Source organism: Thermosinus carboxydivorans Nor1, from assembly GCF_000169155.1.
In the GTDB taxonomy this organism is placed as follows: Bacteria; Bacillota; Negativicutes; order Sporomusales; family Thermosinaceae; genus Thermosinus; species Thermosinus carboxydivorans.
In genome coordinates this window covers 55,558-105,421 of the sequence record NZ_AAWL01000008.1, presented here as the reverse complement: position 1 = coordinate 105,421, position 49,864 = coordinate 55,558, and the positions used below count along the sequence as shown (strand labels likewise).

General features: G+C 51.9%; 51 protein-coding genes, 1 pseudogene and 2 riboswitches (1 of these 54 cut by a window edge). Of the genes and pseudogenes, 9 read left to right on the top strand and 43 right to left on the bottom strand.

What is annotated here, in order from left to right:
- The 10 genes from TCARDRAFT_RS07585 to TCARDRAFT_RS14590 all read right to left on the bottom strand — a co-directional run.
- A partial coding sequence (locus TCARDRAFT_RS07585; RefSeq protein ID WP_408643045.1) for a sodium:solute symporter family protein occupies window positions 1-833 on the bottom strand: 833 nt, incomplete at its 3' end.
- A complete protein-coding gene (locus tag TCARDRAFT_RS07580) occupies window positions 830-1,072 on the bottom strand; it encodes a DUF3311 domain-containing protein (protein WP_007289413.1) in 243 nt (80 codons plus the stop codon). The genes TCARDRAFT_RS07585 and TCARDRAFT_RS07580, both read right to left, overlap by 4 nt.
- A 17-nt stretch (window positions 1,073-1,089) precedes the next feature.
- On the bottom strand, window positions 1,090-2,262 hold the full coding sequence (locus tag TCARDRAFT_RS07575) for a M20 metallopeptidase family protein (protein ID WP_007289404.1): 1,173 nt from the start codon (window positions 2,260-2,262) through the stop codon (window positions 1,090-1,092).
- Between the two features lie 154 nt (window positions 2,263-2,416).
- On the bottom strand, window positions 2,417-3,652 hold the full coding sequence (locus TCARDRAFT_RS07570; RefSeq protein ID WP_040683182.1) for an MFS transporter: 1,236 nt from the start codon (window positions 3,650-3,652) through the stop codon (window positions 2,417-2,419).
- Between the two features lie 5 nt (window positions 3,653-3,657).
- Window positions 3,658-4,857: a M20 family metallopeptidase gene (locus tag TCARDRAFT_RS07565; RefSeq protein ID WP_007289402.1), complete on the bottom strand. Its 1,200-nt coding sequence runs from the start codon at window positions 4,855-4,857 to the stop codon at window positions 3,658-3,660.
- Window positions 4,858-4,873: 16 nt separating this feature from the next.
- Window positions 4,874-6,052, bottom strand: a complete 1,179-nt coding sequence (locus TCARDRAFT_RS07560; RefSeq protein WP_007289401.1) for a trans-sulfuration enzyme family protein — start codon at window positions 6,050-6,052, stop codon at window positions 4,874-4,876.
- A 151-nt stretch (window positions 6,053-6,203) separates the two neighbouring features.
- Complete coding sequence (locus TCARDRAFT_RS07555) at window positions 6,204-7,772, bottom strand: sigma 54-interacting transcriptional regulator (RefSeq protein ID WP_007289400.1); 1,569 nt, start codon at window positions 7,770-7,772, stop codon at window positions 6,204-6,206.
- Window positions 7,773-7,945: 173 nt separating this feature from the next.
- Window positions 7,946-9,670 carry an ABC transporter ATP-binding protein/permease gene (locus tag TCARDRAFT_RS07550; RefSeq protein WP_040683181.1) on the bottom strand — a complete coding sequence of 575 codons (1,725 nt, stop codon included), beginning with the start codon at window positions 9,668-9,670 and terminating at the stop codon, window positions 7,946-7,948.
- 162 nt (window positions 9,671-9,832) lie between these two features.
- Window positions 9,833-10,162 carry a hypothetical protein gene (locus TCARDRAFT_RS07545; RefSeq protein ID WP_007289398.1) on the bottom strand — a complete coding sequence of 110 codons (330 nt, stop codon included), beginning with the start codon at window positions 10,160-10,162 and terminating at the stop codon, window positions 9,833-9,835.
- Window positions 10,159-11,373, bottom strand: a complete 1,215-nt coding sequence (locus TCARDRAFT_RS14590) for a metallophosphoesterase (RefSeq protein WP_007289397.1) — start codon at window positions 11,371-11,373, stop codon at window positions 10,159-10,161. The genes TCARDRAFT_RS07545 and TCARDRAFT_RS14590 overlap by 4 nt, the downstream gene beginning before the upstream one ends.
- A gap of 478 nt (window positions 11,374-11,851) precedes the next feature.
- Here TCARDRAFT_RS14590 and TCARDRAFT_RS07535 point away from each other — a divergent pair, with 478 nt between their 5' ends.
- The gene (locus tag TCARDRAFT_RS07535) at window positions 11,852-12,610 is read left to right on the top strand and encodes a DUF4931 domain-containing protein (RefSeq protein ID WP_007289396.1); all 759 of its coding nucleotides are present in this window, start codon (window positions 11,852-11,854) and stop codon (window positions 12,608-12,610) included.
- A 60-nt stretch (window positions 12,611-12,670) separates the two neighbouring features.
- Here TCARDRAFT_RS07535 and TCARDRAFT_RS07530 read toward each other — a convergent pair whose 3' ends face one another.
- The 10 genes and pseudogenes from TCARDRAFT_RS07530 to TCARDRAFT_RS07490 form a co-directional block, all read right to left on the bottom strand.
- A complete protein-coding gene (locus TCARDRAFT_RS07530) occupies window positions 12,671-13,948 on the bottom strand; it encodes an ArsB/NhaD family transporter (RefSeq protein WP_007289395.1) in 1,278 nt (425 codons plus the stop codon).
- Between the two features lie 317 nt (window positions 13,949-14,265).
- Window positions 14,266-15,954 (bottom strand): annotated as a pseudogene (locus TCARDRAFT_RS07525) (glutamine--tRNA ligase/YqeY domain fusion protein).
- A 161-nt stretch (window positions 15,955-16,115) separates the two neighbouring features.
- Entirely contained in the window at window positions 16,116-16,364 is a 249-nt protein-coding gene (locus tag TCARDRAFT_RS15490; RefSeq protein ID WP_232199112.1) for a hypothetical protein, read from the bottom strand.
- Window positions 16,365-16,481: 117 nt separating this feature from the next.
- Window positions 16,482-17,651, bottom strand: a complete 1,170-nt coding sequence (locus TCARDRAFT_RS07515; protein ID WP_007289390.1) for a GNAT family N-acetyltransferase — start codon at window positions 17,649-17,651, stop codon at window positions 16,482-16,484.
- A gap of 9 nt (window positions 17,652-17,660) precedes the next feature.
- Window positions 17,661-18,077 (bottom strand): DUF2156 domain-containing protein, encoded by a 417-nt coding sequence (locus TCARDRAFT_RS16200; protein WP_007289389.1) that lies wholly within the window; start codon window positions 18,075-18,077, stop codon window positions 17,661-17,663.
- A gap of 71 nt (window positions 18,078-18,148) precedes the next feature.
- Window positions 18,149-18,529 (bottom strand): phosphatidylglycerol lysyltransferase domain-containing protein, encoded by a 381-nt coding sequence (locus TCARDRAFT_RS16195; RefSeq protein WP_007289411.1) that lies wholly within the window; start codon window positions 18,527-18,529, stop codon window positions 18,149-18,151.
- Window positions 18,530-18,539: 10 nt separating this feature from the next.
- Complete coding sequence (locus tag TCARDRAFT_RS07505) at window positions 18,540-19,136, bottom strand: DNA-3-methyladenine glycosylase I (protein WP_007289388.1); 597 nt, start codon at window positions 19,134-19,136, stop codon at window positions 18,540-18,542.
- Between the two features lie 769 nt (window positions 19,137-19,905).
- Complete coding sequence (locus TCARDRAFT_RS07500) at window positions 19,906-20,313, bottom strand: YmaF family protein (RefSeq protein WP_007289387.1); 408 nt, start codon at window positions 20,311-20,313, stop codon at window positions 19,906-19,908.
- A gap of 100 nt (window positions 20,314-20,413) precedes the next feature.
- On the bottom strand, window positions 20,414-20,890 hold the full coding sequence (locus TCARDRAFT_RS07495; protein WP_007289386.1) for a nuclear transport factor 2 family protein: 477 nt from the start codon (window positions 20,888-20,890) through the stop codon (window positions 20,414-20,416).
- A 168-nt stretch (window positions 20,891-21,058) separates the two neighbouring features.
- Window positions 21,059-21,277, bottom strand: coding sequence for a hypothetical protein (locus tag TCARDRAFT_RS07490; protein ID WP_007289385.1), 219 nt, complete (start codon window positions 21,275-21,277; stop codon window positions 21,059-21,061).
- 118 nt (window positions 21,278-21,395) lie between these two features.
- Here TCARDRAFT_RS07490 and TCARDRAFT_RS07485 point away from each other — a divergent pair, with 118 nt between their 5' ends.
- Window positions 21,396-22,091 (top strand): metallophosphoesterase, encoded by a 696-nt coding sequence (locus TCARDRAFT_RS07485; RefSeq protein WP_007289384.1) that lies wholly within the window; start codon window positions 21,396-21,398, stop codon window positions 22,089-22,091.
- Between the two features lie 5 nt (window positions 22,092-22,096).
- Here the strand turns inward: TCARDRAFT_RS07485 and asnB are convergent, their stop codons facing one another.
- The gene (gene asnB / locus TCARDRAFT_RS07480; RefSeq protein WP_007289383.1) at window positions 22,097-23,941 is read right to left on the bottom strand and encodes an asparagine synthase (glutamine-hydrolyzing); all 1,845 of its coding nucleotides are present in this window, start codon (window positions 23,939-23,941) and stop codon (window positions 22,097-22,099) included.
- A gap of 199 nt (window positions 23,942-24,140) precedes the next feature.
- Between asnB and TCARDRAFT_RS07475 the strand changes: the two genes are divergently transcribed.
- A complete protein-coding gene (locus TCARDRAFT_RS07475) occupies window positions 24,141-24,479 on the top strand; it encodes a cupin domain-containing protein (protein ID WP_007289382.1) in 339 nt (112 codons plus the stop codon).
- Window positions 24,480-24,806: 327 nt separating this feature from the next.
- On the top strand, window positions 24,807-25,781 hold the full coding sequence (locus TCARDRAFT_RS07470; RefSeq protein WP_007289381.1) for a 2-hydroxyacid dehydrogenase: 975 nt from the start codon (window positions 24,807-24,809) through the stop codon (window positions 25,779-25,781).
- A 55-nt stretch (window positions 25,782-25,836) separates the two neighbouring features.
- Here TCARDRAFT_RS07470 and nirJ2 read toward each other — a convergent pair whose 3' ends face one another.
- From nirJ2 to TCARDRAFT_RS07445, 5 genes are all read right to left on the bottom strand, one after another.
- On the bottom strand, window positions 25,837-26,820 hold the full coding sequence (nirJ2, locus tag TCARDRAFT_RS07465; protein WP_007289380.1) for a putative heme d1 biosynthesis radical SAM protein NirJ2: 984 nt from the start codon (window positions 26,818-26,820) through the stop codon (window positions 25,837-25,839).
- A gap of 6 nt (window positions 26,821-26,826) precedes the next feature.
- On the bottom strand, window positions 26,827-27,999 hold the full coding sequence (locus tag TCARDRAFT_RS07460) for a radical SAM/SPASM domain-containing protein (protein ID WP_007289379.1): 1,173 nt from the start codon (window positions 27,997-27,999) through the stop codon (window positions 26,827-26,829).
- Between the two features lie 131 nt (window positions 28,000-28,130).
- A complete protein-coding gene (locus tag TCARDRAFT_RS07455; protein ID WP_007289378.1) occupies window positions 28,131-28,499 on the bottom strand; it encodes a cytochrome c maturation protein CcmE domain-containing protein in 369 nt (122 codons plus the stop codon).
- Window positions 28,496-29,155, bottom strand: a complete 660-nt coding sequence (gene ccsA, locus TCARDRAFT_RS07450) for a cytochrome c biogenesis protein (protein WP_007289377.1) — start codon at window positions 29,153-29,155, stop codon at window positions 28,496-28,498. The genes TCARDRAFT_RS07455 and ccsA overlap by 4 nt, the downstream gene beginning before the upstream one ends.
- Before the next feature lie 12 nt (window positions 29,156-29,167).
- On the bottom strand, window positions 29,168-29,377 hold the full coding sequence (locus tag TCARDRAFT_RS07445; protein ID WP_040683178.1) for a hypothetical protein: 210 nt from the start codon (window positions 29,375-29,377) through the stop codon (window positions 29,168-29,170).
- A gap of 121 nt (window positions 29,378-29,498) precedes the next feature.
- Here TCARDRAFT_RS07445 and TCARDRAFT_RS07440 point away from each other — a divergent pair, with 121 nt between their 5' ends.
- Window positions 29,499-30,185, top strand: coding sequence for a heparan-alpha-glucosaminide N-acetyltransferase (locus TCARDRAFT_RS07440; RefSeq protein WP_007289376.1), 687 nt, complete (start codon window positions 29,499-29,501; stop codon window positions 30,183-30,185).
- A 92-nt stretch (window positions 30,186-30,277) separates the two neighbouring features.
- Here the strand turns inward: TCARDRAFT_RS07440 and TCARDRAFT_RS07435 are convergent, their stop codons facing one another.
- Complete coding sequence (locus TCARDRAFT_RS07435; RefSeq protein ID WP_007289375.1) at window positions 30,278-31,228, bottom strand: permease; 951 nt, start codon at window positions 31,226-31,228, stop codon at window positions 30,278-30,280.
- A 187-nt stretch (window positions 31,229-31,415) separates the two neighbouring features.
- Here TCARDRAFT_RS07435 and TCARDRAFT_RS07430 point away from each other — a divergent pair, with 187 nt between their 5' ends.
- From TCARDRAFT_RS07430 to TCARDRAFT_RS07420, 3 genes are read left to right on the top strand one after another with little or no spacing between them, the layout of a single operon-like run.
- On the top strand, window positions 31,416-32,582 hold the full coding sequence (locus TCARDRAFT_RS07430; protein ID WP_007289374.1) for a permease: 1,167 nt from the start codon (window positions 31,416-31,418) through the stop codon (window positions 32,580-32,582).
- Between the two features lie 23 nt (window positions 32,583-32,605).
- The gene (locus TCARDRAFT_RS07425) at window positions 32,606-32,836 is read left to right on the top strand and encodes a thioredoxin family protein (protein WP_007289373.1); all 231 of its coding nucleotides are present in this window, start codon (window positions 32,606-32,608) and stop codon (window positions 32,834-32,836) included.
- Window positions 32,837-32,855: 19 nt separating this feature from the next.
- Window positions 32,856-33,227: a putative zinc-binding protein gene (locus TCARDRAFT_RS07420; RefSeq protein ID WP_007289372.1), complete on the top strand. Its 372-nt coding sequence runs from the start codon at window positions 32,856-32,858 to the stop codon at window positions 33,225-33,227.
- 56 nt (window positions 33,228-33,283) lie between these two features.
- On the opposite strand, the gene TCARDRAFT_RS07415 is transcribed toward TCARDRAFT_RS07420, so the two are convergent.
- From TCARDRAFT_RS07415 to TCARDRAFT_RS07355, 12 genes are all read right to left on the bottom strand, one after another.
- Window positions 33,284-35,260: a methyl-accepting chemotaxis protein gene (locus tag TCARDRAFT_RS07415; RefSeq protein ID WP_007289371.1), complete on the bottom strand. Its 1,977-nt coding sequence runs from the start codon at window positions 35,258-35,260 to the stop codon at window positions 33,284-33,286.
- 81 nt (window positions 35,261-35,341) lie between these two features.
- Window positions 35,342-35,427: riboswitch (cyclic di-GMP riboswitch) on the bottom strand.
- 162 nt (window positions 35,428-35,589) lie between these two features.
- Window positions 35,590-35,910: an ArsR/SmtB family transcription factor gene (locus tag TCARDRAFT_RS07405; protein WP_007289370.1), complete on the bottom strand. Its 321-nt coding sequence runs from the start codon at window positions 35,908-35,910 to the stop codon at window positions 35,590-35,592.
- 74 nt (window positions 35,911-35,984) lie between these two features.
- Complete coding sequence (locus TCARDRAFT_RS07400; RefSeq protein ID WP_007289369.1) at window positions 35,985-36,920, bottom strand: LysR family transcriptional regulator; 936 nt, start codon at window positions 36,918-36,920, stop codon at window positions 35,985-35,987.
- 158 nt (window positions 36,921-37,078) lie between these two features.
- Complete coding sequence (locus TCARDRAFT_RS07395; RefSeq protein ID WP_007289368.1) at window positions 37,079-37,705, bottom strand: DUF47 domain-containing protein; 627 nt, start codon at window positions 37,703-37,705, stop codon at window positions 37,079-37,081.
- Between the two features lie 72 nt (window positions 37,706-37,777).
- The gene (locus TCARDRAFT_RS07390) at window positions 37,778-38,947 is read right to left on the bottom strand and encodes an MFS transporter (RefSeq protein ID WP_007289367.1); all 1,170 of its coding nucleotides are present in this window, start codon (window positions 38,945-38,947) and stop codon (window positions 37,778-37,780) included.
- A 222-nt stretch (window positions 38,948-39,169) separates the two neighbouring features.
- Entirely contained in the window at window positions 39,170-39,517 is a 348-nt protein-coding gene (locus TCARDRAFT_RS07385; protein ID WP_007289366.1) for a hypothetical protein, read from the bottom strand.
- Window positions 39,518-39,638: 121 nt separating this feature from the next.
- A complete protein-coding gene (locus TCARDRAFT_RS14575) occupies window positions 39,639-40,316 on the bottom strand; it encodes an energy transducer TonB (protein WP_083795404.1) in 678 nt (225 codons plus the stop codon).
- Window positions 40,317-40,319: 3 nt separating this feature from the next.
- Complete coding sequence (locus tag TCARDRAFT_RS07375) at window positions 40,320-40,730, bottom strand: ExbD/TolR family protein (protein ID WP_007289364.1); 411 nt, start codon at window positions 40,728-40,730, stop codon at window positions 40,320-40,322.
- A gap of 1 nt (window position 40,731) precedes the next feature.
- Window positions 40,732-41,349, bottom strand: coding sequence for a MotA/TolQ/ExbB proton channel family protein (locus tag TCARDRAFT_RS07370; RefSeq protein ID WP_007289363.1), 618 nt, complete (start codon window positions 41,347-41,349; stop codon window positions 40,732-40,734).
- Window positions 41,350-41,546: 197 nt separating this feature from the next.
- Window positions 41,547-42,320, bottom strand: coding sequence for an ABC transporter ATP-binding protein (locus TCARDRAFT_RS07365; RefSeq protein WP_007289362.1), 774 nt, complete (start codon window positions 42,318-42,320; stop codon window positions 41,547-41,549).
- Between the two features lie 11 nt (window positions 42,321-42,331).
- Window positions 42,332-43,330: a FecCD family ABC transporter permease gene (locus tag TCARDRAFT_RS07360; RefSeq protein ID WP_050769600.1), complete on the bottom strand. Its 999-nt coding sequence runs from the start codon at window positions 43,328-43,330 to the stop codon at window positions 42,332-42,334.
- An 8-nt stretch (window positions 43,331-43,338) separates the two neighbouring features.
- Window positions 43,339-44,244: an ABC transporter substrate-binding protein gene (locus TCARDRAFT_RS07355; RefSeq protein ID WP_007289360.1), complete on the bottom strand. Its 906-nt coding sequence runs from the start codon at window positions 44,242-44,244 to the stop codon at window positions 43,339-43,341.
- A gap of 131 nt (window positions 44,245-44,375) precedes the next feature.
- Window positions 44,376-44,553, bottom strand: a riboswitch (cobalamin riboswitch).
- A 192-nt stretch (window positions 44,554-44,745) separates the two neighbouring features.
- Here TCARDRAFT_RS07355 and TCARDRAFT_RS07350 point away from each other — a divergent pair.
- A complete protein-coding gene (locus TCARDRAFT_RS07350) occupies window positions 44,746-45,519 on the top strand; it encodes a 4Fe-4S binding protein (protein ID WP_040683175.1) in 774 nt (257 codons plus the stop codon).
- 65 nt (window positions 45,520-45,584) lie between these two features.
- Here the strand turns inward: TCARDRAFT_RS07350 and TCARDRAFT_RS07345 are convergent, their stop codons facing one another.
- The 4 genes from TCARDRAFT_RS07345 to glmM form a co-directional block, all read right to left on the bottom strand.
- On the bottom strand, window positions 45,585-46,034 hold the full coding sequence (locus tag TCARDRAFT_RS07345; RefSeq protein WP_007289358.1) for a hypothetical protein: 450 nt from the start codon (window positions 46,032-46,034) through the stop codon (window positions 45,585-45,587).
- Window positions 46,024-46,863, bottom strand: a complete 840-nt coding sequence (locus tag TCARDRAFT_RS07340) for an FTR1 family iron permease (RefSeq protein ID WP_007289357.1) — start codon at window positions 46,861-46,863, stop codon at window positions 46,024-46,026. The genes TCARDRAFT_RS07345 and TCARDRAFT_RS07340 overlap by 11 nt, the downstream gene beginning before the upstream one ends.
- Window positions 46,864-47,193: 330 nt before the next feature.
- A complete protein-coding gene (gene glmS / locus TCARDRAFT_RS07330; RefSeq protein ID WP_007289356.1) occupies window positions 47,194-49,023 on the bottom strand; it encodes a glutamine--fructose-6-phosphate transaminase (isomerizing) in 1,830 nt (609 codons plus the stop codon).
- A gap of 318 nt (window positions 49,024-49,341) precedes the next feature.
- Window positions 49,342-49,864: the 3' portion of a phosphoglucosamine mutase gene (gene glmM, locus TCARDRAFT_RS07325; RefSeq protein WP_007289355.1), read on the bottom strand. Its footprint extends 818 nt past the window's final position; only the last 523 of its 1,341 coding nucleotides appear in the window; the start codon falls outside the window, past its right edge — the gene reads right to left on this strand; its stop codon occupies window positions 49,342-49,344.

Below are 49,864 nucleotides of genomic sequence, written 5' to 3'. Positions count from 1 at the left end.
ATTAGTATCGCATTGTGCTTAAGCGTTTCGCCGCTTTTGGCACTGTAGACCGACGCAAAGGTGTGCGGCCACATAAAGAAGCCAAGACCGGTCAGCAGTACGGTCGACATGAACCATTGCACGTCCATGTTCTTGGTTCCACCCGGTAAAACTAAGAAGTCCGGTTGCTGAGCGGCCAGCTTGGCAAAAACGTTACCTACGCCGCCGTGATAGATTGAGGGCAGACCAAACCCGACCACTACTACGGCAATAATCATCATAATATCCTTAATGGTACTAGTCCAAGCCGACCCGCGAATGCCGCTGGTAAAGACAAAAATAGCAACAAACGCAAAGGCAATAAGCATGGCCGGAGCGCGATCAATGCCGCCATAAGACGCAATCTCTACGATAATGCCTAGGCCGGTCAACTGCAGTTGGAGATAAGGAATCATAAACGCCACACCGATAACGGCCGTTAATACGCCAATGGCTCGACTGTCATAGCGTTTTACAAAAAAGTCCGGTTGCGATACAAGGCCAAGATTTTTTCCCGCCCGCCAAATCGGCGGCAGCAAAAAATAGGACAGCACATATGCGATAGTCCCATAACAGAGGATGTAATAAGTGGGTGCCCCTTTAGCGTAAGCCCAACCGGCAGCGCCAAGAAAGGGAAAAGTGGTGTAAATTTCGCCGGCCATTAATAACCAGACAAATAGAGTACCAAACCGCCGCCCGCCGACTGACCACTGTTCCAGGTTCATTTTGATATTGCGACTGGCGGAAAGACCAATGACGGCGCAAAGGATTACAATGCCAAAGATCCACGATAAGGCCACTACCGAGTTACTCATTTCCCTACACCTCTTTTCGCGTCAGATCTTGCCCCTGCCCGGCCGGAAAGGTTTTTCTCGTGTATATGGGCCAGACCAAGCCACAGCGGTGTTAATAGTACGTTAACTACTATCCACCACAAGAGAAATGGCATCCCCCAAATCATCGGCTCCAGCCGGTTAACAAAGGGTATGGCAAAGATAAGGGTAATAAAGGGAATACTTGCCAATAAGACCGTTAGTTTGCTTTTTGGGGCCATATTTGCACCTCCTTTTATTATGCCAACAGCTTAAGCGCTGCCCGGGCCATGATTTCCACCCCATAAGCGAGTGCCGACTCATCGATGTCAAATTTGGGGTGGTGATGCGGATAAATAATGCCTTTCTCGGCATTGCCGGCGCCAACATAAACAAATGCTCCCGGCACTTTCTGCAGGTAGTAGGAAAAATCTTCCCCACCCATTACTGGCTTAATTTCTACTACCCCGTCCGGCCCCAGTACCTCGCAGCCGGCAGCCGCAATAACTTTACTAACCGCCGGATTATTGAAAACAGGCGGATAGCCAAAGAATTTATCTAGCTTATAACTAGCCCCCGCGGCTTCACAAATGTTTTTGACAATTTGCTCGATCCGCTCAAAAATTTTCAACCGCACTTCCTGTTCGAACGTCCGTACCGTGCCGTGAAGTACAGCCGTGTCCGGGATAACGTTGAAAATATCGCCAGCTTTAAAGACGCCGAGCGAAACAACGGCATTTTCCATGGGATCAACATTGCGGCTGACAATAGTATTTAAGGCCAAGACAATTTGGGCGCCAACCAAGATGGGGTCAACGGTCTGCTGGGGCATTGAGCCATGGCCGCCGCGGCCTTGGACGGTTATCGAAAACTCGTCGGGCGAAGCCATCATCCGGCCATAAGTGACACCAATCGTACCAACTTTCAGCGGCTGCCACAAGTGAGCGCCTATAATGGCATCTACCCCATCGAGAGCGCCTGCCTCGATTAATCCCAAAGCGCCGCCAGGGAACCGCTCTTCGCTGGGCTGGAAGAGAAACCGGATATTACCGGCCAACTCGCCTTTCAGATCGGTGAAAACTTTCGCCAGACCGAGCAGCATGGCCGTATGGCCGTCATGCCCGCAGGCGTGGCACACATTTTCATGCTGCGATTGATAAGGCTGCCTGCAATCGTCCTGAATCGGCAGGGCGTCAATATCAGCACGGATGGCTACCGTCTTGCCCGGCAATGCCCCTTGCAGTTCGGCGATAACGCCCGTTCCGGCTGCCTTGCGCGGCTCCAGCCCCAGTGCCGCTAGTTCAGCCATAATTTTTTCCTGGGTTTTGAACTCTTTGCCGCCTATCTCCGGATAAGTGTGAAAGTGGCGGCGCAATGCTACTACCGCGTCCCGATGTTTTTCCACTAGCTTTTTCAAATCTTTTTCCTCCATAGTTGCCCTCCCCTCATATTCAGGAAAATTATTCCCTTATTGGTAAATATAGAATTAATCGTTAAATGCCTGTTAATCGTTAAATGCCTACAGCCCAAAACCATGTTTGCAAAATTTTAGCGACATTTAGTTCATACTGTCCGCCATTGGAAAACTACCGCTTGCCACCAGCCATCGCCTTGGCTTCTGGCAACTGCCGCAACGCCAACATGCAGACCGTGCCTATCACCGGGCCGATGCCTAGCATAGCAAAAGCCCAGCCCCAACCGTAACTGTCAAGGACCATGCCAAAGAGTTTTGGTGAAACAATGGTGACGCCAAAACCGAATACGGACTGAAGGCCTAGGGCCAAGCCGAGACTGCCGGCCGGCACTAATTCGGTCAGTCCCGCTTTAAATATCGCTGAATCCGCGACGATGAAAAAACCGTATACTAACCCCACCAGGATTACCAGCCAGACAGGCGCAGTCACCAACCAACCAAAAAATAACGCACAGAGACCGCTAATAACCAAAGCCACCACCGCCGTAAGGCATCGTCCATACCTATCGGAGGCAACGCCGGCCAAACCGGGGGAAAAGCCGCCCATCAGGATGCAGGTCGCCGCAAGGGCTCCGCCGTAACTGATCGCCGTTGCTGCGTCTATTCCCTTAAGCGTTAAAACATGCGTCATAAAAGCGCCGATCCAGCCCCAAAGGGTATACAGTTCCCACATATGGCCCATATAACCGGCAATGATGAGCCAGGCTGCCCGGCCCATGATCAGCGCCGCCGCCCGTTTAGGGCCACTAGCATCTTCTTGCTGGGTCGGAGATGCGGGCAGCCCTTCCCCTTTTTCAGCGGGGATACACAGATACACTAAGAGCGCCGCCGGAAACGCCCAAATACTAGTCCAAAGCAGGGCCTGCCGCCAAGAATACATCGCGGCCAAGGGGGCGGCAATATAGTAAGCCCCAGCGTAAGCGCCAACCAGCGAACAGGTGTAGATGCCGATCGCCCTGCCTCGCTCAGATGTACCGTACCAGCGGCTTAATATCTGCATACCGGGTACATACAGTCCGGCCTGTCCTAAGCCGGCTAATGTCCGCCACACCATACCGGAAGTAAAATCGTCGGCAAAAAAGACAAATCCCAAGCTTGCGAGGCCTGTTTCGATCGCACTAATTACAAAAGTAAGCTTGCCGCCAATGCGGTCGGTAAGCCAGCCGGTAAACAATACAGCAATTACATAGCCCAGCTGAAACACCGCCAGCAAGGTGCCGGCTTGATCATTACTCATCCGCCATTCCTGTTTCAAAATGGGAAGCACCGCCGAGAAGTTATACCATATAAGCATCGCCGCCAACTGGGCTATGCTTAAAACACCCAAAATTTTGGTTTTATGTTGCACGGCGGCTAACAATTTTCCGCTCCCAAACACAGCGCCAACGCCATATTCCCCAAAATCGCTTCCCGCATTTTTTCGATGGAAACACTGTCCTCAGTGGTATGGCAATAACGTTCTTCCGACGGCGCGAAAATAATCACTTTGCTTCCCTCCGCGCGGAAATGGCCCCCATCGGTAGCAAAACCACATACGCCAATGGATACCTCCCGGTTGAACACAGCGGCTAATGCCTGTTGGACCGCTAGCACGATCGGGTCGTCCGGCGGCGTGGCAAAACTTGGTTCCCCCGCCGGTGCCACGCCCTTGTAGCCGGTATAACATCCAACATCGCGCATTTTTAATTCGATGCGGGCGGTAACTCCTGGTATGAGGCACTCAGCGACAACTTGTTCGAGCCGGCGGCGGATGTTCTCTTCCGTTTCGCCGGGGATATTTCGCCAATCCAACGATAAGACAACCTGGCCGGGCGTAACATTGCTGCTTGTTTGGTCAGTAACATAAAGCGTCGGGGCCACCGAAGATTCGCCAAAAAACGGGTCAGCTTGCATTTTCAGCCTTTCGATCTGCAACAGTAACCGGGCAGCGGCAAAATGGGGGTTAACGCCGCGAGCCGGTACGCTGGCATGGGTAGATTTACCTTTAAAGTAAATGTCAAACTGCATCCGGCCGCGATGACCAATTTTTATTTGGTTATCCGACGCTTCTCCAAGAATGACCACATCGGGCGCTAATTTTTTGGCAAGATAGCGGCTGCCAAACCCGGAAGTTTCTTCGTGGACAACACCGACCACCCATATATCGCCGGTGGGCAGCATTCCCGCCTCTTTAAGCGCCGCGGCAGCGACAATTTGGCAGGCAAACGCCGCTTTCGTATCGCTAGCGCCCAACCCCCATAACGCCCCATCTGCGATTACGCCGGCAAAAGGCGGGTATTTCCAAGCGGCAGGATCACCCGCGGCAACAGTATCCAGATGACAGTTAAACATTACTGACCGACCGCCGCCGCGTCCTTTGATCCGCCCAATGACATTGCCTACTTCATCAATATAAACCTCGTCAAAACGCAGCTGCTCCATCGTTTGCCGGGTCAGTTCGGCCAGCTCCTTTTCCTGACCGGACAAACTAGGTGTCTGCACCATTTTTTGGGCAAGCTTTACTGCGTATTCTAAATTCTGGGCTGTCACTTCTGTCAGTCTAGCAATGTCCATAATTTCTTCCTTCCCGCTATAATTTAGCTAATGCCTGATCAAAGTCGGCAATGATGTCAGCCGCCTCCTCAAGCCCAACAGAAACCCTAATCAAGCCATCGCTAACCCCGCAAGCTTCCCGCTCCGCTGCCGGCATGGCGCGGTGTGACGTTTTCGCTGGATGAGAGGTCGTTGTTGCCGGGCCGGCAAGGCTTGGGACGAGTTTAACCATTTCGAGACTGTCGATAACCGTGCGTGCTCCTGCCAAGCCCCCCTGCACGGTAAAGCTCAGCATGCCGCCAAAGCCGTTTTGTAAGAGTTTTTTCGCGCACCCGTGCGTTTTCGTGCTTTCTAATCCCGGATAGTTGACACCGGTAACTTTGGGATGGACTTGCAAGTATTTGGCCAAGGCCAAAGCATTCTCGGCGTGCCTGTGCATCCGCAGCGCCAGGGTTTTTAAACCGCGTAGCGTCAGCCAGGCATCAAACGGACTTAACGTCGCCCCGTAAGTTGTTCCCACATTTTTTGCCTTGGCGATAAAATCGCTGTCGGCGACGATAACGCCGGCCATCGCATCACTATGGCCGTTGAGGTATTTGGTCGCGCTGTGCAGTACCACGTCGGCGCCATGGGCGAGGGGTTGGCAGTGATAAGGTGATGCGAAGGTATTATCAACATAAACTTTGGCCTTGACCGTGCGAGCCAGTTGAACAATCGCCGGAATGTCCAAGACTTCCATCAATGGGTTGCAAATGGTTTCCAAATACAGAATTTTCGTATTTGGCCGGATCGCTTGCGCCACCGCACTCAGATCATTGCAATCCACGAAGGTTACCTCCACCCCCAGCTTGGCCATTTCATTTTTCAATAACGCATAAGTGCCGCCGTATAAAACGTGGTGAGCCACAATGTGATCCCCTTGCCGAACTTCGGCGAAAATGGCGGTGGCGATTGCCGCCATCCCTGACGCATAGGCTGCGGCCGCGCCGCCTTCGAGCATCCCGACGGCCTGTTCTAATAGTTCCACAGTCGGATTGCTTATCCGTGAGTAGACAAAACCGGGGACTTTGTTTTCGTACACATCATCTAGCTGGGCCAAACTGTCAAACGACCACACGGATGACGCAACAATTGGCAAAACTTTGGGCTCCGTAGCTGAAGCGGGGCTCGCCGTACCGGCGTGAACCGCCAGGGTACTAATATGTTTACTGTTCAATAATCAACACCTCCAATCGCTGTTAGTAACTAATGCAAGTTTCATACCAACGCCGAAAGCCCCGCAATTTGGCCGGTTAGTGGCATTCTGGAATAAAATCGTGCCAAAAAGCACTAAACCGCTGGTTTATATTTAAACCAGCGGTTTACGGTTAAACCATTTTGTGGATATTTAACTTTTTCATTCTGTTTATTAGCAAAGTGTGGGTCACGCCCAGCGCTTTGGCGGCTTGACGGAGACTGCCATAGCGGCGGATAGCCTCAGCAATAAGCTTTCTCTCTGTTGCTTCCACCGCCTCGCGCAGCAAGGGAATGGCATCATTCACCGCAGCTGCCGGCTGATCGACCGCTGCCTGTGCAAAAACGATATGGTCTTCGGTAATTACCCGGCCGTCGCAAAGATAAATGGCCCGTTCAACCACATTGGACAATTCCCTCACATTTCCCGGCCAGGGATAACGCAACATTTTCTCAACCGCGCGGGGAGAAACAACGATATCAGGTTTGCCCAATTTACCGCCCAAAACTTTAATAAAATGGTCGATCAGCAGCGGAATGTCTTCAATATGTTCCCTGAGTGGCGGTATATAAAGCGGGATAACATTCAAACGATAAAATAAATCTTCCCGGAACTGGCCATTTTTTAGCATGGCCTCAAGGTTGCGGTTCGTAGCCGCAATGATGCGCACGTCAACGGCGATCTCTTTGTGGCCGCCGACCCGCCGGACCATTCCTTCCTGCAATACACGCAGCAACTTTGCCTGGACGTACGCTGACAGCTCGGCTACCTCATCGAGAAAGAGGGTACCGCCGTGTGCCAATTCAAAGAGGCCTTGTTTGCCGCCCTTTTTGCCGCCAGTGAAGGTGCCATCCTCGTAGCCGAATAGTTCGCTCTCAATCAGCGTATCGGGAATTGCCGCGCAGTTAAGGGGAATAAAGGGTTTGTTGTGCCGCTTCCCGGCAGCGTGGATGGCCCGCGCAAACAATTCTTTGCCGGTACCGCTCTCACCGCGGATTAAGACGGTAGAGTTGTTTTTGGCAATATTGCGGGCTAATGCCACTACTGACAGCATTGACGGGCTTTTGGTCACAATATCATTAAAAGTTATCTGTCGGGCCTGAGTAATCGAATACACCATTTCGCGCACATCGTGCATATCGCGCAAAGTTAAAATCAGCCCCTGAATAACGCCCGCTTCATTTTTCAATGTCCGGCTGCTGACAAGACAATGGCAAGTGCCGCCGCCATGTTCATAAAACAGGGTATGGTTGCTAATTTCTATTCCTTTGCTTAAGGCTTTCTTTATTATGTCAGGAGCGGGCAAGATGGTATATATCGACTTGCCTTCTAAATTTCCGGCTTGCCGCAAAATCTGGATCGCCCGCGAATTTGTCAGCTTAATTGTCCCGTCTTTGTCAATAACGATGAACCCGTCACTACTCGCGTCAAGGATTGTTTCAATCAACTGTTCCCGTTCCTCAAAAGCAATTAAATCAATTTCGGTAAGTTCTTGCACACCACTCACCGCTAATATCTCGGCGTGCATCTTTCCCCAGGTGGCGGCGTCTACGCGGTCGAACTTGATATAGATGATGTGGGTATAAACTTCCATCCAGATGATATTTACTTCGTATTTTGCAAAAACTTTTAAAATATCAAAGGTCATATTCACTCGGTCAATGGTCTTAATCCCGATGCGCATAATTTCGGTTTCGCGCATAAAAATGTCACCGCCCGTTTTTAACTAAACATATAACAAAAAAGACCTCACTTATCTGCCACAGGGACTTTCGTTTGCTACCACTGTGGGAGATCCATGAGGTCTCATTCTTGTTTCGTTAATAAATTCCTGCTACACCTATGCACCGCGGCAAAGCGGTTAGGTTTTTGTTGTTAAAGATTAAGCATGCTCCAGTTGCCCGAACCATCAATGGCAAGTTTTTTCCGGTGATGGCCGCTCAAAGTGTTGCGGTGGCCGACACTGACTATTGTCGTCTGGGGCAGCCGTTCGCGGAGTAGTTTATACAGCGCCCGCTCGGTAGGTTCATCCAGCGCCGACGTAGCTTCATCCAAAAACAGCCAGTCCGGTTTTTGGAGCAACACACGGACAAAGGCTATACGCTGCTGCTCGCCCAGGGATAGAATGTGTGACCAGTCTTCGACCCGGTCAAGCTGGTCTTTAAAGCCTTGCAACTGGCAGAGGTCCATCGCTTCCCGGATGGCCGCATCGCTGACCGAACCCGGACTCTTGGGGTACAGTAGCGCCTCCCGCAGGGTACCGATAGGAAGATAGCTTTTTTGCGGCACGAATAATACACTGTGTCCCTGAGGAATGTAGATCTCACCCTGGCCAAAAGGCCATAAGCCGGCAAAGGTGCGCAGCAGGGTGCTTTTCCCGCAGCCGGAAGGCCCGACAACAAGCAGCGAATCACCCCGCCGAAGTTCCAAGGTGAGCGGCTGAATAAGTTGACGCCCATCAGGAAGACATACATTCAGGCCGTCGACGGTGAAAGCCGCTTTCTCACTCGGCCGAATCCGCACGCCCGTTTCGTTCTGACAAATATGGCGTATGCGCTCCATATTGTTAATAAATCCAACCAGACGGTTGACAACCGCCTGCCATTCGGCCAATTGCGAAAAACGATCAATAATCCAGGACAAAGAATCTTGGACGCGGCCAAAGGCCGACGAAATTTGCATCAGGCCGCCAAGCTGGATTTGCCCGGCAAAGTAACGTGGCGAGGCAACCAGGATGGGGAAGATAATGGCCAGTTGAAAATAGCCGGACGTAAACCATGTTAACTGTTTCTGGCGCTGCATGAGCTGCCAGAAATTCTCAAAAACGCGGCGGAACCGCTGGACAAAATTAGCCTGTTCCTGCCGCTCACCGCCATAAAAGGCAATACTCTCGCCATGTTCGCGCAGCCGCACCAGACTAAAACGGAAGTCCGCCTCAAACCGCTGCTGGTCAAAATTTAAATTGACCAGCGGCCGGCCAATCTTTACCGTAAGCCAGGTACCAACAATGGCATAAGCCAAGGCCGCCCACACCAGGTAGCCGGGGATTGTGAGCTGCCAAGATCCGAGGGGGATATGTAGCGGGCCTGATAACCGCCACAAAATGGCAACAAAGGATACGAGGGTAACAACCGCTTTGAGCAGGCCTAATGATAGGCGCAGGGTATAGGCGGTGAAAAGGCGCAAGTCTTCGCTGATACGCTGGTCCGGGTTGTCGGTACCCGGGTCTAACAGTTGCATAATATAGTAAGTGCGTTTATGGAGCCAGTTGTCCAGATAACGGTAGGTCAGCCAGCGGCGCCAGCGGATTTCCAGCATCTGCTGAAGGTAAAGTTCATAGACCGCAATGATAATGTAGATCGCCGCCAGGATGCAGAATTCGCCCAACGCTTTCCAAAACGCATCCTTGTCATAATTTTGCAGCGCATTATAGAAGGTGTTGTACCATTCATTAATAAGCACCAGAATATACACATGGCCTAAGGTCAGGGTAAGGTTAACGGCAAGCAGTCCCCTCGCTTGCCACTTTTCCTCCGACCACCAGTATTCTTTGGTTAACTGCCAGATATCGCGGCAAAAATCGCGATGCCACTTGCCCATGCCATCGATCCTTTCTCCGTCAAAATCCTGCTTGGTGTATTTTAAGGTGTATCCTAATACTTTCCACATAGGCGCCGCATCTCCTTTTTAAATAAACAAGAAAATAAGCACCAGCCGAAGACGGTGCTTATTAACAGTTGAGCATTGTTCTTGTCCGCCGATTTATGACCGGCTTTTGGGCGATAGTTTAGCATCCTTGGGTACTGCCATAAGAATGACCTGGTGTCCCTGACGGACCACTTTAATCTCGTAATCAACGATACCTTCCTTATACAACGCCAGTTTCAAGTCCAGCAGAGCCCTTCCTACCTTTTCCTGCAGCTGTGGGGTCAAAAACGAACTGTGAAACGACTCGCCCTCACGGCCTTTTCCTCTAGCCGTTTGGGCGGCCGGTTTTTCGTCATGGATAGCAGTTTCGAAGCTGGCCGGTTCGCGCCAGTTGGCCAGCATATCCTGATCGCTAAGGTTCTTTTTAATCTTAATCTTGCTCATGTTATCGCTCCTCTCGCCAACGTAAACAAGCTGATTTCCGCCGGACAGCCAACGCGTAAAGGCAGCCAGTGGCCGGTGCCGGCATGTACATAGCCATAGGATCGGCCTTGACGGTAGAGACCGCGCATAAAAGTGTACTGTACCGGTAATAGCGACCGCCCAAATACCACTACCTGTCCCCCGTGCGTGTGGCCGGCCAGGGTTAGCGGCACTTCGGCCGCAAACGCATTGGCTAAAAAGTCCGAGTGGTGAGTCAGCAATATGGTAAACGCAGCCGGCGGTACCTGGCTTAGCGCCTTCTCGATGAGAAAGCGCCGCCGCTCAACCTGGGCTGCGCCGCTTTTAGCCCAAGGGTAGTCGACACCGGCCAGATACAGCGGCCGCTCACCGTCCAGCACCTTTGCCGCCCTGTTTTCAAGGATGGTGACAGGACTGTCCATGAGCGCCCGGCGGATACGGCCAATATCGCGAAAATACTCATGATTGCCCCAACAAAAATAAATACCCAGCGGCAGCCGGGGCTGAAAATCGGTAAGTAGCTTTACCGCTCCGTCCAGCAAAGCCAAATCATCAATAAGGTCGCCGGTAACGGCCAAGAGGTCGGGCCGCTCGGTCTCTACCATAGCCAACACCCGCTCAAACTTAGCCAGGGAGAAAAAGGGCCCGATATGGGTATCGCTGATTTGGGCAATTTTCAGACCGGCAAGGCTGTCCGGCAGGCCATCGAAAGCAAGGCGATAACGGTTAACGGCAACGGTAGCATCGGTAGCGTAGACGGTGCGGGCGGTAACGGCCAGACTTAGTAGTGGCGCCGCGGCCACCGCCGTGCGGAGAAATTCCCGTCGCGTAATGCCCCCGGTTCGCGCTGTCGCCGCAGCATTATCCCGTCTTCCCGCCTTCACCTTACCGGCCAGCCAGTCGGCGAGAAAAAAAATAATCAGAATGAGTAGCAGCAATAACTGCGCAATAATCCAGACATAAGCCACGTACATAAGAAACCGGAACCAGTCGGGCTGGATCCCGTCAAACCGTAACCACCGGCTGGCCACCAGGACGGCCACGCTGGCCCCTGACGCCAGCCAATACGCTGCCCGGACCGGGCAGCGGCGGTATATTGGATGCAGCCGAGCCAGCAGCCGGACTGTAGACCAACATAACAAAAAGGGTATCAGAAAAAGAAAGATAAACGAAAACCATGAAATACCCGGCATGTTCCTCACCGCTGTAAAAAATTAGGGCTTTCTCTTTTAGAAGTATCCTATGCAGCCGTCTGGCTGCTTGCCAATTCCTTTTCGTCCGTGCCAGGTCAGTTCGCTTAGGGCGGCATGGCAGGTATAGTCTGTTTAAAAGAAATTTTACGGTATAATAAGAATAACACAACATAGGGGGGCGAAAAAAGAGCCTCAGTTAAGACCGTATAATTGTGTAAAAAAGATTGTGCTTCAAAAAAATAAAAGGAGCGCGCGGCGTGATGATTGCTGTAGACATAAATGCGGAGAGCTGCCGCGAAGTGTTGGGGAGTCGGGTTCAGGTCCTATGTTATAATTATGTAATATTTCCCGCTGAACTTCAGCGGCTATATGTACGGTCATACCGTTCATCCAGTCTTGGTTTTTTTCTTGCAAACAAGTGACATTCTCCTTGTTTAAGGTTAAGATAAAAGTATCAAGCGGATAATCAGGTGATTGTATGACTACCCATCTTGCTTTTGATACCCGGTTAGGCCGGCTCAAGCCGGAAAACATTATTAACCGTGAAACCAAGTGCCCGTTCTGCGACCGGTCCAGCCTGGTCGGCGTGCTGGCCGAACAGGGCCCTATCCTGTTGGTAAAAAATAAGTATCCCGTACTGCAGGATGCCTTCCAGACAGTGCTAATCGAGACCGACCATTGCGATGCCGAGCTGTCAACTTATCCGAAAGACCACCTCTATGCCGTCATTCGCTTCGGCGTGGGAAATTGGCTGAACATGGAGAAGAGCGGCGAGTTTAAGTCGGTGCTGTTTTTCAAAAATCATGGTCCCCTATCCGGCGGGACCATCCGCCACCCGCATATGCAAATTGTAGGACTAAAGAATATTGACTACCGGCAAAACGTCACGGCTGACCAGTTTGAAGGCCTCATCGTTCACCGCCATAGCGGCGTCGAGTTCAATGTATCGACTAAGCCCCTCGTTGGCTTTTTTGAATTCAATGTCATCCTTTATGATTTTGACCGCCTCGACGCTATGGCTGACGCTATTCAAACAGCAGCCCACTATATTCTCAATGGATTTCACAAAAACTGCACCAGTTACAACCTCTTCTTTTATCATTTTGCGGGCCGCATCTTAGTCAAAATTGTTCCTCGCTTTGTTATGTCGCCCATCTTTGTCGGCTACGCCATCCCCCAAGTTTCCATCCACCTCGATGAGGTAGTGCAAGATATCAAAAACCGGTATTACCGCTAATACACGATAAAAGACTGCCGTAAGCACAGCTCGCGGCAGTCTTTTTGCCTTTAATACCACTTAAAAATAGCGCAAAGATATATAAAGGTGAGACAGAACGATGGACAACAGCATAAACGGAAAGGCGACCTTAAAATAACCACGGAAGGAAATAGGGCAACCGTTCTTTTCGGCAATGCCGGCCACAATAACATTAGCCGAGGCGCCAATAAGCGTACCGTTGCCGCCCAAACAGGCCCCCAGCGCCAGCGACCACCACACCGGCTCAAGGTTCATACCGGTGATTTGGCCCATGTCCTGCAGCATGGGAATCATGGTCGCCACGAAGGGAATATTGTCCACAAAAGCAGAAGCAATGGCGGCTACCCACAGGATAAGGTAAGACGCGCCAGCCACATCGCCCTGGGTAACTCCCAGGCTCCACTCGGCCAGGGCCCGGATAACACCGGTGGCCTTAAGGCCACCCACTAAGACAAACAAACCGGCAAAGAAGAAAATCGTCGGCCACTCGACATGCAGCAGCACGTCTTCCGGCTCTTCCCGGTTGATAAGCATCAGCAACATAGCGCCAGCGAGAGCAATGGTTGCCGACTCGAGGTGCAACATTCCATGGAAAGAAAAACCGATAATCGTCAGTGCCAGTACGGCCAGCGACTGTTTCAAAAGGCGCCAGTCTTTGATTTCATCCCCGGGTGACAAGGCGAGCAGCTTTTGGCGGTCTTCCTCCCGCACCGTTAGCCCCCGTCGGTAGAGAAGCATTAGTAGCGCCGTAGTTATCACCAGGACAACGATGGCAATGGGCGCCAAATGAACAATAAAATCGGTAAAGCTAAAACCTACGGCGCTGCCAATCATAATATTGGGCGGGTCACCAATCAATGTTGCCGTGCCGCCAATATTAGACGCCAGGATCTCGGAAATAAGAAAGGGAATCGGGTCAACCTGCAGTTTTTCCGTTAAGGTCAGTGTGACCGGGACAACCAGCAGTACCGTTGTCACATTATCCAAGAGCGCCGATGCGACCGCCGTAATAAGGCAGAGCAAACCGAGAAGGGCGAGCGGCCGCCCCTTTGCCGCCCGGGCCGTCCAAACAGCAAGGGCCTCAAATACGCCGGTACGGCGCGTGATGGCTACCAAAATCATCATGCCCACCAACAGACCAATGGTATTAAAGTCAATATCGTCCTTAATGGCAGTTTCCTGATCCAATAGCCCGATCAGAATCATCAGCAGGCCCCCGCTCATGGCCACAACCATGCGGTTGATCTTTTCCCAGATGATCAAGCCATAGGCTGCCAGGAAGAGTAAAATTGAACCGTAAAAAGCCCAATTGTCCATTACCGTCCTCCTCTTGTGTTAGTTTGCCCTAAAAAAGGCAAAGAGGAGCCTGTTGTGACAGACTCCTCCAAAAAAATATAAAATATATAGTATTGTGGAATATATGTTACACTATCGCCGGCATTGCTGTCAATACAAGCCGCCTATTCCTTAATCCCCACTTCTTTGATGCGGTCTTGCTGGAACCGTTCGTAATAAGATCCGTAGTTATAGATCGCCGCCAGGGGATTGTGGCCCAGTACCCGGTCCTTGACGGCAAAGACGGTGACAAGAGCTTGCGAATGTTTGATAAAAAGCGAATCATGACCGACTTATTGTTATTCTTTTTGCAATTTGGCCCACGAATCGCGCAGGCCGACAATCCGGTTAAAGACCAGTTTGCCGTTAGCTGAATCGGGGTCGACACAAAAATAGCCTTGCCGCAGGAACTGGTAGCGGCTGCCTGGCGCCGCGCCAGCCAGGCTGGGTTCAACCAGACAGTTTGTCAGCGTAACCAGTGATGCAGGATTGAGCTTGGCCAGAAAATCATCACCTTCTGTTTCTTCCTCTTCCTTGTCGTCCAACAGAAGGTAATCGTACAAACGTACTTCGGCCGGAACGGCGTGGGCTGCCGACACCCAATGCAGCGTGCCCTTAACTTTGCGGCTGGCCCCGGCGCCGCTGCGCGTTTCCGGATCGTACGTGCAGCGCAGTTCGATAATTTCGCCGGTCTGCTCGTCTTTCACCACCCGCTCGCATTTAATGATGTAGGCGTGCTTAAGACGGACCTCCTGCCCGGGCGAAAGGCGGAAAAACTTTTTGGGCGGATTTTCCATGAAATCGTCCTGCTCAATATAGATGACGCGGGAAAACGGGATTTTACGCGTGCCTGCTTCCGGCGCCTCGGGATTGTTCTCCCGCTTCAGTTCTTCTACTTGGCCTTCGGGATAGTTCTCGATAACCACCTTTAGGGGGCGCATCGACGGCCATTGCCCGCTGCGCCCTGGGTATTAAGATCTTCGCGAATGCAATGTTCCAGTAGGGCAATATCGACCGTGCTGTTTGCTCTTGGCGACGCCGATACGGTCGCAAAAGTCGCGAATGGCTTCAGGGGTATAGCCGCGCCGCCTTAGTCCGGAAATGGTGGGCATGCGCGGGTCATCCCAGCCGCTGACATAGCCTTTTTCGACCAGCAGGCGCAATTTGCGCTTGCTCATAACGGTATTCTGTCAGATTAAGCCGGGCGAACTCGATCTGTTTCGGGCGGCCAGGGCCAAAGCCGCAAGCTTCAAGCACCCAGTCATACAGCGGCCGATGGTCTTCAAACTCCAAGGTGCAGATAGAGTGGGTAATGCCTTCCAATGCGTCAGATAAAGGATGGGCATAGTCGTACATGGGATAAATGCACCATTTATCGCCCGTGCGATGGTGCGTCGCCCGCATAATCCGGTACACACCGGGTCGCGCATATTGAGATTGGGTGACGCCATGTCGATTTTGGCGCGCAACACGCGGGAACCGTCCGGAAACTCGCCGGCCTTCATGCGCTGGAACAAATCGAGGTTTTCCTCGACCGACCGATTGCGGTAGGGACTTTCTTTGCCCGGCTGCGTCAACGTGCCGCGATATTCTCGTATTTCCTGCGGACTTAGGTCACAGACATAGGCTTTGCCGTCCCGAATCAGTTTAAGGGCAAACTCATAGAGCTGGTCAAAATAGTCCGATGCGTAAAACATCCGGTCTTCCCAGTCAAATCCCAGCCACTTGACATCATTGATAATCGACTGAACATATTCAACTTCTTCCTTGCTGGGGTTGGTATCATCGAACCGCAGGTTGCACAGTCCTCCGTACTTTTTAGCCAGACCGAAGTTCAGACAAATGGACTTGGCATGGCCGATATGCAAATAGCCGTTAGGCTCCGGCGGAAAGCGGGTGTGGACACGGCCGCCATATGTATTGTTTTTTAAATCCTCATTAATAATTTCCTGAATAAAATTGCTTGGAACAATTGGATTGGAACTCATAATGCTACTCCTCTTCGCTTATTTGATTTATCTTGTGTATTTCGTCGCCAGCAGGCGATTTCCTGCCAAATCCGACTACTGAAGCAGCCTTTCCGCCACGGTCACTTACGACCTCGCCGTACTTGGCGTTTAGTATTTACCACTGATTGGTAAGTTATGACTTAAGCATTATGGCAATCCTTTGCTCGGCTTGGATGTAACGTTGCTTGCCGTCTGCCTTTCAGGGCAATATAGAAATAATAGGTACAGACAAGTACCACCATGGTTGCCGCCGCAAACAGAACTTTGTAACCAAACCATTCGGCCACCATCCCCAATACCGACGAACCAACGGCGACGCCGATATCGCCTGCTGCTGACAACACACTGAGCGCCGTCCCTTTATTGGCCGGATTACTGTGCTGAACGATAATCCGGCAACAGTAAGTTAGTGCTGAAGACCGTAAAAAGCTGGGACAGGACGATATTTTGAAATTGCCGGTTGCGGACAATATTGATGAACTGTTTCACTTGGCATCCCCTGTTGGCTAAAAGTATTCGTTAATATAATTGACACGCGGCGGAAAAAACTGGTCCAAAAGCGCCAACCCCTGCGACGACGCGGTCAGCCGACCCGCCGCCGCCAGTTCCCGAGCGCTGAGCCGCCCGAAAACAAGCTGCGCCAACGCTCCCACGGAACAGTAAACATCGGCCTTAACCTCAGCCGCGCGCGTCACCTGTCCCTGTCCAGCGGCTACCTCCAGCGTGAAGTAGCCGTTATTCCAGTCGGCCAACCCGTCCTCAATGCACAAAACCGTCCTCCCGGCCGCCCCGGGCGGATAACTAACAGCGGTAAGCAAAGCCGCTACGTCCACTATCCGACCGGCCATAAACGGATGGAGCCATACCTCTTTTTTCGGATTAGGCAAGGCAAAGTGAATCCCATCATCGAGGGGAGCATTCCACTCAATCCGTTCCGTTTGATAGCGGTGTTGGTAAAGAAAATAAAACAGCGCCTGCTGCGCCCGCCCGTCCGCATAGGCCATTTCCGTCACCGTCAGGATGTTTTCACCCCGGTGATAAAGGATATAACCCTTGGGCCGGCCCTCATCCTCTAATACATAGATAAACCCCTTTTCCGCCAGGTGGGCGGCCAGCAGGCTGCGCCAGTTGGCCGCCCGACGGAGCGCATAGCCGTGACGGCCGGCGACAAAGGCCTCATAAACACTGGCCAGAGCCGACCATTCGTCGACCATATCGAGCCGGCGGAACACGCCGTGCCGCTTAGCAACGTGCACAAGGTCGGTGGCGGCTATGTTGTAACGGTAGTGATGGTAGCAAAGTTCCCAGCCAAAAGGACGGTAAAAGCCATTCCGCCTCGGAATAAGGATGCTGGCGTACTGCCCGCGGCCGCGCGCTTCGCTCAGAGCGGCCTGGAGCAGCTTTCCCGCTGCGCCGCCGCCGCGGCTGCCGGGAACAGTGGCCAGCCCAACTAAAAACGCCACCGGCAGGGGTTTTTCCCGCAAAAAAATTTCGTAAGGAATTATATGAATACAGGTGGCCAGCCGGCCCTGGTCGTATCCGCCCAAAACATTTTCCGGTCGGTAATATTCGGAAAAGAACCAATTAAAAAAAGGGTGACCCTCCTGTTCGAAACAGTAGGACCACAGCCATTTAACCTCTTCCGTATCGGCCGCATTTATCAGCCTGAACTCCATAAAGTCACCTCATTTGCCGATAGTAACATCATACTTTTCCACCATTTTCACCGGCCGGTAGGATAGTTTGGCCTGCCTTAATCCTTCGATCCCCATGTCTTCTTCCCGGTTAATATAGCGCATATGCCGCCACTGGCGGCAGAACTGCTGGTTAATCATCTGGTAGATGCCGCGGAAATCGGCATTGCCCTTTTCGATGTGAACAACGACGGTGTCGCTGTTAAGCGCTTCACCAAACGTGAACGCCTCCACCTTGCCGTCAATGACAATGGCCCCACCGACCAGCTTAAGTTCGCGGAAATGGGCGAAAGCCCTTAGAATAGCTTCTTTTTCGTGTCCCATACAAGGGTCATCGTCGCAGCGGCGCTCATACCAAGCGAGCGTACTCTTGACGCAGGCCGGAATAAGGTCCGGCGTGATCGGCACATAAGCGGGCCTGCGGATTATAACTGCAAAAATAGTTGAGGTGGTTTTTTTTGCTGTTGTAACGGCGGCCTTTAAGCCTCAATAAGATCCTTGACTAAATAAACGTAGTCAAAATTGTCGCGGTCGGCCCGGAAATGGTAATATCCCGGCCGCACTGATTCAAGGTACTGCACCAGGTCGACCGTCGCGGCTTTCATGAAAAACGGCCGCCCTTCGCGCGCGAACTGCTCGGCTAACTGATCAAGCACTCTTTCCACCCCTACCGGCGGCCCAAAGGGGGGAAAAACAAAGGCCTGCCCCTGCCACAGAGCCCGCAGGCAAAGAAAGCCGTCAATCAGGGCCCATTCCAGGTTATAGCCGGGCTGCCATATATACAGGTTGGTAAAGGTACACTCCGACGCTTCATAGCGGCGGGCGTGGAAATAATGATCAAAAAGCGGTTTATCTTCCAACTTGACAGGCTCAAAGACGATAATGGTAAAACCTCCCTTGAACGGCGTCCCTGATCTGGTGGTAGCGGAAGCAATCGGTAGTATGGTCGTTGACCATACCGGTAGCTTGCATAAAAGCATAGCAAATAGTAGGGCCGACAAAGCAAAAACCCCGCTGCCGCAAGTCTTTGCTCATGGCGCGCGATTCGGCAGTTTCGGCCGGAACCTCCCGCCACGACGCCCAGTTGTTCTGCCGGGGCACGCCGCCGACAAATTGCCAAATGTAATCGCGAAAGGAGCCAAACTGCTCGCAGACAGCGAGAAAAGCGCGCGCGTTGGCAACCGCGGCCTCGATTTTACGCCGGTTGCGGATAAGGCCCGGGTTGCGCAGTAATTCGCCGACCTTGGCTTCGTCATAAGCAGCGACTTTGGCCGCATCGAAGCCGTCGAAGGCCTGGCGGTAATTTTCCCGTTTTTTCAGGACGGTAAGCCAACTCAGCCCGGCCTGAACGCCTTCCAAAATCAACATTTCAAAGAGCTTATTATCGTCGTAAACCGGCACGCCCCACTCCTGGTCATGATAGGCCAGGTACAGCGGGTCGTCCGTTACCCAGGCGCAGCGTTCCATTAATCCTTCATCCTTTGTGCAATTATCAATGGCTATGCCTTTAACCATTAAAATAAAATAATTCTCGCTCTCTTATACCATTCCCTGCCCATTGCGCAAAAAAACAAGAGCCTCCGTTAGAAAAAAAAAGACTGTCGACTTGGCGGGTCAACAGTCCCATGACGTGGACGATGCTTTTTACGGGTCTATTATATACCTATTTTCTTATTAGGTACAATACATATTAAGCATTCTAATTATTCCTTTTGACAATAACTTGTCGGCTGCGCGGCCCGACCTTCGGCCTTAAACACACACACCCCTTCACCATTTTACGTTAATTGTTGTGATGGTATGAATAGCCTGTAGCTTGGCGTAATCAAATTCCGAGAAATGACGGACGATTAAATCGGCAATACCATAAATGGCTCAAGTAAAAACGCAAGACCGACGGTCATCACCGTGCTGGCCGCCAAAAAAGACCGCCAATTCCGGTATCGTTGATCGATCCGCATATAAATGACCGGCAGAGCAAATGCCGTCCGCAGTCAAAGCAACGTAGAAAATCAGCGTATGTTTGTTGTAATATTATTCTGTTCTAATATTATTCTGTTCTGGACTTGGTTTTTCTATAAAACTGTAATACAATATTTGGCAGAACCGGGCCGGCATACTGCTATGCCTGCTATTTGAACCCATCATGCTTCCCCGGAAAACATTCGGCGAATAAAAAAGACGGCCGCGCTTGTAAACAGGCGCCGATCGTCTTATGATACCGGCGAAGAGAGATTTAGTCCCGTTTCGGGTATTTAGGTTTCATCATATAATACTTATCGTCGTCGCAATCATCATCCATCACATCAGGACTAAGCCCCAGCACGCCACTATAGTCGTGAGTATGGTTGTCATCGAAGCTGGTCTCCCCGGCAAAGTAGTGAATATGCTGTCCACCAGGCATGGCGACCGCCGGGCCGGACAGAACATCGTACCAATGCCAGTGGTCTACGTGGAAACTGGTACGGCCCCGCACGCGGTGAATGTGCGACCCTTCCGCCAACCGGGCCGGCGCGCTAACGCCCATAATCACATGCTGGTGCTCGTCGGCAACTTCGGTCAGTGTATTGTACCCATGCACATGCACCCCGCGGCGGCCTTCATTATCCTCGTGTCCCGGCTTGCGTTCCTGCTCTTCAGACATCGCTTTCCCTCCCCTAATTTTTTACATAATATCCTATGCAGCGCCAGCGCCAAAGGTGCTGAGTTCAACAAGCAAAAAAGAGGCGGTTTACCGCCTCAGCTTAAATGTTTTTTAAGAGCTGCGCCAATACTTGGTACTTGGCATTTTCGTAAATATTATTAAAGTCGACGATGTACCACTCGCCGTCAATTTTCTCCAGGCCAACCGGTTTAACCGAAAGTTTGAAGCTGTTCGGCTCCGTCTGCAAAGTCGCCAGAACTACGGCATAATTGCCCTGCTCGGCTACCTTCGTCACTTTTACCAGGTTGGCCTGCTTAAGTTCGGCCAGACCATTTTGTCCGCTGAGAAAATCGATCAGGGCCCGCGTATCGCGGCGAGAATCGGGCGTGACGTAGAGAGCGGCTTCATTTAGCCGGTTATTTTTGGCCGCGTCAAAGAAAGCCTGCACAACGGCGTCAGGTGCCAGACCGGTCAGCCGTTTCGCGGCCGAGCCGCCACCGCCGCAGCCGGCCAGCAGCGCCACCATCACGAGAATCGCCATCAGGGAAGTTGCTTTTAGCAGTTGTTTTCTTGTCATGGTATCTCCTCCTTATGTAAAATAATCGACAGTTATACTATAGCAGATCCTGACTGATTAGTCACCCCCTGGCAAAATTTGCTGGTTTCGTGGCGCTCTACCGGATTAAACGACGGGAAATTGGAAAGGTAACGGAGAGAATATAAAAAAACAGGCTTTTGCGCCTGTTTACAAGTCATCTTGTACTTCCATCGTCCCTTTGCGAGAAATGGCAAGGTCGTCTAAATCGACTTTATCCATTTGATCCCAGAGCATGCGGTGGACCAGATAGTTGATGGTGCGTTTGCTCTCTTCCTGCAGCGACGGGTCAACGGCGCTGCTTGCCGTGTAATCCAGACCCGGTTCCTGCCGCTGGGCCGGTACTTTGTTAGCGTTATCTTCTACCATGACCGCCAATGCCTCCTGTCCGTTAATCGCCTTGGTTTTAGGTTATCCTGTTAGTAAAGCCGTCATGTTAGGAAAATCCTGCCAAATCCATTAAACTTTGTTTAAGAGGAACAGCACTATGCATATTTTTGCCATTGCCGACTTGCATCTTTCCGGCGACCCGCCGTTCAAACCCATGTCGGTGTTCGGCGAACACTGGCACAATCACTGGGCGAAAATCAAAGCGGACTGGCTGGAAAAAGTAACGCCCGATGATATTGTCCTCCTGCCTGGCGATATTTCCTGGGCAATGAAGCTGGAGGAAGCCCTGCCCGACCTGCGGGCCATCGACGCCTTGCCTGGCCGCAAGGTCATCGTGCGCGGCAACCATGATTATTGGTGGCAGACGGTTTCCAAGATGACGCGGGTGGTAGGTGGCCAAATCACCTTTCTCCACAACACCTTTACACCCGCCGGTTCTTTTGCCATTTGCGGTAGCCGCGGGTGGACCTGTCCCGGCGACCGCTCTTTTGCCGAAGCCGAAGACATGCCTATCTACCTGCGGGAACTAAACCGAGTCCGCGCCACCCTTACCGCTGCCGCCCAGGCCGGCTACCGCCGCTACATTCTGATGCTACATTATCCGCCGGTCAACGATCGCCATGAGCCGAGCGGCTTTACCGATCTTATGGCCGAGTTCGGCGTAGAAATCTGCGTATTCGGCCACCTCCATGACGAAGCCATCCGCACCGCGCCTACCGGCATTTTCGGTGGCGCCGCCTGCCACCTGGTTTCCTGTGACGCGCTGGACTTTAAGCTAAAATGCATCGTCTAACATGCCTAGCACACCTGGACACGGTAATATCGCAGCCAGACGTCCACTTGTATGAGATAGGCGAAGAGCTGGGCCCCGCCCATGAGCTGCCCGAACCATGGCAGCGGCGAAGCAGCAAAATCGGAATAGGCCATGTCCCGGATTTTAGCTTCGTCGACAAGCGGCCTGAGCGGCGACGCCGGGTCGCTTAAGCGTTGCAGCGCTTCGGCCCGCACCTTTTCCAGATAGACCGGATTATGGGTCTTGGGATAAGGACTTTTCCGCCGCCATAACACCTCATCAGGCAATAAACCGGCCAGAGCGTACCGTAGCAGCCCTTTTTCGCGATTCCGGTAATTCTTCATTTCCCACGGCACATTCCATACATATTCGACCAGCCGGTGGTCGCAAAACGGCACCCGTACCTCCAGGCCGAAAGCCATGCTCATGCGGTCTTTGCGGTCCAGCAGGGTAGGCATGAACCGGGTCAGGCTGAGATAAAAAATCTCCCGCATCCGCGCCGCCCGCGCGTCCTCGCCTGGCAGCCGCGGCACTTCGGCCAGCGCCTCCCGGTAGCGGTCGGCCACATATTCCTCCGGGCGAATAGCGGCCCGCACCTCGGGTGACAGCCAGGCAGCCCGCATCTTGACCAGCCGCGACCAGGGAAAGGTGCCGGCGCCAATCATCTCGGGCTGACGAAACCATGGATAGCCGCCAAAAACCTCATCGGCGCACTCGCCTGACAAGGCGACCGTGGCTTCTTTTTTTATTTCACGGGAAAACAATAGCAGCGAAGTATCCACATCTGCCATGCCGGGGAGGTCACGGGCCACCGTTGCCTTAGCCAGGGCATCGGCCAATTCGGCATTATCAAGGATGACGCAGCGGTGGCAAGTATTAAAATAGTCGGCCACGCGCTCCACCCAGGGGGCGTCAGCATTGGGCTGAAAGGAATTAGACCGAAAATATTTATCATTATCGACATAATCGACGGAATAGGTAACCAGCCGGTCCTGGCCCTCCTCCCGCCGGCTTTGGGCCGCGAAGGCGGTCAAAGCGCTGGAATCGAGACCGCCGGAAAGCAGCGTGCATACCGGCACATCGGCGACAAGCTGGCGGCGGACAGCGTCCTGCAAGAGGTCACGCACTGTCTGCACTGTTGTCCGGAAATCATCCGGATGGGGGTGGGAGACCAGCGACCAATACGGCCACAGGCGCTTGCCCTCCCGGCTGTAGACCATACACCAACCCGGCTTGAGTTCGGCTACGCCGCGAAAAATACCATGGCCTGGCGTGCGTGCCGGTCCGATCATAAAGATTTCGGCCAATCCCTCGGTGTCAATTTCGGGCTTAACGGCAGGATGAGCTAGCAGCGCCTTGAGTTCGGAACCAAAAATCAAGCCTCCTCCCCGCTCGGCGTAAAAAAGCGGTTTGACCCCCAGACGGTCACGGGCTAAAAAAAGGTGCTGCGCCTGCTCGTCCCATACGGCGAACGCAAAGATGCCGTTAAACTTATTGACACAGGCGACTCCCCATTCCATATAAGCCAACAATAGCACTTCGGTGTCCGAGGTTGTGCAAAAGGTATGGCCGCGCCCTACCAATTCGCGCCGCAGTTCCGGCGTGTTATAAAGTTCACCGTTATAAACGACGACACAGGTCCTATCGCCGTTTTGCCGCATCATCGGCTGTTTGCCTCCTTCCAGATCGACGACGCTCAGACGACGATGGCCCAAGGCGACATGGGCGCCGAAATACATTCCCTCGGCATCAGGCCCGCGGGCGGCCAGCGTCTTCACCATACCCGCCAGGATAGGTTGGGCCTTGGTAAGGTCGGACTGCCAATCAATCCATCCGGTAATACCGCACATGAAAGCTCACTCCTTAAAAAATAAAACGCCGCCTTGCTGCTTACCCAAAGCAACCGTTCGGCGTCTTTGCCTTTACGCCTTATAATATGCGGCACTGCTGTTTTTGTCACTGTGATGACCATCACAGCAGCGGGGAATATTAGGGTGTAAAATAAAAGCAAAAGAAAAGCGGCGCCAGGCGCTATGGAGGTATCCGGAAATGGAAAAAAAATTCATTAAAAATATTGAGTTCAGCACTGCCGTGGAATTGGCCGATTTAGTAAAATATCAGCCCGGCCAGGTGATCAGTCTGACCTTTGTCCAAAACGAAACGCTAAGCATGACGCTATTTGCTTTTGCCAAAGGGGAAGGAGTTAGTACCCATTCCGCCCCCGGCGACGCCATGGTCTACATGCTGGACGGCGAAGCGGAAATTACTATTGGCGATAAAAAGGTGCGGGCCAAGAAAGGCGAGGCGGTTGTCATGCCGGCTGACGTCCCCCATGGGCTTGAGGCCGTGGAAAATTTCAAAATGTTGCTAATTCTAGTAAGAAAGTAGGGCTTGCGCTTGGCCTAAATTGCCTTACATTGCCAGCATATTAGATCATTACCGCTCATAAGTATGTAGTACTTTAAAGAAAGGAGGTCAGCTGATGGCGACAATTTGGATGATGCTGCGTCCTGTTACGCACTGCAAGGAAGGCTGCAGTACATAGTCCTGGGCAGGACGGTAAACGGCCCCGGCAAAAGCGCCCATACAGGGCGCTTTTGCCGTTTTATTTGGTGATGGTGCACTGGGTTAGCGGTGATACCCTACGGAACAGACAGGAATTTTTTACCTGGTAGCGAATAATAAAGCATACATTCACCACAAGGAGGCTTATCGGTGAAAAAGTATCAAGTTGTCGTTGCCGGTAAAATGCGCCCCTGCGCCCTCGCTAAAATCAGCAGCGAGTGTCATGTCCGGCAGTGGGATAAAATTGAGCCCATTCCCCGTAACCTGCTCTATGAGTGGCTGGCTGATGCCGAAGGCCTTGTCTCCACCGGCGACGTGCGGGTAGACGACGAACTCTTGGCCCACGCTCCGCGTCTGCGCGTAATCGCCCAAGCATCGGTAGGTTACGATAATGTGGACATTGCCGCCTGCACCCGCCGCGGCATCCCTTTCGGCAACACGCCTGGCGTGCTGGTAGAAGCGACGGCCGACCTTACCTTCGGCTTACTGCTCTGCGCCGCCCGCCGCATTCATGAAGGCTGGAACCAGGTGGCCAGCGGGCGGTGGCTCAATAACCATGACGTGCCCTTCGGCATCGACCTGTATGGCAAAACGTTAGGCATCGTAGGCATGGGCCGGATTGGCGCCGCGGTAGCCCGGCGGGCGAAGGCCTGCGGCATGAAAGTTATCTACCATAACCGTAGCCGCCGCACCGACGACGAACACCTGGGCGCCACCTATGTCGCGTTTGACGACCTCCTAGCCCAGGCTGACTGTATCGTCGTCCTCGTTCCCTTGTCACCCGCCAGCCAGGGCATGTTCGGCCGCGCCGAGTTTGCCAAAATGAAACGGACAGCCTATTTTATCAATGCCGCCCGCGGCGGCCTTGTCGACACCCAAGCCCTTTACGACGCCCTGAAAGAAGGCCAAATTGCCTACGCCGCCCTCGATGTCACCGACCCCGAACCGCTGCCTGGCGACCATCCCCTTCTTACCCTGCCCAACGTCCTCATTACGCCCCATATCGGCAGCGCAACCCACGAGACGCGGGACCGCATGGCAATGCTTACTGCCGATAACCTGCTGGCCGGTCTGGCCCGACGGCCCCTGCCGGCTTGCGTCAACCAGGAAGCAAACTACCGGTAGCCGTAGAATAATAAAGGAGACCAAAGCGAAAACGCTTCGGTCTCCTTTGTTTCTTTTATCGTCCATAGCTGCACCAGGGCTCTTCCGCCAGATAATCACCGTCAGAGTAGTAATAAGCGCGGGCCCGGCAGCCGCCGCAGATGTCGGTAAAACCGCAGCGTCCGCAGGCGCCCTTGAGGACTCCGCTCCGCAGCTCACCAAAGAGCGGACTGGTCTGCCACAATACATCAAAAGCGGTATCGCGGACATTGCCCACCCGGATGGGCAGATAAGGACAGGGATGGACATCGCCGTTAGGCAAAATGACGCAGTAAGACGTACCGGCCAGGCAGCCCCGCGTGTAACGCATCGCCATGCCTTTTTGGCGGGCAATGCGCATGAACTGCGGCGCGCAGGTTGGCTTAATCTCGATCGGTACCTGAGCCTGCTTGTCCAGGATTCGTTCCAATAATGCCTCATACTGCGCCGTCTTTAGCGTCGTGTCCTCAATATCTTTGCCCCGCCCGGTCGGCACCAGGAAAAAGATGTGATGGGCAATAGCGCCAAGTTCAACCGCCTTGTCGGTAATGGCCAGGATTTCGTGTTCGTTCCAGCTGGTGACGGTAGTGTGAATTTGGAACGGCAGCCCTGCCTGCCGGCAAGCTTCAATTCCACGCAGCGTTTGCTCCCAGGCGCCGCTGCAGCCGCGAAAATGGTCGTGGTGCGACCGGTCAAGACTATCGATACTAATCCCGGCCACGGCCAGGCCAGCATCCTTCAGCTTTTTCGCTACCTCCGGCGCAATAAGGGTGCCATTAGTGCCAATGACCGGCCGCAGTCCCACCGCGCGGGCATGCCGGATCAGCTCGTAAATGTCTGGTCTAAGCAGTGGTTCACCACCGCTTAAAATCATAATCTTAAACCCGGCTTTGGCGATTTCGCCAAGCAGCTTCTTACCTTCCGCCGTAGTTAGCTCATCAGCCCGTTTGGCCCCAGCATCGCGATAGCAGTGCAGGCAATTAATATTGCAGGCCTGGGTAGTATTCCAGGAAATAATCATGACCCCTTACTCCTTCCAGTCGGTCAAATAGCAGGCCGGATCTTCGCCCCACAGATTGCCGGTTGCCGCCTCCGCCCGGATGCGGCAGCCGCCGCACAAACGCTTGTAGCGGCACTCGCCGCAGCGCCCCTCAACATGACTGCTTTTATCACGCAGCTTGAGCAGAAACTCATCCTGGGTATTCTGCCAGATCTGGCTAAACGGCTTTTCCCGCACATTGCCCAACGACTTATGACCCCAAAATTGGCAAGCATGTACATAGCCACGGGGATCGACATTGGCCATTTTCTGCCCGGCCGAACAACCGCCATGCATTTCCAGCAATTGGCGAACCTCATCGACCCGCTCGGGCTGGTGGCGTTCAAAATATTGGAGAATATAGATGCCGTCGGCATGGTTATCGGTTGTTAAAATTTCTGTTTCCACGCCGCGGCGGTGGAAGTCCTGCGTCTTTTCAATTAAGAACTCAATCAACTGCCGCTTCTGCTTAGCCGAGATGTCAAGGTCGGCCATCCCCCGGCCGCGGCCGGCGTAAACCAGGTGGTACAAACAAAATCGGGGGATTTTTTCCCGCTCCACAAGGTCAAGCACCTCGGGCAGGGTATGGTAATTGAGCTTATTGACCGTAAAGCGAATGCCGGTCTTATTGCCGGCGGCGAGCGAATTGCGAATGCCGGCGATTGTTTCGGCAAAAGCGCCCTTGCGGCCGCGGAAGCGGTCATGGACTTCTTCGTTGCCGTCGAGACTAACGCCGACGTACTGAAAGCCTGTCGCCCGGATCCGTTCGGCTATCGCCGGCGTAATCAGCGTGCCGTTGGTAGATATGACCGGACGGATACCGCGGTCGCGGGCATAGGCGCCCAGTTCAAACAGGTCGGGCCGTACCAGTGGTTCCCCGCCGGAAAAAAGCAGTACCGGCACCTTCATGGCCGCCAAGTCGTCGATGAATGCTTTAGCCTCTTCCGTCGTCAATTCGCCGGCGTACTCCCGGTCCTCAGCGCTGATGTAGCAATGCTGGCAAGACAGGTTGCAGCGGTTCGTCATATTCCAGACAACGATAGGGGTGGCATCAGACGAAAACTGCAGCATCTGCGGCGGCAAATTGTGCGAACGCCGTCCATATTTTACGATATCGGACACCGTCGCCGTGCCGCACAGCAATTTAGTACAACCAATCATGTTTTTCCTCCTCTGGGCCGACTTAGCGGGCAGCCGTCAAATATACAACTGGCTAATGTATTTTTACCAATATTTAATATTAATAGATATATATTTTTATAATACCATCGCGCCGGCCGCGCGTAAAGGTGTTATTGCTTTTGGCTGCGGTATTTAGACGGACATTTGACCAGCAGCCTCTCGGCGATAAACCCCGCCTGGCCGTAACGGCCAACGACCACAATACTGTCGGCGTGCTCCAGCCCTTCCGGTGTCGGCCCCCGATACACAACCGGCGCTGCTTCGCCCTTTTCGTCCCACAACCAAAAGCGGATAGCCCGGTCATCACCGGCGACCGGCGCCGGCGGTGACGCCATTATGCCCCGCACCTGCACCACGCTGCCTGTCCGCCTGGCCTCCGCAAAATCAACATAGGGAGTAAGCGAACCACGCAGCATATAAGCCGTAAAGGCCAAAAATAAAAGCACCACGGCCAATGCAAACAAACGCCAGGATCTCATGGCCGTACCGTCCCCTTCCATCCCGGTTTAGTACGGCGCCCGCGTTTAGCCACCGACCGCGTCAACAGCTGCCAAAAAAAGGCGGTGCAGGCGCCGACGGCGGCAAGCAACACCCACAACATCACCGGTTCAATGTCCAAGCGGCCGTTGCGGTTGAGTACCGGCTCCGGATGAAGCGAAAAATAGTAGCGGGGAATAATGAAGACTAAAAACGGCACGCTGCCTGCCGCCAGCAGGGAATAAACGGCCGCCACCCGGGCCCGCTGCGCTTCGTCCGCAATTGCCGACCGCAGGGCCAGGTACGCACCATACAAGAGCAACAAAACGAAGATAGTCGTCTGCCGCGGATCCCAGTTCCAGTAAGCCCCCCAGGTCAGTTTGGCAAAAATTGCCCCGCTTATGGTAGCAAGCAGGCAGAAAACAAGGCCCCAGCCGGCAGCAGCCGCTCCCCACCAGTCGTAAACGATATCGCCTGTCCGCAGGTAGCGCACCGCCCAATAGGCAGACAGCATAAAGGCCATGACCGCCACCCAGGCGACGGGAATATGGAAAAAAGCGATCCGGACAAGGTCGCCTAAGCCTTCGGTCGGCGATACTACGAACAATATAGCATAGATGATGCCGCCAAGCCAAATCAATAGTACAAATAAGGCCATAACTACTCCCCTTCACTCCTGCCAGAGATAATCAAATAAGAGCGAACCGCCCACTATCCAGGCCGCGTCGAAAGCCGCCAGAAATGCCAGTTCCGGCGCCGCCGGCAACGCGCCGCCAAACAGCGTGGCCGTGCAATGGATGTTCATGAGTAGCACGGGCAGCAGCACCGGAAAAGTGATGACCGTAAATAAGGCGCCCTGCCCTTGTGCGCGGACGACCATGCCAGCCGTCAGCGTAGCCGCTTAGGACTGGTTTGAGGGTAGCCTGGAGGTATAAGGCAAAAAGAAGCGAAAAAAGAATGGACCGCTCTCTAGCGGCCGAGTTTCGGTTTTGAGGGATGTTATGACTAGCGACAGGATTTGGGAGATTGACGCCCTGCGGGGCCTGGCTATCGTCCTCATGGTCGTGTTCCACCTTGTCGTGGATCTAAAAGATTTTTATGGCGCCAAACTGGAATACCTGAGCGGCTTTTGGTTCTGGGTAGGCCGTTCATCGGCCGTGCTGTTCATGCTCCTGTCCGGCGTCAGCACCGTTCTCGGCCGCCGCCCGCTACGGCGAGGAATGGCCGTTTTCGCATGGGGCATGGTCCTTACGGCTATAACCTACATATATAATCCCCAGACCTATATCCGCTTCGGTATTTTACATTTGCTGGGCGTAAGCATGCTACTGGGACATGGCCTGCGGCGATTTCACCCCGCTATCGTAACCATTATCGCTTTCGCTTTTCTGGCCTTAGGGCAGCTGGCCAAAACAAATGCCGTTTCCCATTCGCTTTTCCTGCCCTTTGGTATCATGCCGGAAAACTTTACCTCGCTGGACTACTATCCAATTTTTCCCTGGACCGGGGTATTCTTATTAGGGTACGCCCTTGGCCGGACAGTATACAAGCGAAAAATGAGCCGAATACCCGGCCCCCCTCGGTTCATTTGGCTGACAACGCTCGGCAGGCGTTCACTTTTCATCTACCTCATCCACCAACCGGTGCTGTTGACCCTATTATACCTAGGTCATCGGCTTTGGCGGTAATTAGCCTCCAAACCATTTAAATTGTGCCCTTAAGCCGACGAAACCCCGGACAATTACTCTGTCCGGGGGCTATCTCACTCTGTTCCTCCCTATTATAAAATTGTATTGAACAGATATCCGGTAAATATGATGGTCACTGTCATAATACCGACAAAAACGGCGATGAGCTTCGGCTTCAGCACGTTGCGGAGTATAATCATCTCCGGCAAACTCAGCGCCGTCACCGACATCATGAAGGCCAGCACCGTCCCAATACTCATGCCTTTTTCCACCAGCGCGTAGACAATGGGGATGGTGCCGGCAGCGTTGGAATAAAGAGGCACGCCAATAGCCACGGCCAGCGGGACGGCAAACCAGTTGTCTTTACCCGCATATTGTACTAAAAAGTCCGCGGGCGCATAACCGTGAATGAAACCACCGATAGCAATGGCTACCACCACATAGGGCCAAATCTTGCGCAATAATTCGCTTGTATAACTGAGCGCATAGTCCACCCGGTCGCGAAAAGCGACGGTGGCCGTCGTCTGCCCCTGTCCGACCTTCATTTTAAACACATATTCTTCTACCAGATGCTCTAGTTTCAGCTTACCGATCACCATGCCGGCGATAATCGCAACCGTTAGGCCGGAAAGCATATAAATGGCGGCAATCTTCCAGCCAAACATGCCCCACAATAAGACTACTGCAATCTCATTCACCATCGGCGACGAAATAAGAAAGGAGAACGTTACCCCCAGCGGCACTCCCGACTCAAGAAAACCGATAAATAACGGCACCGCCGAGCAAGAGCAGAAGGGCGTAACTATCCCTAGCAGCGCGGCGGAGATGTTACCGAAAAATTCCCGCTTATGGCTGAGAATTTGTCGTGTTCGCTCCGGTGAAAAGTAGGTGCGGATAATCGCCACGACGAAAACAATCACGGCCAGCATGAAGAAAATTTTCATGGTGTCGTAGATGAAAAAATTAGCGGCATCAGCCAGCTTGCTGCCAGGCGCCAGTTGAAAAACCTGGTACGTGAGGTAATCAGCGATGTACTGGAACATAAACGAAACACCTCTTTTTTTATTATATTTTTTGTATTTATATATTTAAATATGTTTTTATTATAATAAAACACTTTTTTCCCGTCAATATCTTTTAGTTTGCCAAAAATAATTTTGGCAATGTATTTCCTAGTATTTTATAATATAATAGAATTATAAAAAAATCATATAGAAAGGAGGTTTGACTATGTCTGAGCGGCAAAAACTTTTTTTGATTATTATAGTCTTTCTGGCAGCCTACTTTATGCCGACCGAGCACCCACGGGTGCAAAGCGCCATACTGGAAGCATTCGCCATGCTGCATGAATATGCCCGAGAGCACGTCTTACTATGCCTCGTCCCTGCTTTCTTCATTGCCGGCGCCGTATCCGTCTTCGTCCGACAGGACGCCGTCATGCGTTATCTAGGTGCGGGGGCGAATAAACTTCTTGCCTACAGCGTGGCTTCCGTCTCCGGTACGATATTAGCCGTATGCTCCTGTACGGTCCTGCCGTTGTTCGCCGGCATCTATACCCGCGGCGCGGGGATCGGTCCAGCCACGGCTTTCCTCTATTCCGGTCCGGCCATCAATATCCTGGCCATTGTCATGACCGCCCGCATCCTTGGCCTGGAACTTGGCGTGGCTCGCACCATCGGCGCTATTGCCTTTTCAGTGATCATCGGCTTGGCCATGGCCTTTATCTATCGAGAAGAAGAAAAAGCAAAAGAAGAAAACTTCGTAATGCCTGACGAAACAAACCTTTCCCGTAAATTATGGCAAGAAATTGTTTACTTCGCTACGATGGTCGCTTTTCTCGTTTTCGCCAACTGGGGCCGCCCCTTGGAAACAACCGGTTTCTGGGCCACCGTGTATGCATATAAGTGGTGGCTGGCCGGCGTGAGTTTAGCCGGTGTTTTGTTCACTGTCAGCAGTTGGTTTAAAGCGGAAGAGCGCCACGAATGGTACGGCAGCGCCTGGTTCTTCGCCAAACAAATTCTACCGCTCCTTTTAGGAGGCGTGCTGTTTGCGGGCCTGCTCCTCGGCCGGCCGGGCACCGATGCCGGCCTGATTCCGGACGAATACGTGAAGACCTTGGTCGGCGGCAACAGCTTAGGAGCTAACTTGTTTGCCAGTATAATGGGGGCACTGATGTATTTTGCCACCCTGACCGAAGTGCCCATTATCCAGGGTCTCCTCGGCTCTGGCATGGGTAAAGGTCCGGCCCTGGCCCTGCTGCTCGCTGGCCCGGCCCTGAGTCTGCCCAGCATGCTGGTAATCCGGCAAATCATGGGTACCCAAAAAACGCTTGTTTATGTATCATTAGTAGTAGTCATGTCTACCATTACAGGCATGATTTATGGGGCTCTATTCTAAAAAATCAAGAGGTGATAATTTTTATGAAAATCGAAATCCTGGGAACCGGCTGCGCCAAATGCACTAACCTTTTCGAAAATGCGCAAAAGGCTGTTGACATGCTCGGCCTGGACGCCACCGTCACTAAAGTCACTGACATTAAAGCCATTATGTCCTATGGCGTCATGATGACGCCCGCCTTAGTGGTGGACGGCGTAGTAAAAGTAGCTGGTAAACTGCTCTCCCCCGAGGAAATTGCCAAACTTTTAAAATAAAATAGAGAGGAGAAAATTTATGGCGGAAACTTGTTCTTGTTCGGCAGCCCCGACCTTATTTTTCCCCTGTTCGGGCGGTTCAAACGTAGGTCAACTGGCTAACGACATCTCGCGGCAGCTCGCCATGGAAGGCCATGGCAAACACTTCTGTTTAGCCGGCATCGGCGCTCATATCAGCGGCATGGTTGCTTCGGCCAAAGCCGGTAGCAAAATTGTCGCCATTGATGGTTGCCCCTTGAAGTGCGCGGCAAAAACGTTAGCGGAAGCCAATGTCCCCGTTACCCATAGCATTGTCCTCACTGACTGGGGCGTAGAAAAAACGTACAACCTCTTCCCAGAGTCAGAACTCGTACAAAAGAACAAAGAACGACTTCTCGCCATTATTGACTAACATGAAAAGACGCTGCCGGGGCAGCGTCTTTTCATGTTAGTAGCAGTTTGAAGTTTTTAAATCCGAAAGACACTGACAGACTGCTGCAACTCTTGAGCCAACCTGGCAAGCGCCTGGCTAGCGGATGCGATTTCTTCCGCCGATGCCAGCTGTTCTTGGGTCGCCGCCGACACGGTCTGCGATTCTGCTGCCGTCATTTTGCTCAACTCGTCAAGATGCGCAACCGCCCCAACAATCTGCTGACTGCCGGCTGCGAGCCGGTCAATAGCCGCGGTGATTTCTTTGATTTGGCCGGAAACCTCGGTTACCAAACTAACAATTTCGCGGAAGGCCTGGCCGGCGGTATTGACGACTTCCGTCCCCGTCCTGACGGCCCGAGTCCCGCTTTCCATAGCCATAACGGCTTTCGCCGTCTCACCCTGGATCTCACCAATCAGGGCAGCAATCTGTTTGGCCGCTTCCTGCGCCTGTTCGGCCAATTTTCTTATTTCCTCGGCCACAACGGCAAAACCACGCCCCGCTTCTCCGGCGCGAGCCGCCTCAATGGCGGCATTTAAGGCCAGCAGATTTGTCTGGCTGGCAATGCCGGCGATGGTATCCACGATTTGACCAATCTGGTCGGACCGGTTGCCAAGACTGGCAACAGCCTGGGCAGAAGCGGCTACGGTCTGCTCAATCTGCGCCATCTGGCCAACTGCCTGGTCTACCAGGTTGCTGCCATTTTGGGCTTTGCCGGCAGCCTGGTCCGATTGAAGTGCAACCTGCTTGGCATTAACCGCCACCTGCTGAATACTTGCCGACATCTCTTGCAACACCGCCGAAGTGTTCTCCAGTTCAGCAAGTTGCCTTTCAGCGTCTTTGGCCACATCAGTGATGGACGCGGCTACCTGGCCGGCTGCCTGGGTAGACTGGTCAGCGCTGGCCGTCAGTTCTTCACTTGAGGCGGCTAAATGCTCGGCATTGGCATTTATCCTCATTACCAGCTCTTTTAGCCGGTCAGTCATGATGTTAAAGGCTTCTGCCAACTGGGCAATTTCATCACGCCCGCTTACCGGCAGCTGCTGCGTAAAATCCCCTTGGGCAACAGCGCGGGTAAATTCCACTACCTGGCCGATTGGCCGGGCTATCGACCGCGCAATTACCACGGCAGCGGCAACAATAAACAGTATTACCGCCACCACCATCGCGCCTGATACCACGATATGGCGGCGAGCGTCGGCCAATGCCTCGTCTTGCGGCAACTGAATGATTACGCCCCACCCTGTGCTGGGCACATAAGCGTAACCAGCTAGTTTCTTTTCATTTTCAAACTCATAGGCGACAAAGCCGGTTGTCCTCGCCATCGCCCTTTGTACCGGCAGCAAGTCGCTGACATTCTTAAGATTTATGACAAAGTCCTTTTTAGGATGGACTATCAGCCGGCCAGTATTGTCGGTAACAAACGTATACCCTGTTTCGCCCGGCTTAATCTTCTGGGTTTTAGCATCAAGCGCCCCCAAATCGACGGTAGCGCAAAGCGCTCCCACCACCTCGCCTTGGGCATTTTTCACCGGTACGCCAATTATCACCGTTGGGCGCCCGGTCAATTTGGAAATAAGAGCGTCACTGATCGCGACTGGCGCACCCTTCATTATTGCCTGGAAATAAGCCCTGTCGGCAATATTGACAGGCTCGCCCGCATCGCGGGCGATCTGGCGTCCGGTCGTATCGGCCACATAAACATTGGTAAAATCAGTATATTGCTGTTTAACCAGCTTTAACATCGGAACTTGTTGCGCTGGATCCATGCTCATAATTTGCGGGGTCTGACTTATTAGCCGCAAAGCATCAGTCCATGACTGAACCATGCTTTCAAATTCACCGGCCAAAACTGCCGCCATTCGCTGATTATCCTGATATGTACTCTGCACATCTTTCTGATAAGTCTGATAGAAACTAATTCCGCTTAGAACTACCAACGGCGCCAGCGCAACCACAACGAAAGTCAATAGTAGTTTAGTCTTCATCGTGAACCGGGAAAGCAGTTTTGTCATTTTGCCGTCTCCTTTCCTGTTTATGGCGAAATAAAAAAGGCAGACAAATGCTGCCTAAATACAATCAGTTAACTCCTGTTAACCGGCAGCTGGCAATCATAGACACGAAGTCCTTAGACCCTTTAGCTTTGCGTCCCCGCCTTTCGACGGGTTTGCCCAATATTCAGCATGAAAAGTTATGCCGTCTTTCATGTTATAACATAGCTGCACCGTCGGTCAAGTCCAGTAAAGTTCATAATATTAATTATGTAAAAATATATGGCTCCAAACTAATTGAAGCCAATTTAAAAATTCTCAAATACTGCCAATAGGCGGCGTATTGTCGTATTTTATTTTAAGTGTTTCAAAAGACTCTGGCTATGGCTGATCTGCTGGCTTAACGTCTCTTCCACCAGGTTGATGACTTCTAGTACGGAGGGATAAAGGATACGATAAATTACTTTTGTGCCTTCCTTGCGAGAGCCGATAAGACCCTGTTTCTTGAGAATGCTTAAATGCTGCGACAAATTGGATTGCTCAATATCTATCTCGGCCGATAAATCACATACGCACCGTTCACCGGGGCCCAGCATCTTCAAAATTCTGATCCGGGCCGGATGGGCAAGAGATTTGAGAAAATCGGCTGTCATTTTTGTCACTAGTTCTTCCATATACCCACCTTAGTTTTTCTTATTATATAAAATAAATATAAATATTCTACCCAATCCCTGTCAATGGCCTACTGTCAGGCCTTATTGCCTCCGCTATCGGCTGCCTGCATCAACGAATGAGTCTCTATTTGGGCCAAATGATCCCGGACAAAGTTTAACCACAACCTGGCGGCATGCGAAAGATAACGCCGTTTGTTCCAGATGATCGACATTTGGAGAAACAGCTGCGGATCGGCTAGCGGAACCGAAACAATGGTTTTAGGGTCCAGTTGCTCGCAAATTTTACTGGGTAAGAGAGCAATACCAAGATTGGCAGCCACGATTTGGGTCATCAACTCCCGTTGCGATGTTTCGAAAATAATTTTTGGCTGAAACCCGGCGAGCCGGCAGCGGTCGACAATTGCGTCATGGAGACTAAAGTCTTTACGGTATAAGACAAACGCCTCATCGGCAAGGAGGGCGAAATCTACTTCCGGGTATTGGCTTAAGGGATGGCTAGGATGCATGATGACCCACAAAGGATCTTGGGTAAATTCAATTACTTCATAGTTTTCGTTATTGCTTGGACAGCAAATGACCCCAATATCCAGCGACCCGTCCTGAATACCAAGTTCAACTTTTTTGGAACCATACTCAAACAGGACAATATCAATATTAGGATATTTCTGCCGAAATTGGCCGAGCAGCTCGGCAAAGGCCGTAGCCCCCGTTATTGGCGGTAAACCAATACTGACTTTGCCTTTTTCCAGCTTCGCCATACTTTCGAATTCTGTAGTAATATTTTGGAATAGCGACACTATATGTTGCGCCTGGGAAAACAATATTTCGCCGGCATCGGTCAATTGGACGTATTTTGAATTGCGGTTAAATAGGGCTACCCCGAGTTCATTTTCCAAGTCCTTAATCATTTTGCTGATTGTCGACTGCGAGACATAAGTAATTTGAGCCGCCTTGCTAAAGCTTTTGTGGCGGGCAACCTCCACAAAATATTCCAAATGGCGTATATCCATAATTCCTCCCCCCCTTCTTATCTTACCATTTATTTTATCAATAACAAACATCCGGATTATCGATTCTATTTATCCATAAAAAAGCAGGCCGCATTTTAAGCTGCAGCCTGCAAACGCAAAAATATTGCTGGGCTTTTTACCCGTCTAGTTCGGATTTATCAAGCGTACTTCATCAATACACCTTTTAATTGGTCGGCAATCCGTTTACAATGATCCAGGGCATCCTCTAACAGTTCCAGTATTTCTTTCCACTTGATGATGTCAATAGGATCTACGTTACCGACAAAAAGCCGTGCGACTTCCTCGCGATAGATATGATCGCCCTTTACTTCCATTTCAGCGATATTTTTCATGTGATCCAATATTTTTTCCCGATTATTTTTTATATTGGCAAGTAAATCGAAGGCGGCAACCAATTCATCGGCACACAATACGAGCAGCTTACCAAGCTCGATAGCGCCGTCGGTTGGTCTGCCGACGCGATAAAGGGACATGCGCTCTACAATTTCCTCGACATAATCGACAACATCGTCCAATTGATTGGTTAGAGCGAAAATATCCTCCCGGTCCATGGGTGTAATAAAACTCCGGTATAAAGTGTCCAGGATTTCATCGTTAAGCTCGTCGGCATCATGCTCTAAATCATAAAGCTGTTTCACCTTTTCCTCCCGAATTTCCGGATCCGTCAACGCGTCATGGAGAATATAGGTGCTCTTTTGGGTTAGTCTAGCGCTTTCAGAAAACAAGATAAAGAATTTATTTTTTTTCGGTAGTAAAGCCAACATGCAGCACCCCCATTCAAAACTCAAGGTTAAGTTTCCCCGCCTCCCCTATCCCTGCGCGGCGCGGCAACATTATCATTGCGCAAGTTGTTGCATCCGGCGACCAATAATAATATAAATTGATAGCGCCAGTAATGCCGGGACTACCGTCCATAAATACATGGCCTTATAGCCAAATGCCTGGGATACCAATCCCCATAATACCGAGCTGAAGCCAATACCGAGATCAAAACCGATAAAAAAAGTAGCGTTGGCTGCCCCCCGCCGGTTAGGTGGCGCCTTGAGGACCGACATAGCTTGCAACCCAGGCTGCACCGCGCCAAAGCCGATGCCATACACGATGCCGGCCGCTAAAAACCAGGCAAAACTGTTGGCCAGGTAGAGCAAGAACATGGCTACCATAATCAAAACAACCCCGGGGATAACGACAATATCAAAACCACGCCGGTCAGCAAGCCGCCCGGACAGCGGCCGGGCTACCGCCAAAGCGATGGCATAAACGGTAAAAAAGGGACCAATGTTGTCTATCCCTTGCTGGGCAGCATAAAGCGCCAAAAAGGATACAACCGCGCCATAGGTCATGGTAACGAAGAAAATCACCAGCGCCGGCCGCAGCGCCGCTTTTTCCAGTAGGAACGTTTTGGCTTTAGCGGCGTTAATGTGCCGGTAACCAATACTAAGGGCCAAACCAGCCGCTATTGCCACAATAAAAGCGGAGGCCAAAAATAATACGGTAAAACTGAAATGACTGGTTAAGTAGAGGCCTAACGCTGGGGCAAAGGCCATCGCCACCGTCGTAGTTAAACCAAAATACCCCATCCCCTCCCCCAGCCTGGCTTTGGGAATAATATCGGCCGCCACCGTGCTGGCGGCTGTACTGGTAGCGCCCCAGCCAAAGCCGTGAATAAAGCGAATTAACAACAGGACCCCCAACGAAGGCGCCCAGATATAAGCCAGCACCGCGCTGATAAAGACCACCAGTCCGGCCAGAAAAATGCCCTTACGGCCGTAGTAGTCCAGTGCCTGTCCCGCCACTGGCCGCATTAGGACCGCCGCAACGGAAACGCTACCAACGATCAAACCGGCCGCGGCGTCACTGCCGCCCAGGTGCTTAGCATAGACCGGCAAGGTCGGCATCAGCATCTGAAAGCCGCAAAAAATGAACAGATTAGTCGTGCAAATTAAGATAAAATCTCTGGTCCACAGCTGTTCACGCGGGCTATCTGTCCTATTCCTAGCCCCCATTGTCTCATTCCTTCCACGGCTAAGTCGCCTCATTGCCTGACTGCCAAAACGTACCCGAAAAGGATAAAAGAGAACGGCTAATCCTATAATAAATGATATTTACACGAATATCTACCCCAGTCATGATTTCCCCAGGAAAAATGCAAAAAATAGCCAGTAGCGGCCGAGCTACTCCACTACTGGGTTATTACCGCGCACTAGCTAATAATTAAATTCCAAATATTACGGCGCTGGTTCTCTTTTCGTTCTGACATTTACATCTTCCACATAACGGGCATAAGCCCGGTTTTCCTCTACCCGGATCACAACATAGCGTTTGTTGTCTTCGGTAATCAGCTCATCGCCGGGATTGACAGTGACGACAGATACATACATGATCGTCGCCCCGGTGGCTTCGTCAAGAATCACATAATACTCGTAAGGCGCCTTAACCGGAGCATGGGGTTTGGGCTGAGGCGGCAGCAAAAGCTGCGGAGCTGTGAAGTATAAAACGATAAACACGGTAAGCACCCCAATCGCAAAACCGCTGAAAAAGACAGAATAACTACGTTTGCGTCCAGGCTGAGCCATTTGGTTTTACCTCCTGTTTTTTATCATTTCCGCCGCCGCGTTAAGTTATGTAAAAATAGGTCTGTTCATAACGCATTTATCTGGTTACGGGTATTAGCCGCCAACCATCTGACTCTTAAGATTACGAATTTAAGCGGAAAGCAACGGACAATGACGTGATACAGGAAACGGGGGAACCGGAGCTTTCGTCTTTGGCCGGCACAAAACGCCATTGGCGCACGGCCTGAACTGCCGCATTATCCAATATTTCATAGCCGGAAGAGCTGACAACCCATACGTTACTGGCCCGCCCTTCCGCCGTTATTTCAATTTTAACCCGAACCGTCCCTTCCCAGCCCTGGCGCCGGGCCTGTTCTGGATAGACAGGTTCGGTTTTTCGTAAAATTCGTGGCGGCAAAATATTTTTCCGTTCCATACCGGTAGATGGCCCCACTCCCGTAGCCTGGCCCGAATTGGTCGTTACCGCGCCAGCCGCAGCCCCAATCGGCGTACTTACTTCCGTACTGCTTTGCGCACTTTCGGCTGCGTCCCCGTTTTTTTGTCCTTCGCCCGTATTCAAGGCGGGTTGCAGCTGCTGCGCAGGCGTTGGCGCATCAGGGGTTTGCGGCAAAGAGGATACCGGCGAAACAACCGACGGTATATTAGAAGTGGCCCCGGCATGAGCAATAATTTCTACTTCCAAAGGCGTATCCTGCGCCGCGGGAAAGTAATCTGCCAGTCCCCCGATCGCGATTAGCAGCAAGAAGTTAACAAACCCGGAAGCGATTAGTGCGCGTTGCCAGCGTGACTGTTCCATCATCAATCACCTCGGCTTGGCCTCAGCCGCAATGGCAATCCGGCGAACGCCGGCCTTTTTCAGCTCATCAAGCACCGTGACAACCTTGCCATACTCAGCCTGTTGGTCTGCCCGCAGGACAAACGAAGTGTCCGCTGACCGGTCAAGTTCGGCCTGTATCCGGGCGCCCAAAAGCGCCGGCGGTACTTCTTCCCGTTCAAAGAAAACCGTACCCTGGGCGGTAACAGTAATGGCCACCTGTTTTTGCATATCGGCCTGGACCGCCGCCGCTCGCGGCAGCGCAACCGGAATGGTCTTCTGCTCAACCATATATAATGTGCTCATCATGAAAAACACCAGTAAAAAGAAGATAATATCAATCATTGGTATTATCATGAGTTTAGGCTGCCGTTCAAGGCGCAAATTCCTCAGCTTCATGCTATGTCCTCCGCCCCGCGGCATCCAGTAGGCAGGTAAATGCCATTTCCATGCCGGTAATAATTCGGTCCAGGCGCTGTGCAAAATAGCTGTGGGCCACCAGCGCCATGACGGCCACGCACAGTCCGGCCGCAGTCGCAACTAATGCTTCGCCTACCCCGCCGGTAATCGCGTGAGGTTGGCCGGATCTGATGGCCATAATGCTAAAAGAATTTATCATGCCAATAACGGTACCCAAAAGCCCTAATAGCGGCGCCAACGTAACAATGGTTTCAAGGTAGCCAAGGCGTTCCCGCAAGCGGGCTACCGCCAATGCGGCAGCACCTTCCAGTGCGTTCTGGAGGAGCGCTGGGTCAAGAGCACCTTTTTGCAGTACTTTCAAAATAATTCTAGGTGTTATTCCGCTCGTTTTTTCACATAAAGCCATGGCCTCCTGCCATTGACCCTCTGCTAACTTTTTTTCCAGGAGAGCAAGAAACTCCCCGCTTGTTTCAGCGGTACGATAATACTGCCAACGTTCAATAACTATCGCTATTACCATAATGGAGCAAGCCAATAACGGATACATAACCAGTCCGCCTTTTTGAAAAAGAGCGGCTACCTGACTTAACAATTCCATTGTACTTCACCTCGTGCCAAAATATTCCCCTGCAGCGCCGCCTGCTGGGTGCTTATGTACTGAGACAGTTCAGCGCGACTGCGAAACGTAAATTCATGCACTAAATACCGGGGTTGTATATAATCAACAATCCTGTGTACACCAGGATGTTCAAACGGACGATGCTGGTCAATTGGCAGAATATCTGCAACCATTCGTTATGTATAGCTTGGTTGAACATAAACGTAGCCTTCATAATGGCGTAAGACAAAATTGAGCCCATACATTACCCCAAGAATTTCTTCAGTCAATACGTCAGGCGAACCGTAGGCCAGCATCCTGCCATCTTTTAATAAAGCAAGATGGGTGCTAAACCGCAGCGCCAGATTAATATCGTGAAGAACGCCAATCACGGCGATGTTGTTTTTCGCGGTCAATTCCTTAATCAATTTTAATATCAGGAACTGATTGCGAATATCCAGATGAGATGTTGGTTCATCGAGCAGTAAAAGTTCCGGACACTGCGCCAAGGCCCGGGCAATTAAAACTTTTTGCCGTTCCCCCTGGCTGAGCTGACTCATATTGACCTGCCGTTTTTCCCACATTCCTACATCATTAAGTACTTGTTGGACAATCCGATGATCTTCAGGAGTCTCGCCGCCAAACCGGCTGATGTGGGCAAACCTTCCCATGAAAGCAGTCTGGTATACACTGTAATCAAAGGTCGCATCTTCTTCACTAACAACAGCAATTTTTTTCGCCAGCGCCCGCCGCGAAAAAGCTCTTATATCCTGGCCGCAAATATTAATGCTGCCTTTTTGGACAGGCAGTACACCGCCGATACACCGAAGCAATGTTGATTTACCAGTACCATTGGGAGCAATAATGCTCAGAAAATCGCCCCGATTAACGGTAAAGGTAATATCCCGCAGGATTAGCTTTGACCCGTATCCCGCTGATACAGATCGCACTTCCAATAGAGGGTTCTGCATTTCCATCCCCTTCACTTGCGTCCAGATGAATATAAGATGTAAAGAAAAAAGGGACTGCCAAGCAGCGCGGTGATCACGCCTACCGGGACTTGGGCTAACGGATTGACCATACGTGTTATCCCGTCAGCCCACAGGAGAAAGATCGCTCCCCAAAGCGCGCAAAGGGGTATTAACAGGTGATGCTGCGGACCTACGATCTTACGCAAAAGATGTGGGACGATAAGGCCGATAAACCCGATAACCCCGCTAACCGCAACAACGACACTGGTAATCAGCGTTGTACTTAGCAACAAAATAACTTTAACTTTCACCACATCAACGCCCAAAAACTGGGCGTTTTCTTCACCCGCAGTCATAATATCCAAGTCACGGACATAAAGCATAATCACCGCCATACCGGCTGCCACCATCCCGGCAATCAGAACTAAACTTGCCGGGGGATTACTCAGGCTGCCGAGCAGCCAGAACAGAATAGCGCCAATTTGCTGGGTATGGAGAACCATGATCAAACTGAGGATAGCGTTAAGCATTGAGCCAAAGGCAACGCCGGCCAATAATAATTGATTGGTATTGATACCGCCGCCCTTAACTCTTCCCAACCCGTACACGATAAATATCGCCGTGATACCGCCGAGAAAAGCAAAAAAACTGATATAGGACGTTAGTTTAAAAACAATAGCAATCGCCGCTCCTAAAGCTGCGCCGGATGATACCCCCAGGATAAACGGGTCGGCTAGCGGATTGCGGAACATCGCCTGATAGCAAGCTCCCGAAACGGCCAAACTGCTGCCTACTAACAGGGCCAGGGCGATACGAGGCCAGCGAATATTCCAAATGATTTTTTCAACCGCCGAAGGTATTTCGGTGGTTGATACTGCAGGAAAAATCTGTTTAACGAGAACACTAGCGATGATGCGAAGGTCAATGGCCGCCGAACCAATGAGCAGCATGCCGAGAACAGTTCCTGCCAAAATACCGCCAGATATTATGATTGCCAGCGGATGTTTCATTCTATATCTCATTGTTCACCGCCATTTTTTCCATGTAAAATTTCGCCTATCTGCTCAAGGGCAATAAAACTCCGCGGTCCCGGTCTGCCCAAATAGTCATCAGATACATAAAAGACCCGCTTACGCCGAATCGCCTCAATATCGGCCACTTCGGGCTTGCTGATTACCCGGCTTTCTTTGCCGGCCATGCCATTGCGCACAATAAGATAGGTATCAGGATTATACGCATAGAGGGCCTCGTAATCACAAGGTGTATAATCGGCCTGCCGGTCTGCCGCAACATTTATGCCGCCGGCCTGCGTTACAATATCACTGATGTAGGATTTAGCTCCCACCGTGAGCAAAGGCACGTCCCAGACCTCAATAAACACCCGGTGAGGAGACTTGTCCGGCTGGTTCAAGGCTTGAACCGCTCTCAGCTTTTGTTCAAGTTGATTAGCGATTTTTTCACTGTTATCTTGTTCGTGGAGCAGCTCGCCTACCAGCCGGACGGCTTTGATCACGTCAGCCATGCTTTGCGGCTCAATCGCCACAACCTTGATGCCCGCCCGTTCCAGGCTTTGGATTACGCGCAAGTGCATTTGTCCACTGGTAAACACAATATCGGGCTGCATGAGAATGATTGTTTCCACGTCAGGATCGTAAAAACCGCCAACCTTGGGTAGCGCCCGAGCCGCATCGGGATAGTCACAATATGTGGTCACCCCCACGAGGCGGTTTCCAGCGCCAACGGCAAAAATAATTTCGGTATTTCCGGGCGAAAGCGAGACAATTCGCTGCGGTTTTTGCATCGTAGCTTCAATAGGTCGCCCGAGAAAATCAACAAGCTTGGCTTCTAATACCGGCTCCGGACTAGGATTTAGCCCGGATAAAACAACCTTTGCCATTAACGCCAGTAAACATAGCAATATCACGCGGTAACATCCTGAACGCAAATGCCGCCAACCTTCCTTAAATAATTAATCCCGGCCCACGCCAGCCGGGATGAAGAACTTACTATGTACTAAGTGCAACATAATCCCCTCCCCATCGCTCGTGGGTCCATGCGGTGATTGTCAGTTAGGCAGTTCTCCTGGCTCTGGCTCATAGCTACCCCAACCTTCCCAAGGCCTAGCCTCAGTGGCGTATTTTGGTTCGCTCCCCATTACAGTGGCGGGACCGCGCCGGTCTTGCACCGGACTTCCCTATTAAGCCCTGTGGGCACCTAACCCATATATTAAGTTATAATTTCTTTAAGTTATTTTATCACCTTGGGCTTATGGCGTCAAAAATTTTTTGAAGCATTCATGTATCGATAACCGCAAATCATCAGTTACGATATCCAACTTCTTTCGCGCAAGCAGCGGCGCAATTCGTACAAGTAATATATAATGTAAGTAGACCGGCATATCCTATTACTTATAACGAGGTGAATCATGCTGCTTTTGGAGGATATTGAAAGACAGGTCAACCGCTTTACCATGGAAAGTCCCCTAAATGTGGTAGAACCGCTCGGCGGCCTGCGGATCTTTGATCCGCCACTGATCGGCATCGCCGCTGCCGACGACCCGCTATTCGCAGAATTAAAAAAAGAAAGCGTCATCGGGTCCCACCATCTCTTACCGCGCGAGTGGCTTCCCAGCGCGCAAACGGTAATTTCCTATTTTCTACCCTTCACCGCGGCAATACGCATCGCCAACCGCAGTGACGGGCTTCCGGCCACCGAATGGCTATACGGCCGAATCGAAGGCGAACGTTTCAACGAAGCCCTCCGGCGCTTTTTAGTTGACTTGTTAACAGACAATGGGCACGAGGCGGTTGCGCCGGCCCTGGACGAGCGGTATCAGGTAATAAATAAGCGCAGCAACTGGTCAGAGCGGCACGTAGCCTATATTGCCGGCCTCGGAACCCTAAGCCTTAACTGTTCGCTCATCACCGCCCGCGGCTCGGCCGGCCGGGTCGGCAGCATTGTCACCAGCCTGGAACTTGCGCCAACTGTGCGGCCGTACCGGGAAATTTATGAATACTGCACCCGGTGCGGCGCCTGCATCCGCCGCTGCCCGCCCTTGGCGATTGACGAAAGCGGCAAAAACCACCAAATCTGTTCCGATTACGTGGACAACGAAACCAAAAAGCGCTACGCTCCCCGTTACGGCTGCGGTAAATGCCAGACCGCCGTACCCTGCGAAGACCGGATTCCCGGCCGGTAAATCTCACTACCTATCGGTCGCATCAGAGAAACAGCCCGACATTATGCTGTCGGGCTGCCTTTTTACTATTTCAGTTGCGCCTCAATATCCTTGAGGACCTTGCTAACGACTTCATACTCTTCTTCCATCTCGGATTTTCTGGGTTTATCTTTCTTAAGTTCGTCACCTATTTCTTCAATCGCATGGTCGAGCTTCTTCTTAAGCTCTTCGTTCTTGATGAACGGCTTCAGACCAGTAAAGGCATCGTTCAAAGCCTTGAATTCGTTGCGGGCATCCGCAAACTTTTCTTCTTTCGACAGCTGATAAATCTTTACGTTCTGATCTTTTATCACTTGTATGTACTTCGCGGCATCGTTCTGCGCTATGGTGTCAGTTTTAGCCACCTGTTGAGCCTGAGCGGGAGGCTGGGCTGGAACCGAGACTTTGGCATCGGTGTTCGAACCGCAGCCGGCGACTAGTGTTAAACCCGAAATTAATGTGCCAATAATTAACCCTTTAATTACTTTACTCTGCATGTTGGGTCCCTCCATTAGTCGAGTGAATTTTTTGCGGCGTCCTAAAAAACATGTACATTGTTCCCGCCAGATAACTTACATAGGAAATTACCTGGAAAAGGGAAGGGGAGGAGTTATAGCCGAAGAGGGCCATCATAATTCCGCCAAAAAAGTCGTCTTCGCTCAAGAAACCACTGGTATCCCAGATCCTTTTGGCAATCGGCGGCAGTAAATTGGCTTCATGGAACTCGCCAATGGCATTGCTAAGCATTCCAGCAGCCATAAACAGCAAGAGTACGCTCGTCCATTTGAAGAAGGCCGCGATATTTACCTTTCGGCTGCTCTTAAAAACCACGTATCCTACAACCACCGCCATGATTAGACCTAATAGGCCTCCTGCCAAAGCTTCCCCCGGGGTGCTGGAAGACGTAGTTCCAATTAAGAAAAGAACGGTTTCTACGCCTTCACGGAGTACCGATACAAACGCGAGGACGGCAAGGGCGGTAACAGAACTTGAACTTACTGCAGCCTGCACCTTGGCGTTGATAGAAGCAGTCATCCCCTTTCCGCCGCCGTGCATCCAGAACACCATATAGGTAAGGACTATGACGGCAGTAAGCATCGCGAAACCTTCCAATAACTGCTGGAACAAACCTTCGGTAGTAGTTCCCATTATGAGAAACACGCCGAAACCGCCAACTATGCTGAGCACTGTTGCCAAAGCTGTTCCCAGCCAGACCTTCCTGCCTTCACGTTCGAGACCAATCTTGTGAAGGTAAGACAGGATAATGCCGATTATCAACGCGGCTTCAACCCCTTCCCGTAGCGTGACGATTAGGGTCGCTAACATATTGCACCTCCTATTTATGATAATGATTATCAATATCATTGACAGTTCTATTATAATTCTTCCTTTCCAACATTTCAATCATTTTTTGAACAATAAATTGCAGGAATTATTTACCAAACAATGCGACCTGCAACTTAAAGGACACGCAACCAGTCGTTTCATGCCTTTTACTAGGCAGATGAAAGGGAAAAAGCCGAGCAGAAAGCAGGACAAAGCCCTGCATCTGCATCGGCTTTTTGACAGTTTTTAGCGCCCCTGGACAGAGTTTTTTGCCCTTAGGCAGGGTAAATTTTATGGTTACAACTTTTTATTGTTCAACAGTATCTACCTCTACTCCACCGTCACGCTTTTGGCCAGATTGCGCGGTTTATCCACGTCGGCGCCGCGGGTAACGGCCGCGTAGTAGGCTAATAGCTGCAGGGGGATGACGGCGAGAATGGGGGCAAGGTATTTATCGGTAGCCGGGATGAAAATGGTATGGTCAACGTATTTTTTAATTTCTTCATCGCCCTTCATGGCAATACCGATGACCACGGCGTCCCGCGCCTTGACCTCTTTGATGTTGCTCAGCATTTTTTCATAAACGTCATGCTGAGTAGCCAGGGCGATGACGGGCACGCCCTCGATGATCAGGGCCAGGGTGCCGTGTTTGAGTTCACCGGCGGCATAGGCTTCCGCATGAATATAAGAAATTTCCTTCAGTTTGAGCGAGCCTTCAAGGGCAACGGCATAGTCAAGCGAGCGGCCAATGAAAAAGACGTCTTCGTTGAAGCCGTACTGCTGGGCAAAGGTCTTGACCGGCTCTACGTCTTCGAGCAGTTCATGGGCTTGGCCGGGCAGAGCGCGCAAACCCTTGATGAGCTCCTGAATGCGTTCGGGCGGCAGCGTTCCCTTGAGGTCTGCCAAATAAAGGGCCAGCATAAGCACGCTTATCAACTGGGTCGTATAGGCTTTGGTCGAAGCGACGGCAATTTCCGGACCAGCCCAGGTATAGATTACCTGATCGGCCTCCCGAGCAATCGACGAGCCGACCACATTGGTAATGGCAAGGGTACGGGCGCCCAGCCGTTTGGCTTCTTTGAGGGCGGCCAGCGTGTCGCTCGTTTCCCCTGACTGGCTGATAACGATCGCCAAAGTTTGCTCATCTGTCAGCGGCGACCGGTAGCGAAACTCAGAGGCGATATCAACCTCAACCGGAATACGGGCGAGCTGCTCCAGGTAATACTTGCCGACAATACCGGCATGGAAGGCCGTACCGCAAGCAGTAATGACGATCTTTTTTATATTAGCGACGTCTTCCTTGGTCCATTTGAGTTCGTCGAAGACAACCCGGCTGTCGTCTTTCGCCAGGCGGCCGGTCATTGTCTCACGGATAGCCTTGGGCTGCTCATAGATCTCCTTGATCATGAAGTGCTCGTAGCCGCCTTTTTCGGCTGCTTCGGCATCCCAATTCACCTCGAAGATCTTTTTCGTCACCGGCACGCCCTGGCGATTCATGACCCATACCGAATCCTTGGTGACGATGGCCATTTCGCCGTCACTTAAGATATAGGTCTTACGGGTCCGGTTGATAATCGCCGGGATGTCGGAGGCGATAAAGTTTTCCCCTTCGCCCAGTCCGATAACCAGCGGATTGTCCTGTTTCGTACAGATGAGTTTATCAGGATGGTCCTGGCACATGAAGACCAGGGCGTACGAACCATCAATCTCGGCCAGTACTTTTTTCACGGCCGCTTCAAAATCGCCGGTATAATATTCCTCGACAAGATGAGCCACGACTTCGGTGTCGGTCTCCGATGTAAAAACATGCCCTTTGGCGATAAGCCGTTCTTTGATATGCAGGTAGTTTTCAATAATCCCGTTGTGCACTACGACAAACCGGCCGGTGCAGTCGGTGTGGGGGTGGGAATTGACATCCGAAGGTCGACCATGCGTCGCCCAGCGCGTATGGCCGATGCCGATGGTCCCAACCGGCATGTGGTTTTCTACCTTTTTTTGCAAAATACTTAGGCGGCCCACACTCTTTTCCACATTGATTTTATTGCCGTCAAAGACCGCGATGCCCGCCGAATCGTAGCCGCGGTACTCCAGTTTCGTCAGGCCTTCAAGCAAAAAGGGAGCGGCCTGTTTCGGACCTACATAGCCTACAATGCCACACATGCAGTGTTCCTCCCAAAATTCAAAATAGGGTCGGTAAATTGCTGCCGCCGCCGTTTTGTCCTGCAAGTCGCCTCGCAGTTTTGTCGGCCGGCTTACGACCGCAGTGAGCCGAGAGGCATCCGCTGACTGCTCGATAAACCTCTTCCTCGTCTGCTTGCGGCCACCAGCCGCAAGCGCCAGCGCTTTTATCGTCTAGTGTTTGACGAAATTTCACCGTCTATCCATTTCTCACCTCCAATACTCATTACTTTACTATATATGCAGAGGAGCACCGTAGTGCTCCTCTCATATACTACTATAACCATAGCATTTGGTCAACTAACTCAGTTCCCGGCGAATGACGTCGGCAATGGCGCTCACAATGCGCTCCAGCTCGGCGGCAACCGGTCCTTCGGCCATTACCCGGATGAGCGGTTCGGTGCCGGAAGGCCGAACCAGGATGCGTCCAGTCTCGCCCAAGGCCGCCTCGCCTTCGCGAATGGCCGCGGCAATGCGCTCGTTTTGCTGCCAACCTTCCTTGGACTTGACCCGGACGTTGACTAAAAGTTGCGGAAACCGGGTCATCACCTTTGCCAGTTCAGACAACTTCTTGCCTGTCTTTTGGACGTTGGCAATGAGCTGCAGGGCAGTCAGGATGCCGTCACCGGTAGTGTTGTAGTCACTGAAGATAATGTGGCCCGACTGTTCACCGCCAAGGACCAGCCCTTTTTCCCGCATGGCCTCGAGGACATAGCGGTCGCCGACCGGGGTGACAAGCACCTTGCCGCCGGCTTGTTTAATGGCCTGGTGCAGTCCCAGGTTGCTCATGACCGTCGCCACCAGCGTGTTATCTGCCAGCTTC

What these genes read in the sequence shown, in the direction of transcription:
- TCARDRAFT_RS07340 (WP_007289357.1), bottom strand. Translation starts at nt 46,863, where the DNA reads ATGTTAGCGACCCTAATCGTCACGCTACGGGAAGGGGTTGAAGCCGCG.
- TCARDRAFT_RS14575 (WP_083795404.1), bottom strand. Translation starts at nt 40,316, where the DNA reads ATGATGGAACAGTCACGCTGGCAACGCGCACTAATCGCTTCCGGGTTT.
- TCARDRAFT_RS07545 (WP_007289398.1), bottom strand. Translation starts at nt 10,162, where the DNA reads ATGAGCAAGATTAAGATTAAAAAGAACCTTAGCGATCAGGATATGCTG.
- TCARDRAFT_RS07515 (WP_007289390.1), bottom strand. Translation starts at nt 17,651, where the DNA reads ATGGAGTTCAGGCTGATAAATGCGGCCGATACGGAAGAGGTTAAATGG.
- TCARDRAFT_RS07425 (WP_007289373.1), top strand. Translation starts at nt 32,606, where the DNA reads ATGAAAATCGAAATCCTGGGAACCGGCTGCGCCAAATGCACTAACCTT.
- asnB (WP_007289383.1), bottom strand. Translation starts at nt 23,941, where the DNA reads ATGTGCGGTATTACCGGATGGATTGATTGGCAGTCCGACCTTACCAAG.
- TCARDRAFT_RS07420 (WP_007289372.1), top strand. Translation starts at nt 32,856, where the DNA reads ATGGCGGAAACTTGTTCTTGTTCGGCAGCCCCGACCTTATTTTTCCCC.
- TCARDRAFT_RS07535 (WP_007289396.1), top strand. Translation starts at nt 11,852, where the DNA reads ATGACTACCCATCTTGCTTTTGATACCCGGTTAGGCCGGCTCAAGCCG.
- TCARDRAFT_RS07485 (WP_007289384.1), top strand. Translation starts at nt 21,396, where the DNA reads ATGCATATTTTTGCCATTGCCGACTTGCATCTTTCCGGCGACCCGCCG.
- glmS (WP_007289356.1), bottom strand. Translation starts at nt 49,023, where the DNA reads ATGTGTGGCATTGTAGGCTATGTAGGTCCGAAACAGGCCGCTCCCTTT.
- TCARDRAFT_RS07500 (WP_007289387.1), bottom strand. Translation starts at nt 20,313, where the DNA reads ATGTCTGAAGAGCAGGAACGCAAGCCGGGACACGAGGATAATGAAGGC.
- TCARDRAFT_RS07445 (WP_040683178.1), bottom strand. Translation starts at nt 29,377, where the DNA reads ATGGTCGTCCGCGCACAAGGGCAGGGCGCCTTATTTACGGTCATCACT.
- TCARDRAFT_RS07390 (WP_007289367.1), bottom strand. Translation starts at nt 38,947, where the DNA reads ATGGGGGCTAGGAATAGGACAGATAGCCCGCGTGAACAGCTGTGGACC.
- nirJ2 (WP_007289380.1), bottom strand. Translation starts at nt 26,820, where the DNA reads ATGATTATTTCCTGGAATACTACCCAGGCCTGCAATATTAATTGCCTG.
- TCARDRAFT_RS07405 (WP_007289370.1), bottom strand. Translation starts at nt 35,910, where the DNA reads ATGGAAGAACTAGTGACAAAAATGACAGCCGATTTTCTCAAATCTCTT.
- TCARDRAFT_RS14590 (WP_007289397.1), bottom strand. Translation starts at nt 11,373, where the DNA reads ATGCCGGGTATTTCATGGTTTTCGTTTATCTTTCTTTTTCTGATACCC.
- TCARDRAFT_RS07430 (WP_007289374.1), top strand. Translation starts at nt 31,416, where the DNA reads ATGTCTGAGCGGCAAAAACTTTTTTTGATTATTATAGTCTTTCTGGCA.
- TCARDRAFT_RS07400 (WP_007289369.1), bottom strand. Translation starts at nt 36,920, where the DNA reads ATGGATATACGCCATTTGGAATATTTTGTGGAGGTTGCCCGCCACAAA.
- TCARDRAFT_RS07555 (WP_007289400.1), bottom strand. Translation starts at nt 7,772, where the DNA reads ATGCGCGAAACCGAAATTATGCGCATCGGGATTAAGACCATTGACCGA.
- ccsA (WP_007289377.1), bottom strand. Translation starts at nt 29,155, where the DNA reads ATGGCCTTATTTGTACTATTGATTTGGCTTGGCGGCATCATCTATGCT.
- TCARDRAFT_RS07435 (WP_007289375.1), bottom strand. Translation starts at nt 31,228, where the DNA reads ATGTTCCAGTACATCGCTGATTACCTCACGTACCAGGTTTTTCAACTG.
- TCARDRAFT_RS07580 (WP_007289413.1), bottom strand. Translation starts at nt 1,072, where the DNA reads ATGGCCCCAAAAAGCAAACTAACGGTCTTATTGGCAAGTATTCCCTTT.
- TCARDRAFT_RS07575 (WP_007289404.1), bottom strand. Translation starts at nt 2,262, where the DNA reads ATGGAGGAAAAAGATTTGAAAAAGCTAGTGGAAAAACATCGGGACGCG.
- TCARDRAFT_RS07375 (WP_007289364.1), bottom strand. Translation starts at nt 40,730, where the DNA reads ATGAAGCTGAGGAATTTGCGCCTTGAACGGCAGCCTAAACTCATGATA.
- TCARDRAFT_RS07455 (WP_007289378.1), bottom strand. Translation starts at nt 28,499, where the DNA reads ATGAGATCCTGGCGTTTGTTTGCATTGGCCGTGGTGCTTTTATTTTTG.
- TCARDRAFT_RS07440 (WP_007289376.1), top strand. Translation starts at nt 29,499, where the DNA reads ATGACTAGCGACAGGATTTGGGAGATTGACGCCCTGCGGGGCCTGGCT.
- TCARDRAFT_RS07460 (WP_007289379.1), bottom strand. Translation starts at nt 27,999, where the DNA reads ATGATTGGTTGTACTAAATTGCTGTGCGGCACGGCGACGGTGTCCGAT.
- TCARDRAFT_RS07505 (WP_007289388.1), bottom strand. Translation starts at nt 19,136, where the DNA reads ATGGAACGCTGCGCCTGGGTAACGGACGACCCGCTGTACCTGGCCTAT.
- TCARDRAFT_RS07565 (WP_007289402.1), bottom strand. Translation starts at nt 4,857, where the DNA reads ATGGACATTGCTAGACTGACAGAAGTGACAGCCCAGAATTTAGAATAC.
- TCARDRAFT_RS07365 (WP_007289362.1), bottom strand. Translation starts at nt 42,320, where the DNA reads ATGCAGAACCCTCTATTGGAAGTGCGATCTGTATCAGCGGGATACGGG.
- TCARDRAFT_RS07395 (WP_007289368.1), bottom strand. Translation starts at nt 37,705, where the DNA reads ATGTTGGCTTTACTACCGAAAAAAAATAAATTCTTTATCTTGTTTTCT.
- TCARDRAFT_RS07360 (WP_050769600.1), bottom strand. Translation starts at nt 43,330, where the DNA reads ATGAAACATCCGCTGGCAATCATAATATCTGGCGGTATTTTGGCAGGA.
- TCARDRAFT_RS07385 (WP_007289366.1), bottom strand. Translation starts at nt 39,517, where the DNA reads ATGGCTCAGCCTGGACGCAAACGTAGTTATTCTGTCTTTTTCAGCGGT.
- TCARDRAFT_RS07530 (WP_007289395.1), bottom strand. Translation starts at nt 13,948, where the DNA reads ATGGACAATTGGGCTTTTTACGGTTCAATTTTACTCTTCCTGGCAGCC.
- TCARDRAFT_RS07490 (WP_007289385.1), bottom strand. Translation starts at nt 21,277, where the DNA reads ATGGTAGAAGATAACGCTAACAAAGTACCGGCCCAGCGGCAGGAACCG.
- TCARDRAFT_RS07475 (WP_007289382.1), top strand. Translation starts at nt 24,141, where the DNA reads ATGGAAAAAAAATTCATTAAAAATATTGAGTTCAGCACTGCCGTGGAA.
- TCARDRAFT_RS07345 (WP_007289358.1), bottom strand. Translation starts at nt 46,034, where the DNA reads ATGCAGAGTAAAGTAATTAAAGGGTTAATTATTGGCACATTAATTTCG.
- TCARDRAFT_RS07550 (WP_040683181.1), bottom strand. Translation starts at nt 9,670, where the DNA reads ATGGGCAAGTGGCATCGCGATTTTTGCCGCGATATCTGGCAGTTAACC.
- TCARDRAFT_RS07350 (WP_040683175.1), top strand. Translation starts at nt 44,746, where the DNA reads ATGCTGCTTTTGGAGGATATTGAAAGACAGGTCAACCGCTTTACCATG.
- TCARDRAFT_RS07415 (WP_007289371.1), bottom strand. Translation starts at nt 35,260, where the DNA reads ATGACAAAACTGCTTTCCCGGTTCACGATGAAGACTAAACTACTATTG.
- TCARDRAFT_RS07370 (WP_007289363.1), bottom strand. Translation starts at nt 41,349, where the DNA reads ATGGAATTGTTAAGTCAGGTAGCCGCTCTTTTTCAAAAAGGCGGACTG.
- TCARDRAFT_RS07495 (WP_007289386.1), bottom strand. Translation starts at nt 20,890, where the DNA reads ATGACAAGAAAACAACTGCTAAAAGCAACTTCCCTGATGGCGATTCTC.